We start from the raw sequence: 56,059 nt of genomic DNA, 5'->3' as shown, positions 1-56,059 counted from the left end.
TCGGAACTCGGCGAGCGCGAGCGGCGCTGGGTCGACACCATCAAGGCCGGCGCCGAGCATCTGGCGAGCCTTGCCACCCTGTTCGTCGATGCTGCCCGCAGCGAGGGGCCGGGGCTTGAGATCCGGCAGGACTTCTTCGACCTGCGCACGCTGGCGCGCCATGCCGGGGATTCGCTGGCCGGCCGCGCCGCAGCCAAGGGGCTGCAGGCCTCCGTCGTGATCTCCGACCGGCTGCCGGCGTTTGCGGTCGGCGATCCCGTCCGGCTGCGCGCGGCGCTGGAGAACCTGATCGACAACGCCGTCAAGTTCACCGAGCAGGGCAGCGTCGAGCTCAACGTCGCGCCGGTGCGCGCGGCCAGGGGAAAGGACAGCGGCAGAATCGGCGTTGCCTTTGCAATTTCCGACAGCGGCATCGGCCTGACCCTGTCGGAGGTCAAGCGCCTGTTCCGGCCGTTCTCCCAGGCCAATGTCTCGATCGCGGCGCGGTTCGGCGGTGCCGGGCTCGGCCTGTCCTCGGTCAAGCAGCTCGCGCGGGCCATGGGCGGCGACATCGTCGCGGCGCAGCGCGCCGGCGGCGGCACCGTCTTCACGCTCAGCGTGGCGCTGGTCTCGGCCGAAGGGCCGGCCGGTGCTGCGTCGAGCGAAGGCGCTGCGGTGCTGATGTCGCAGGGGTTGCGGCTGCTCAGCGTCGAGGACAATCCGTTCGGCCGCGTCGTGCTCAACACGATCCTGACCGAGCTCGGCCACCAGGCCGAATTCATCGGTCAGGGCGAGGCTGCGCCCGACCGGCTCGGACAGGGTGAGTTCGACGCCGTGCTGATGGACATGGTGCTGCCCGGCATCGGCGGTGTCGAAACCATCAAGCGCATCCGTGCGCTGCCGCCGCCGCACGGCGATATCGTGATCGTCGGGATTTCCGGCCGTGCCGAAGACGAAGCCGCGGCGCGCGCCGCCGGCGCCGACGCCTTCCTGGTCAAGCCTGTTTCTCCGCGGGCGCTCGCGACTGCGCTGCATGAAGCGACACGCCGCGCGGCAGCCGCGACTTGATGATCGCGGCGTTCAATTCGCCGCCGAACACGAAGATCGCGGCGATGAAATACATGAACACCAGCGCGATCACCACCGAGGCAAGCCCCGCATACATGGTCACGTAATTGTTGGCGAAGCGCGCCAGGTACATGCCGAAGCCGATGCCCGAGATCAGCGACGCCACCATCGTGAAGATGATGCCGGGCAGGATCTGCGTGAAGCTGCGGCGCCCCGCCGGAAGCCAGGCATGCAGGATGAACAGCGCAACCACCAGCGCCAGGATCGTGATGCCGTAACGGGCGGTGTTGAGCAGGCTCTCGTTGGATTCGACGAAGAACGGGATATAGCGCCGCGCCGCCTCGATGATCAGCGGCCCGAGCACGATCAGGAACGCCATCGCGAGCGAGGTGAACGCCGCGACCAGCGTATAGCCGATCGACTCCAGCCGCAGCCAGTACCAGCGCCGCGGCTCGATCACGGCATAGGCGCGGTTCAGCGCCACCCGCAGCGCCTCGACGCCGTTGGAGGCGAAGTAGACCGCGAGCACCGCGCCGATGGTCAGGATGTCGCCGCGGGTGTTGGTCAGCACGTCGTGGATCTGGCCGGACAACGCGCCGGCGACCTGATCCGGCCAGACCTGGAGCAGTAGCCCGACCGCCTGGTCGGCGAGCTGCTTGGAGCCGACGAAGCCGGCCAGCGACGTCAGCACGATCAGGAACGGAAACAGCGCCATCAGGGTCGACAGCGCGATATGGCTCGCGATCGCCCAGCCGTCATCGGCGAGGAACGTGTAAAAGGCATCCATCACGACGTGGGTGACGTAACGAAGCTGCTTCACATTCCACCCGGCATTATCGACGACCGCTCGGTCCGAGAACGGACCCAGCATCTGATACTACGCCTTGAAAAGCCAGTTGGTTGCATGGCGTAGCTGTGTGGAAGTCCGCGTCCTGCGGTGTTATGTACCGCAGATGACATCCGTCCTCAGCACGATCATTCTTCCCATCGCCGTCGGCGCCGTAGCCCTGGTGCTCCTGCTCGGCCTCATCAACATGATGAAGGGCGGCTCGCCGAACACGTCGCAGAAGCTGATGCGGCTGCGCGTGCTGTTGCAGTTCGTCGCCATCGTCATCGCGATGCTCGCGGTGTGGGCGATGGGACGATAGCTGAGGTACACTTTTCACCTCTCCCACCCAACTCGGGTTTATCCGAGTTGGGCATGCAAAATTGTCGAAGTCGGATATATCCGACTTCGATGGGAGGGGTGAACTCGAACACTGGAGCCGGCCATGGTCGTTCTCAATCGAATCTATACGCGCACCGGCGATGACGGCACCACCGCGCTCGGCTCCGGCGAGCGGCGGCCGAAATACGATCTGCGCGTGGCCGCCTACGGCACCGTCGACGAGACCAATGCCGCGATCGGCGTAGTCCGATTGCATCTCGCCGAAAGCCCCGAGGTCGATGCGATGCTCGGCCGCATCCAGAACGACCTGTTCGATCTCGGCGCCGATCTGGCGGTGCCGGAGCGCGAGGGCAAGGCCGAGCGCCTGCGCGTGCTGGCAAGCCAGGTCGAGCGGCTCGAACGCGACATCGACGGCCTCAACGACCAGCTGGCGCCGCTGACCTCGTTCGTGCTGCCCGGCGGGACGGCTGCGTCGGCCTATCTGCACCTCGCCCGAACGATATGTCGCCGCGCGGAACGCATGATGGTGGAACTCGCCGCCCGGCCCGACGAGCCGGTCAATGCAGCTGGCATTCAGTATATGAACCGGCTGTCGGATTTCCTGTTCGTTGCCAGCCGCTTCCAGAACAACAAGGGGGCGGGGGACGTGTTGTGGGTGCCGGGTCAGAACCGCTAAACTGGTTCAAAACCGGGTGACGGTTTTTTGGCTTTGGCGCGTTGACCGGGGGAAACGGGACCTTTAGGTTCCGCGCCAGCCAACCGAAACGCATAAAATCAAAGCGAAAGAGGATCGATGAAGGTTCTTGTGCCGGTAAAGCGGGTCGTCGACTACAACGTCAAGGTCCGCGTCAAGAGTGACGGGACGGGCGTGGAGCTCGCCAACGTCAAGATGTCGATGAACCCGTTTGACGAGATCGCCGTCGAGGAAGCGCTGCGGCTGAAGGAAGCCGGCAAGGCGACCGAAGTGGTGGTGGTGTCGATCGGACCGGCGCAGGCCTCCGAGACCATTCGCACCGGACTTGCGATGGGCGCCGACCGCGGCATCCTGGTCAAGGCCGAAGGCAATGTCGAGCCGCTCGCGGTCGCCAAGATCCTGAAGTCGGTGGTCGAGGCGGAGCAGCCCGGCCTCGTCATCCTCGGCAAGCAGGCGATCGACGACGACAGCAATCAGACCGGCCAGATGCTGGCCGCGCTGCTCGGCTGGTCGCAGGCGACCTTCGCCTCCAAGCTCGAGGTCGACGGAAGCGACTTCAAGGTCACGCGCGAAGTCGACGGCGGCCTGCAGACCATCAAGCTGAAGGGCCCGGCGATCGTCACCACCGACCTGCGTCTCAACGAGCCGCGCTATGCGTCGCTGCCCAACATCATGAAGGCGAAGAAGAAGCCGATCGACGACAAGAGCGTCGCTGACTACGGCGTCGATGTCACGCCGCGTCTGGAAGTGCTGAAGACCGCGGAACCCTCAGGCCGCAAGGCGGGCGTCAAGGTCAAGGACGTCGCCGAACTCGTGAACAAGCTCAAGACCGAAGCCGGGGTTCTCTGATGACGACGCTGTTGATTGCTGAACACGACCACGAGACCCTGAAGGACGCGACCAACAAGGCACTGACCGCGGCTTCCCAGCTCGGCGGCGACGTCCATGTGCTGGTTGCCGGTGGCGGCCAGGGCACCAAGGCGGCGGCGGAAGCGGCCGCCAAGCTTGCCGGCGTCAGCAAGGTGCTGGTCGCCGAAGGTCCCGCCTATGAGCACGACCTCGCCGAGCCGCTGGCTGCGCTGATCGTCGCGCTGGCGCCCGGCTACGACGCCTTCGTCGCGCCCGCGACCTCGCGCTTCAAGAACGTGATGCCGCGCGTCGCAGCGCTGCTCGACGTCATGCAGGTCTCGGAGATCATCAAGGTCGTCGCGCCCGACACCTTCGAGCGGCCGATCTATGCCGGCAACGCGATCCAGACCGTGAAGTCGAAGGACGCCAAGAAGGTGATCACGGTCCGCACCTCGACCTTCGCCGCCGCCGGCGAAGGCGGCAGCGCGGCGATCGAGAACGCCGCATCCGCCGCCGATCCCGGCCTGTCGACGTTCGTCGGCGAGGAAGTCGCCAAGAGCGACCGTCCGGAACTGACCTCGGCCAAGATCATCGTCTCGGGTGGCCGCGCGATGCAGAGCCGGGAGAACTTCGCCAAGTACATCGAGCCGCTCGCCGACAAGCTTGGCGCCGGCGTCGGCGCCTCGCGCGCCGCGGTCGATGCCGGCTATGCGCCGAACGACTGGCAGGTCGGCCAGACCGGCAAGGTGGTGGCCCCGGAACTTTATGTCGCGGTCGGAATCTCCGGCGCGATCCAGCATCTGGCCGGCATGAAGGACTCCAAGGTGATCGTCGCCATCAACAAGGATGAAGACGCGCCGATCTTCCAGGTCGCCGATTACGGCCTGGTCGCCGACCTCTACCAGGCGGTTCCGGAACTGACCGAAGCGCTCGGCAAGCTCGGAAAGTAAGCGACAAGACACCGGCCGGGTGGCTAAGCTCCGGCCGGTGTTGATATTTTCGAGGCAATGATCCGGAAACGTTTTTCCGAAAGGATCATGCTCGACGGGGAGAATGGGGGTCTGACGTGATGATGGGTCATCACATCATGGTCCCGGGAAACGTTTTCCGGCGGATTGGGCAACCCGGAAGGCTTCACTTCGGGTATCGTTGGGATTGGGCAGGCGCGACATGCGCGCCGTTCCGGTGGATGACAAGATGACGGTGGCAATCAAAAAGGTCGGCGTGATCGGTTCGGGCCAGATGGGCAACGGCATAGCCCATGTGGCGGCGCTGGCCGGCTTCGACGTGGTGCTCAACGACGTGTCCGGCGACCGGCTGAAATCGGCACTGGCGACCATCAACGGCAATCTGACCCGCCAGGTGGCCAAGAAGGCGATCAGCGAAGCCGAGCGCAAGCAGGCGCTCGACCGCATCGCCTCCGCCGAGACGCTCGACGCGCTGGCCGATTGCGACCTCGTGATCGAGACCGCGGTCGAGAAGGAAGAAACCAAGCGCAAGATCTTCCAGGAGGTCTGCGCGGTGCTGAAGCCGGACGCGATCGTCGCGACCAACTCGTCGTCGATCTCGATCACACGGCTCGCCGCCTCGACCGACCGCCCGGAGAAATTCATCGGCATTCATTTCATGAATCCGGTGCCGGCGATGGAGCTGGTCGAGCTGATCCGTGGCATCGCCACCGACGACACGACCTTCGACACCGCCAAGGCGTTCGTCGCCAAGCTCGGCAAGCAGGTCGCGGTGTCGGAGGATTTCCCCGCCTTCATCGTCAACCGCATCCTGCTGCCGATGATCAACGAGGCGATCTACACGCTGTATGAAGGCGTCGGCAACGTCGAGGCGATCGACGCCGCGATGAAGCTCGGCGCACATCATCCGATGGGCCCGCTCGAGCTTGCCGATTTCATCGGCCTCGACACCTGCCTGTCGATCATGCAGGTGCTGCATGAGGGGCTCGCCGATTCAAAGTATCGGCCGTGCCCGCTGCTGGTGAAATACGTCGAGGCCGGCTGGCTCGGACGCAAGAGCCAGCGCGGCTTCTACGACTATCGCGGCGACAAGCCGATCCCGACGCGGTAATCACTGCGTCTTCAGGGCAGTGCCCGCAGCAGCGCGAGCGTCGCGGGCACGAGACCGACGATGACGGTCGCACCCATTCCAAGCCCGAGCAGATGCGCCGCCAGTGCGAGGCGCTGGCTTTGTGCGCGCGGCGTCATTGCAGGGCTCCGCAGGCGCGCTTCAAGCGCGTAGCCGCCTCCTCGATGGTCGCTGACGGGTTGGCGAAGCTGACGCGGACATAGGGCGACAGCCCGAGATCCTCGCCGGGGAACACCACCAGATCGGCGTTCTCGAGCAGATAGGCCGAGAAATCGCGGTCGGTCGCGATGATCTTGCCGTCGGGTGCGCGCTTGCCGATCACGCCGGCGCAACCGACCAGCAGATAGAACGTGCCGTCCGGCGGCGTGCAGGACAGCCCGGCGCATCCGTTGATCAGTTCGGCAAAGCGGTCGCGTCGCGCGCGCAGGATGGCTGCGCGCTCGGCCAGCACATCCTGTGGGCCATCGAGCGCGGCAATTGCGGCGGCCTGGCTGATCGACGATGCGCCCGATGTGGTCTGCGACTGGATCGTGATCATCGCGCGGATCAGCGCCGCAGGTCCGGCGGCATAACCGATCCGCCATCCCATCATGGCGTAGCTCTTGGCGAGGCCGCTGACGGTCAACGTCCGCGGCCTCAGGCGCGGCTCGATCTCCGCCAGCGTCGGCGCCGGCGCGCCATCGAACGTGATGTGCTCGTAGAGCCCGTCGGCAAGCACCCAGATATCCGGATGCCGCGACAGGACCGCGGCGATCTCGGAGAGATCCTCGCGTGAATAGCGCGCGCCGGAGGGATTCACGGGATTGTTGAGCACGATCCAGCGCGTCCGCGCCGTGATCGCCGCCTGCAGATCCTCGCCGCGCAGCCTGAAGCCGTTGTTCTGCGCGCACGGCACGACCACCGGCGCCCCGCCTGCGAGCCGCACCTGATCGAGATAGGGCGCCCAATAGGGTGCAGGGATGATCACCTCGTCGTCGGGCGCCAGCGTCGCGAGCAGCGCGTTGAACAGCGCTTGCGTCGAGCCGTTGGTGATGACGATCTCATCCAGCCGATAGTCGAGACGATGGTCGCGCAGCAGCGCGGCCTGCACCGCGCGCTTCACATCCGGCGTGCCGTCGACGTCGGTGTAGCGGGTCTCGCCGCGCAGGGCCGCGTCATGCGCCGCCGCGATCACATGCGCCGGCGTCGGAAAATCCAGATTGCCCGACGACAGCTCGATGATGTCGCGCCCATTGGCGCGCAGCTCGCGGGCGCGCCGCCGCAGCACCGATGCGGGCGATGCCTTGATGCCGCTCATCCGCGGCGAGAGGATCGGGGATGCGCTCATCGGACGTACTGCGCCTCGCCGTTGCCGAACGACCAGTTCTCGGGAAGCACCTCGACCAGGTTGATGAAGATGTCCTCGGTCCGCAGGCCGGGGCTGTCCGTCAGCAGCTCGGCGATCCGGCGATAGAGCCTCTGCTTCTGCGTCACCGGGCGGGTGTTGCTGACGGTGATCTGGATGATGACCAGATCGTCGCTGCGCCTGATGCCGAGATAGTCGGCGCCATAAGCGAAATCGTCGCCATCATGCTCGGAGACCGTCATGAAGGGGTCGCCGTCCGGCACATCGAAGGTCTCGCGCATGGCGCGATAAAGGCTGTCGAGAATGGCCTTGCGGTAGGCGGCGGGCTTGCCCCGTCGCAGCGAGACGCGGGTCAGCGGCATGATGGTGGCTCCTTGAAGATTTGCGTGCAGCCAATCCTAGGCGCTGATTGATCATTTAAAAACGGCATGGTAATTCATTTCAATGATTTCATATTGAAATGAATGGCCATGAAAGCTCTCGATGTCGAGGCGGTGCAGGCCTTTGTCCTGGTCGCCGACCTCAGCAGCTTCACCCGCGCGGCGCAGGTCATGGAGACCACGCAGTCCGCGATCAGCTTGAAGATCAGGCGGCTGGAAGACGGGCTTGGCCGGCGGCTGCTGGAGCGCACGCCGCGGCTGGTCCGGCTGTCCGCCGAAGGAGCGGCCTTCCTCGCCGCGGCGCGCAATCTGGTTGCCGCGCATCAATCGGCGATCGGGTCGTTCGCGGTCGAGCATCGGCGGCTGGTCGTCGGCATCAGCCACCACATCGTCGGAACGGAGCTGGCGTCGCTGCTAAAGCGGATGAACGCCACCGATCCCGGCCTGGTGATCCAGCTGCATGTCGACACGTCGCGCGCGGTGCTCGGCGCATTCGACGACGGCAAGCTCGATGCCGCGATCGCCCTCCGTCACGATGCCAAGCGCCGCGATGGCGACGTGCTGTTCGAGGAACCGTTCGGCTGGATGGCCGCGCCGGATTTTCACCATCGTCCCGGCGAGCCGCTGCGGCTGGCGACCCAGGCCGAGCCGTGCAGCGTCCGCGCCATGGCCGTCGAGGCGCTCGATGCCGCCGGCATCGCCTGGACCGAGGCCTTCGTCGGCGGCGGGCTCGCGACGATCGGGGCTGCGATATCCGCCGGGCTTGCGGTCGCCGCGCTGGCGCGCCGGGTGGCGCCGGCGGATACCGTCGACCTCGGGCCGCGGCTTGGCCTGCCGCCCTTGCCGTCGCGCGACGTCATGCTGCATTCGAAGCTGTCGGATGCGCGAACCCGGCAAGCGCTGCGCACGCTCGGCGCGGCGTTTGCGGCGAATGCGGCTTGAGCCTTATTCAGACGATGCGGCAGCCTGACGCGGCCATCCGTTACCCAGGCATTAACTTTGGCGCGCTACGCCAAGCTTGGAATTGGGAGTACCGCGTATGGACACGATGAGCATGGTCACCAGCATCCTGTCGATGCAGCAGGGCAACCTGCAGGGTGAGATCGCGACCCGGGTCACGAAGCAGAACCTCGACGCGGAGAAATTCGCGGTTCAGACCCTGCTTGGGACGCCGTCGACCGCCAATCTCGGCCCCGGCATCGGCGACAATCTCAACGCCGTCGCCTGATCAGAACCCGGCCGCGGCCGGCTGTAGCGCCGCCTTCACCAGCTTGATCGCATCGTCGCTCGCCCATTCGGCGGGACCGGCGATGTTGGCGATTTCGCAGCCCTTGCCGTCGACCAGCACCGAGGTCGGCATGCCCAGCGCCTTGCCTATGTTCTTAAGATCCTGAAAGACCTTGGCTTTCTGGTCGCTGAAATAGTCGAGCCGGGTCAGATTGGCCTCTTTGAGGAAGGTCTTCGGCTTGTCCGGGTCGCGGGTGTCGATGTTGATCGCGACCACCTCGAAATCCTTGCCGCCGAGCTTGGTCTGCAGGCTGTCGAGCGCCGGCATCTCCTTGCGGCAGGGCACGCACCAGGTCGCCCAGAGGTTGACCAGAACGGTCTTGCCGCGCCAGTCCGAGAGCTTCTTCGGCTGGCCGTTGGCATCCTCGAAGGCGAGGTCGGGCAATTTGAGCGGGGTGGTGGCCATGGTCAGCGCGGCGACCTCGCCCTGGGCGAGTGGGGCGATCTTCTTGGCCAGATCCACCGCGCTGTTGCAGGCGATATCGCCGCCCGCGGGATGCCTGAGGCCGGAGACCCCGACATAGCCGATCACGGCCCCGACCAGCACGGCGCCGATCACCAGCGGAATGCGCCATCTGGCCGCCGGCTTGGCGGTCGGCTCGCTCGGGGTCGTCTCGGGCATATCGTTTGTCATCCTGGGTCAGATGTGGCTAAGCAGTGCCGGGAATTACGATCGGAACCGCCATGCTGTTTCGTCGCTCCGGCGATGAAACCGCACGGCCTGAAATACAAATTCGTGAGCGAGATGTCATGAGCAACAAGATGTGGGGCGGCCGGTTCTCGGAGCGTCCCGACGCGATCATGGAGGAAATCAACGTCTCCATCGACGTCGACCGGCACCTTTATGCCCAGGACATTGCCGCGTCCAAGGCCCACGCCGCGATGCTCGCCGCGCAAGGCATCATCACCGCAGCTGATGCGAAAAATATCGGCAAAGGTCTAGACACGATTTTGTCAGAAATCGGCAAGGGCGATTTCGATTTCAAGCGCGCGCTCGAGGACATCCATATGAATGTCGAGTCGCGGCTGTCCGAGTTGATCGGGCCCGCAGCGGGCCGGCTGCACACCGCACGCTCGCGCAACGACCAGGTCGCGACCGATTTCCGGCTCTATGTCCGCGACACCATCGATGAGACCAATGCGGCGCTGGCCGCATTCCAGCAGGCGCTGGTCGCCCGCGCGCTGGAGCACGCCGGAACCGTGATGCCGGGCTTCACCCATCTGCAGACCGCGCAGCCGGTGACCTTCGGCCATCATCTCCTCGCCTATGTCGAGATGGCCGGCCGCGATCGTGGCCGCTTTACTGACGCGCGCAAGCGGCTCAATGAATCGCCGCTCGGCGCCGCCGCACTCGCCGGCACTTCGTTTCCGATCGACCGCGCAGCGACGGCGAAAGCGCTCGGCTTCGACCGGCCGATGGCCAATTCGCTGGATGCGGTGTCAGACCGCGATTTCGTGCTGGAGACGCTGTCGGCGGCCGCGATCTGCGCCGTGCACATGTCGCGCTTCGCCGAGGAGATCGTGATCTGGACCTCGCCTTTGGTCGGGCTCGTCAAGCTCAGCGACAAGTTCACCACCGGCTCGTCGATCATGCCGCAGAAGCGCAATCCGGACGCCGCGGAGCTCGTGCGCGCCAAGACCGGCCGCGTGATCGGTGCGCTCACCGCGCTCTTGATCGTGATGAAGGGCTTGCCGCTCGCCTATCAAAAGGACATGCAGGAGGACAAGCAGGGCGCGATGGAGGCCTTCGAGGCACTGTCGCTCGCGATCCGCGCCATGACCGGCATGGTCGAGGACCTGGTGCCGGATGAGGCGAAGATGAAGGCCGCCGCCGGCGAGGGCTATGCCACCGCGACCGATCTGGCCGATTGGCTGGTGCGGACCCTGAAAATGCCGTTCCGCGACGCCCACCACGTCACCGGGCGCATCGTCGGCCTCGCCTCGAAGCAGGGCGTGGCGCTGCACGAATTACCGCTCAAGGCCATGCAGGAGGTCGAGCCCAAGATCACCGCCGAGGCGCTGAAGGTACTGAGCGTCGAATCCTCGGTGCAGAGCCGGACCTCGTTTGGCGGCACGGCGCCGAAGAATGTGATGGCGCAGGCCAAGGCCTGGGCCAAGCGGCTGGAAAAAGAGCGAAAATTGGGCTGAACCGGAAAATTTGGCGGTGATTTCTCGGGCCTCGGCCTCTCGCCAGAGCACGCCAATGTTTGTATGGTGCCGCCCGAATTGGGGAATTCGTCGTGATTAGCAAGAACCGCCTGACCCCCTCGGGATGGGCCATCATTGTGCTGAGCGTTTCCGCGCTGGCGCTCGGCGGCTGTGGCCGCAAGGGACCGCTCGACCTGCCGCCGACCGCCAACGCCGCGCCGGGTGCAGCACCGACCGACACCGAGGCCGAGCGGGCGGCGCAGCCCAGCGTGTTCAATCCGACCTATGGCTCGGATGCCGCGCCGGCCGCGTCGAGGGGCAATAAACGGCCCTTCATCCTCGATCCGCTGCTCGGCAACTAATATCTGGAGCATGATCCGGAAAAGTGGGAACCGGTTTTCCCTCGCGACAAACGCGGAACGCGTTTGCGCGGAGATCATGCTCAAACAATGTAGTGTGTCATGAACCATTTCGACTATCGCAACGGCGTGCTGCATGCCGAGGCGGTCAATCTCATTGAGCTGGCGGAAGCCGTCGGCACCCCGTTCTATTGCTATTCGACGGCGACGCTGGAGCGGCACTACCGCGTCTTCACCGAGGCCTTTGCCGGTGAGAAGGCGCTGGTGTGCTACGCCATGAAGGCGAACTCCAACCAGTCGGTGCTGCGCACGCTGGCCAAGCTCGGCGCCGGCGCCGACGTGGTGTCCGGCGGCGAATTGAAGCGGGCGCTGGCGGCCGGCATTCCGCCCTCGAAGATCGTGTTCTCCGGCGTCGGCAAGACCGAGGGCGAACTGCGCGCCGCGCTCGCCACCGACATCCTCTGCATCAACATCGAGTCCGAGCCGGAACTCGACATGCTGTCGCGCCTTGCGGTCGAGATGAAGACGACCGCGCGCATCTCGGTGCGGGTCAATCCCGACGTCGATGCCGGCACCCATGCCAAGATCTCGACCGGCAAATCCGAGAACAAGTTCGGCATCCCGATCGCCCGTGCCCGCGAGGTCTATGCCCGCGCGGCGAAGCTGCCGGGCATCAAGGTCACCGGCACCGACGTGCATATCGGCAGCCAGATCACCGATCTCGGTCCGCTGGAGGTTGCCTTCCGGCTGCTCGCGGAATTCGTCCAGACGCTGCGCGCCGACGGCCACGATATCTCGCATGTCGATTTCGGCGGCGGCCTCGGCATTCCCTATTACATGGACCGCGCCGCGCCGCCGGAACCGGGTGCCTATGCCGCGATGGTCAAGCGCGTCACGCACAATCTCGGCTGCACGCTGATGTTCGAGCCGGGCCGCATGATCGTCGGCAATGCCGGCATCCTGGTTGCCCGCGTGATCCATGTGAAGCCGGGCGACGCCAAGAACTTCGTGATCATCGACGCCGCGATGAACGACCTGATCCGGCCGACGCTGTATGAAGCGCATCACGACATCCTGCCGGTGCGCCAGCCTGCGCAGGGCACGCCGACCATGGTCGCCGACGTGGTCGGCCCGGTCTGCGAGACCGGCGACTATCTCGCACTCGACCGCGCGCTGCCGCAGCCGAAGGCCGGCGATCTCCTGGCGATCATGACCGCCGGCGCCTATGGCGCGGTGCAGTCCGGCACCTACAACACCCGGCCGCTGGTGCCGGAGGTGCTGGTCAAGGACGACCAGTTTGCCGTGGTCCGCCCGCGCATCGACGTCGACGCTTTGATCGCCATGGACAAGCCCGCGCCGTGGTTGTGAGGCCGTAGCCCGGATGTAGCGAAGCGAAATCCGGGACGGTCTCTGACGCGGCACGAACCCCGGATTACGCTACGCTCCATCCGGGCTACGCGTCTTACTTCGCGGCGTGACTGCCTTTTCCGCCCCCGCCCACGATCACGCCTGCGGCCTTCTCGATCGGCTTGATCGCCGCCGTAAAGTCCGAGTCCGGTCCTTCGTCGCGGATGATGACTTCCCAGAGCCGGCCGACCGCCTCGGCGACTTCCATCGACAGCCCGAGCGCGCGCATTTCCTCGACCGCGAGCCGCACGTCCTTCACCATCAGCCCGGTGGCGAAGCCGAAGTCGAAGCTGCGCGGCAGCACCGAGCGGGGAAACTTGTCGCGGCTCGCGGTGTTCAGCCCCGAGCCGGCATTGATGACGTCGATCATCACGGCCGGATCGAGCCCGGACTTCACGCCCATCACCACCGCCTCCGAGGTCGCGACCATCGCGGTCGCCGACAGGAAGTTATTGGCGAGCTTCATGGTCTGGCCGGAGCCCGGCTTGGTGCCGATGAAGAACACCTTGCCGATGACGTCGAGCGCGCCCTTCACCAGCTCGAAATCGGCGCGCGGGCCCGACACCATCACCGCCAGCGTGCCCTTCTCGGCGCCGGAGACGCCGCCGGACACCGGGCTGTCGATCTGCACGATGTTCTTCTTCGCGAGCAGATCGTGGATCTTCACCGCCATCTGCGAGCCGACGGTGGAGAGATCGATGAAGCGCTTGACGCGCTTGCCCTCGATCACGCCGCCCGCGCCCGTTGCCACCTCGAGCGAGGCCTGCAGCGAGGGCAGGCTCGCCATCACGGTCTCGACGCGGTCGGCGACGTCCTTCGCCGACGTCGCGGCCGCCGCGCCGCGCGCGACCAGTTGATCGACGACCTCCTTGCGGGTGTCGAACACGGTGAGCGTGTGACCGGCCTCGATCAGCCGGCGCGCCATCGGGAAGCCCATCTTCCCGAGGCCGATGAATCCGATTTCCATGGTTCGTTTCCTCTACGTCGTTATGTGTGCAGCAATTTGCCCCACCCTCGACGTCGTCCCTGCGAAAGCAGCGACCCATAACCCCAGGACTGCATTGTTTGGCTCAGCTGGGGCCACAGCCGTCGTAGCGACGACGAACTGTGGTTATGGGTCCCGGCTCGCGCTCCGCTTGGCCGGGACGACAACGAGAGGAGCCGCTCACGCCTTGTCGAGTTCGGCGAACACCTCGCGCGCGATGCGGAAGCTATCGACGCCGGCCGGGATGCCGGCGTAGATCGAGACCTGCATGAAGATCTCGCGGATCTCGTCGCGGGACACCCCGTTGGTCAGCGCGCCCTTGATGTGGGCCTTCAATTCGTGCGGTCGGTTCAGGATCGAGATCATGGCGAGGTTGAGCATGCTGCGGGTCTTGCGCGGCAGTTCCTCGCGGCCCCAGACCGCGCCCCAGCAATATTCGGTGACGAGTTCCTGGAACGGCTTGTTGAAGCTGTCCGAATTCTTCAGCGCATTGTTGACATAGGCCTCGCCCAGCACCGCCTTGCGGATTTCGAGCCCCTTGTCGTGCGTCTTCTGGTCCATATCGTTTCCTCATGCGTTAACGCGTTGGTTCGGGCCGGGACGTTACGGGGCCGAACCGCCGCAGTCACGCCTTCGTGTTATGCGTATTTCCCGGTGTGGGTTACGTCGGGGAACGGGTGCCTCAAAGCCGCCGCCGTGCTAGGCTGTCCTGCCGGCTACCCCGGAGATTTTATTGAGCGGAGCCAACATCGACCCGTCCGACAACGCCTCACGCGCCGTCCCCCGACAGCGATGCGGTCGCGCGTCTGAAGCTCAACGAGGCTCTGCAGCGGGCGAGGCTGGCGATTGCGTGGGAACGGGCGTGGCCGCATCTGGCGCGGTTCCTCACGATCGCGGGTCTGTTCCTGGTCGTGTCCTGGGCCGGGCTGTGGCTGGTGTTGCCGTTTGCCGCACGCCTGGCCGGCGCCGCCCTGTTCGGGCTGGCCGCGCTCGCCATGTTGGTGCCGCTGGTGCGCTTGCGCTGGCCGAGCCGCGAGGAGGGCCTGAGCCGGCTCGACCGCGGCGCCGGGATCCGGCACCGCCCCGCAACCACGCTCGCCGATACGCTCACCAACAAGGATCCGTTTGCGCTGGCGCTGTGGCAGGCGCAACGCGAGCGCACCCTGGCCTCGATCAAGCGCATCCGCGCCGGGCTGCCGCGGCCGCGCGTCTCGCTGCACGACCCCTGGGCGCTGCGTGCGCTGGTCATCGTGATGCTGGTCGCGAGCTATGTCGCCGCCGGCGACGAGCGCGGCCTGCGGGTCGCCTCCGCATTCGACTGGAACGGCATCATGGCGCCGGCCAATGTCCGGGTCGACGCCTGGGTGACGCCGCCGAACTACACCGGCAAGCCGCCGATCATCCTGTCGAACGCCAACAAGGACGCTGCCGCGGCCGACACCACCCCGCTGGCGGTTCCGGCCGGCAGCACGCTCTTGGTGCGCTCCAGCGGCGGCAGCATCGACGTCGTGGTCGGTGGCGGCGTCGCCGAGGTCACGCCGGAAGGACAGGCGCCCAAGGGCACCAACGAGCGGCATTTCAAGATCACCGGCGACGGCACCGCGCATGTCCGCGCGCCGGCCGGCGAGCCGCAGTGGAAATTCACTGCGACGCCGGACCGGCCGCCGTCGATCGCGCTCGCCAAGGATCCGGAGCGGCAGGCGCACGGCGCCTTGCAGCTGTCCTACAGGCTCGAGGACGATTACGGCGTGACCGAAGCGCGCGCGCAGTTCGCGCCGCGGCCGACTGATGCGCCCAAGGATGCAGCGAAGGATGCAGCGAAGGATGCCGACGACAAGGCCACCCCGCCGCGTCCGCTGTTCGAGCCGCCGCAATTCCCGCTGGTGCTGCCCAATGCGCGCACCCGCAACGGGGTCGGCCAGACGGTGAAGGATCTCAGCGAGGATCCCTATGCCGGCGCCGACGTGACGCTGACGCTGACCGCAAAGGACGAGGCCGGCAATGAGGGCAAGAGCGAGCCGTTCAACATGCGGCTGCCGGAGCGCCTGTTCACCAAGCCGCTGGCGCGCGCACTGATCGAGCAGCGCCGGATCCTGGCGCTCGACGCCAACCAGAACGGCCAGGTCTACGCCGCGCTCGACGCGCTGATGATCGCGCCCGAAATGTTCATGCCGGAGACCGGCTATTATCTCGGCCTGCACACCGTGGCCCGCCAGCTCGAGGCGGCGCGCACCGACGATCAGCTGCGCGAGGTCGTCGCCAGCCTGTGGGCGCTTGCCGTCACCATCGAGGACGGCAACATCAGCGACGTCGACAAGGCGCTGCGCGCGGCGCAGGACGCGCTGAAGCAGGCGCTGGAGCGCGGCGCGAGCGACGAGGAGATCAAGAAGCTCACCGACAATCTGCGCGCGGCGCTGGACAATTTCCTGCGCCAGATGGTCGAGCAGTTCCGCAACAATCCGCAGCAGCTCGCCCGGCCGCTCGATCCCAACGCCAAGGTGCTGAGCCAGCAGGATCTCAAGAACATGCTCGATCGCATGGAGCGGCTGTCGCGCTCCGGCGACAAGGATGCCGCACGGCAGCTGCTCGAGCAGATGCAGCAGATGCTGGAAAACCTGCAGATGGCGCAGCCCAACCAGGGCGACGACGACATGCAGCAGTCGCTCAACGAGCTCGGCGACATGATCCGCAAGCAGCAGCAGTTGCGCGACAAGACCTTCAAGCAGGGCCAGGATTCCCGCCGCGACCGTATGCGCGGCAAGCAGGGCGAGCAGTCGATGGGCGACCTGCAACAGGATCAGCAGGCGCTGCGTGACCGCCTGAAGAAGCTGCAGGAGGAGCTCGCCAAGCGCGGCATGGGTCCGGATCAGCGCGGCCAGAAGGGCCAGCAAGGGCAGAAGGGCCAGGGTCAGAAGGGCGATCAGGCGCAGCAGGGCGACCAGGGCGGCGATCAGGGCGATGACGGCGGTGACGGGCTCGACCAGGCCGACTCCGCGATGGGCGATGCCTCCGGCCGGCTCGGCGAGGGCAATGCCGACGGCGCGGTGGATTCGCAGGGCCGTGCGCTCGATGCGCTGCGCAAGGGCGCGCAGAGCCTGGCCGACGCGATGCAGCAGGGCGATGGCGACCAGCCGGGCGACAGCCCCGGCAACCGCGCCGGCCGTCAGCAGAGCGGCGGCAACCAGACCGATCCGCTCGGCCGTCCGCTGCACGGCCGCGAATTCGGCGACGACTACACCGTGAAGATTCCCGGCGAGATCGACGTGCAGCGCGTCCGCCGCATCCTGGAAGAGCTGCGCCGCCGCCTCGCCGACCCGTCGCGGCCGCAGATCGAGCTCGACTATATCGAGCGCCTGCTGAAGGACTATTGAGCCCGGCCGCCAGGCCCGCCCGCATCTGGATGGGGCCGACCAGGTCCCCGAGGCAGCCCCGGCTGCCCGCACAATTTCTCTAAAACTCTCGGGTTCCCGTTGGCGCGCATTTAAGTCGCCTGCGTCATTCTGTTTCGGATAATTGGCATGCGTCTCAGGAGATCACATGAGGCAGTGCAGCCGTTTATTCATTGCATCGTCGTGCCGGCCATTGCGTGCAACTCGCCGGAACCTTGAGAAGACCAGCCTGCTCCGACGCTTCGTTCGCGACCGGTCGGGCAGCTATGTCATTATCTCGGCGCTGCTGATGCCGGTTCTGGTGGGCACGGCAGGGCTCGGCACCGAAGTGGGCTGGTGGTACTATAAGCACAAGAACATGCAGAGCGCGGCCGACTCGGGCGCCGTCAGTGCTGCAACCGCGGCCAGTGCAGGCGCAGACCTGTTGTCCGAAGCCAACGCGGTGACGGCAAATTACGGCTACGCCAACACGGTGAACAACGTCACGATCGCCGTGAATCAGCCGCCGAAGGCCGGCAATTACACATCCAATCTGCAGGCGGTCGAAGTCGTCGTGACCCAGCCGCAGCCGCGGCTGCTGTCGGCCTTGTTCGGCTCGAATCCCGTGCTGGTCACCGCGCGCGCGGTCGCGCTGCCGAATTCCGGAACCGGCTGCGTCCTTGCTCTCGATCCGACGGCGAGCCCCGCGGTCAATGTGAGCGGCAGCAATCAGCTCAACTTGATCAAGTGCAACCTCTACAGCAACTCGAGCGCAAGCCCGTCGCTCAACGTCGCCGGCAATGCTGCGGTTTCCGCCAATCAGGTCGGGGTCGTCGGCGATGTCTCCGGCGCGAGCAACATCACCACGACCAACGGAATCAGGACGCACATCCAGCCGATCGCCGATCCCTATGCAAACGTCTCACCGCCGGCGGAGCCGAGCTGCACCAACGCCAAGATCACGGTGAACTCCAACGGAAAGACCAACTCGATCAGCCCCGGCTGCTACAAGGGCAACATCACGGTCAATGCCGGCGCGACCCTGAGCCTCGATCCAGGCATCTATTACCTGGACGGCTCCAATCTGAGCGTCGCGGGAAACGCCACGATCACCGGCAGCGGCGTCACGCTTGTCTTTACGGGATCGGGAAGCAACTGGGGCACCGCTTCAATCGGCAGCAACGCGATCATCGACCTGACGGCGCCGACCTCCGGCACCACAAAGGGCATCGTCATGTATGGCGACCGCAACATGCCGGTCGGCACGGCCTTCAACCTCACCGGCGGCGCCACCCAGAACTTCGGCGGCGCCATCTACCTGCCAAGGGCCAATCTCAGCTTCAGCGGCGGCAACGGCACGAGCACATCCTGCACCAAGATCATCGTGGACACCTTGACGCTCACCGGCACGTCGAACCTTCAGGTCAATTGCGCAGCGCTCGGCACCGCGACGATTGGCACGCAAACCGCGCAACTCATCGAATGAGGCAGGCCGATGCAGGTCCAGAGATGCTCATCCAACAGCCATAGCCGATTGCTTCGCCCTCTCTTGCGGCGCCTGCGCGCCGGTGTTCGCGACCGGCGCGGCGTCGCCGCGATCGAATTCGGTGTCATGATCCCATTGCTGACCCTGATGGTGGTCTCGGTCACCGACATCGGGCTTGCGCTGTTCCGCAAGATGCAGGTCGAAAATGCCGCACAGGCGGGAGCGCAATACGCGATCGTGCGCGGCTTCGATACCACCGGCGTGTCCAACGCCGTGATCGCCGCCACGAATTCCACGGCCATCATGGCGTCGCCCCAGCCGCTTCAGTTCTGCGGATGCCCGACGAGTGCGGGGATCAGCACCGTCAGCTGCGGCGCGGTGTGCCCGAGCGGCGCGCAGGCCGGGACCTATGCAATGGTCTCGGCGCAGGGGACCTATTATACGCTGATCAACTACCAGATCGTGGCGACCAGCTACACCTACAACGCCCAGTCCACTGCGAGGCTGCAGTGAAACGCACGGCGTTGTGGCACGACGATCGGGGCGCCTCTGCGCTGGAATTCGCCCTGACCGCTCCCGTGTTCTTCCTGTTCATCTTCGGCATCATCGAATTCGGGTTGCTGTTCTGGACCCAGCTCGGGCTTCAGCACGGCACGGAAATGGCGGCGCGCTGCGCAACCGTCAACAGCACGCTCTGTCCGAACAGCAACGCGATCACGAGCTATGCCGCGCAGCAGGCGTTCGGCCTCACCTTCCCGACGCAGACCTTTACCCATGCCGCGTCGGCCTGCGGCAACCAGGTCAGCGCCAGCTACTCGTTTCAGTTCATGCAGTTTCTCAACGTGCCGCCGATCGTGCTGACGGCCCAGGCGTGTTTCCCGAGCTGAGCAGCGCGACGAGATTGGAATCTCATCGCGCTTTAGCTTCTTCGTTTTGCATGATCTTTTCGGAAAACCGCTTCGCACTTTTCCGGATCATGCGCTAACTCGCCTTGCTTGCTGCCAGCGCGTCGGCGACCGCGGTGCGGATGTCGGCCACCGAGAACGGCTTGGTCACCACGTCATGCACGATCGCCTCGAGCCCTGAGGCGCGCTCGCGCTGATGGGCGAAGCCGGTCATCAGCAGGATCTTCAGCGCGGGGAAGTCGCGCGCCGCGGTCAGCGCCAGCGCGATGCCGTCCATGACAGGCATCTGAATATCGGTGAGCAGCAGGTCGAACGCGCCTTCATCGCGCGTCAGGACCTCCAGCGCCTCGGCGCCGTCCTGCGCGGTGACGGTCTCGTGGCCGTCCATGGCGATAGCGCGCGCCACCAGCGAGCGCATCGAGTCTTCGTCGTCGGCGATCAGAACGCGGGTCATGGTGATGGATCAGGTCCCGAAAGTGTAAGCGGGCGGCTCAGGCGCGGCCGCCGGTGAGGTCGTGTTTGTTGAAGAAGCGTACGTCGATATTGCGGCCTTCGGGCGGCGGCGAGGCGAGACGCGACTTGAAGAAGGCGCGCTCGCCGGGATTGAGCACCGGCTGTTCCAGCACCGCATTCCAGGCGTAGATTTCGGCGCCCTTGGCATCGCGGACCGAGAAGCGCAGCCGCGGCAGTTCGACCGGCTTCCTGGTCTGGCCGACGATCGCGCCCTCGATCACCAGCACCGGCTTGCCGTCGACGGTCTCGTTGGTGATCTTGAGGTCCTTGAAAGCGAGCCCGCGCAGATTCACGTCGAGCCCGACCATTTTGTAGAACAGCGCGGTCTGCGGCAGCAGCCGCACCACGTCGTTGCGCCAGACGAACAGCGCGACGATCAGTGCGGCCATCGCCGCGCAGGTGGTCGGCAGGGCGCCGATCACAGGCACGAACGGAATTCGGGGCAGCGACGGCAGCCGGAACAGCCGGGGAAGCCGCGGCAGGCGGAAGCGGCGCCGGGTTCCGGCCGGTGCCTCACCGTCGGCATGGGCGGCGACATCCGCGGCGGCGACCGCCGGCCAGTCCGTGGCGGCATCGCTTCCCTCCGGCAAATCGGCCGAAATCGAGGGGCTGTCGACCAGCGGGGTCGCGTCGGCCTCCTCGCGGCCCATCGCCTCCCATTCGGCGGCGAGATCGGAGCCGGCGGCCTCATAGGCCAGGGTCGGCGCGGTCGCCCCGATCGCGTCCTCCGGCCGGGCCAGCCAGACCTCGCGGCAGCGGGAACAACGGACCGTGCGTCCGGCCTCGCCCAGGGTGGCCGGATTGATGGCGTAGGATGTTGTACAATGCGGGCAAACGATATGCATGGAGCCGAATCTCCACCGTGTGGTATGCCCGGATGCTACTGAGCGACCGTTAACGAATCGGAAACCATAACCGTCGCACAAGCTTTCTGAGCGGTTCGCGGCCGGTCGGCGGGGGTTCGGGCCGCCAGTTTTGGGTATTGGGCCACAGGCCCTCTCGAACGGAGCTAGCGCATTGGTTCGGTTCGAAAATGTCGGTCTGCGCTACGGGCTCGGCCCGGAGATTTTGCGCGACCTGTCCTTCATGATCCCGGCGCACTCGTTCCAGTTCCTCACCGGGCCGTCCGGCGCCGGCAAGACCTCGCTGCTGCGGTTGTTATTCCTGTCGCTGCGGCCGACCCGCGGGCTGGTCAATCTGTTCGGCAAGGACGTCTCCCTGCTCGGCAAGGACCAGGTCGCCGACCTGCGCAAGCGGATCGGCATCGTGCTGCAGGATTTCCGGCTGCTCGACCACATGACCACCTATGAGAACGTCGCGCTGCCGTTCCGCGTGATGGGTCGCGAGGAATCCAGCTATCGCCGCGAGGTGATCGACCTGCTGAAATGGGTCGGCCTCGGCGAACGGATGGACGCGCTGCCGCCGATCCTGTCGGGCGGCGAGAAGCAGCGCGCGGCGATTGCGCGCGCGGTGATCTCGCGGCCGCAATTGCTGCTGGCGGACGAGCCGACCGGCAGCGTCGATCCGACGCTCGGGCGCCGCCTGTTGCGGCTGTTCATCGAGCTCAACAAATCCGGCACCGCTGTTATCATCGCGACCCACGACATCACGCTGATGGATCAATACGAGGCGCGGCGGCTGGTGCTGCATCAGGGACGGCTGCACATCTATGAGTAGGGGCGGCGACGAGAAAGTGTCGTTGGTCGATCTCGGGCGCGAGCGCCCGCAGGTCCCGGCCACCGCGCGCAACATGTCGCCGATCGTGCCGCGCGCCTCGATCTCCGGCCGCGCGCTGGTCGCGGTGGTCGCGATCATGACCTTCCTCGCCTCGCTGACCACAGGCACGGTGCTTTTGGTCAGCGCCTCGGCCGCCGAATGGCAGTCGGAAGTGTCGAGCGAGATCACCATCCAGGTGCGCCCGTCGCCCGGCCGCGACCTCGACCGTGACGCGCAGGCGGCGGCGGATGCGATGCGGACGCAGTCCGGCATTCTCGAGGTCCGGCCGTTCAGCAAGGAGGAATCCGCAAAGCTGCTGGAGCCGTGGCTCGGCAGCGGGCTGTCGATCGATGATCTGCCGGTGCCGCGCGTCATCGTGGCGCGGGTGCAGCCCGGCACCACGCTCGATCTCGCCGGCTTGCGCGCGCGCCTGACCCAGGCCGCGCCGACCGCAAGCCTCGACGATCACCGTGCCTGGATCGAACGCATGCGCTCGATGACCGGCGCCACGATGTTTGCCGGCGTCGGCATCCTGATCCTCGTCATCATCGCCACCATCATCTCGGTGTCGTTCGCGACCCGCGGCGCGATGGCCGCCAACCGCCCGATCGTCGAGGTGCTGCATTTCGTCGGCGCCGGCGACAGCTTCATCGCCAACCGCTTCCTGCGGCATTTTCTGAGGCTCGGTCTCGAGGGCGGGCTGATCGGCGGCGGCGCGGCGATGCTGGCGTTCGGGTTCTCGGAATCGATCGCCAACTGGTTCTCCGGCACGCCGGTGGGCGACCAGTTCGCGGCGCTGCTGGGCACGTTCTCGCTGCGCCCGTCCGGCTATCTGGTGCTGGCGATGCAGGCGGTGCTGATCGCGGCGATCACCGCGTGGGCGTCTCGGCGCACCCTGTTCGCCACGCTCGACGACATCGACTGACGGCTCGCGACAGCGCAATCATGGAGCCGATGTCGTGATCGCATTTGGTCGTCCGGGTGTGATTTCGCGTGCATGCACGCGACCTTGGCCCGGCAAAACCGGTTTCCACTTTGCCGGATCATGCTCTAAAATCCCCGGGGGGAAGGACGACCGCATCACATGAGTTTGCAGACCGACGATACGTCGCCGAACGGCTATGCCGCGCGCCCGCGTGGCTGGCTGCGCGCCGCTATCGTCGCGCCGCTGGCGCTGGTGTTTGTCGCCGCAGCGGTCGGCTTCATCGGCTTCCTGTCGCAACTCCGCGGCGTCGAGACCGATCCGCCGCATAATGCCGACGGCATCGTGGTGCTGACCGGCGGCTCGTCGCGGGTGTCGGATGCGATGGAACTACTGGCCGCAGGCTACGGCAAGCGTCTGTTGATCTCCGGCGTGCACCCGACCAACGACGCCGGCGATATTTCCCGCTCGGTGCCCGACAGCAAGGGGTTGATGAGCTGCTGCGTCGATCTCGACCGTTCGGCGGTCAACACCCGCAGCAATGCGGCGGAGACGCGGCGCTGGGCGCGCGAGCGCGGCTTCAAGTCGCTGATCGTGGTGACTTCGAATTACCACATGCCCAGGGCGATCGTGGAACTGTCGCATGCGATGCCTGACGTCACGCTGATCCCGTTCGCGGTGGTCGGCGACAAATGGCGCGACGAGCCGTGGTGGACGAGTGGCGGAACCTTCCGTCTCTTGCTATCGGAATACGCCAAATATGTCGCGGCGGAGGTCCGGGTGCGGCTGGCCGATCTCGGCCTCGACCTGACTTCGGATCTTGCCGAGCCGGCAACCGCGCCACGCCGCCCGGCAACGGCGCAGGCGAATTGATGTATCAGGCTTGGCACCGTCATTCCGGGGCGCGAAGCGAACCCGGAATCTCGAGATTCCGGGTCTGGTCCTTCGGACCATCCCGGAATGACGGCGTGACTGCACAAGAGAGAATTTTTTGAGCATGACTTCGATCTTCCTGCGCTCGCTGATCTTCAACGTGCTGTTCTATCTGGTGCTGGTGGTGCTCTGCATCGTCGCGCTGCCGGCACTGCTGCTGCCGCGCGGCGCGCTGATGGCGCTGGAAGCCGCGTGGGCCAACACCAGCCTGTTCCTGATGCGCGTGATCTGCAACATCAGGATCGAGTTCCGCGGCGTCGAGAAGATTCCGGCGGGAGCGCTGGTGGTCGCCTCGAAGCACCAGTCGTTCTGGGAGACCTTTGCGCTGGTGCGCTTCTTCGAGCATCCGCTGTTCATCCTCAAGCGCGAGCTGATGATGATCCCGGTGTTCGGCTGGTACCTGAAGAAGGTCGGCATGATCTCGGTGGAGCGCGGCGGCGGCCCGCGCTCGCTGATCAAGACATTGAAGGCGGCTGCCGCCGAGGTGAAGCTCGGCCGCCAGCTCGTGATCTTCCCCGAGGGCACCCGCACCGCGCCCGGTGCGCCGCCGAACTACAAGGCCGGCGTCGCCCAGATCTACGCCGAGAGCGGCGTGCCGTGCCTGCCGATCGCGCTCAACTCCGGCCTGTTCTGGCCGCGCCGCACCTTCATGCGCTATCCCGGCACGCTGGTGGTCGAATTCCTCGATCCGCTGCCGCCCGGCCTGCCGCGCGACGAGTTCATGGCCCGCCTGCGCGAGGCGATCGAAACCGCCACCACGCGCATCGTCGACGCCGGCCGCGCCGAGCAGGCGAAGCTGTTCGGCGGCGTGCCGGGCTCGAAAGGCTAGGGCGCGATCTCGCTGATGGCAACGTCCGGGCTAGCTTGCTCGACAATCCGTCTGCGCGGGATTTCGCATCGATGCTCCCGCTCGATCTTTCCATCGAGGATTACTCCACCAATGAGAAGATCGCCTATCTGCCGCGCGAGCTCACGCAAGACGGTAGCGGGCCATTCGCGAATGAAGCGCCGGGCGATCTCTGCTACGACGCGCCGTGGGCAATTTGGCCTGCTTCCACAGCGGCTATCGCTATTCCAGCGGGCTCATCAGGCTCGGCCGTCTTGACGATGGTCCGGCGCCTCTGCGCACGCGCGGCAGCTTTGCCTTGCGCATCGAGGCTATTTCACAGCGTCGGACAGCATGACAGTGATGACAGCGACTGACCTCCAGAGCCTCGGCGATGTCCGTCACGTGCTGACCGGGTGAACTTCATGACTCGGGCATGGCGCACCGCTTCCGGTCTGGGAGAGGTGCTGAGCCGCATTACCGCATCACGAACGGATTGGCCGGCACGTCGGTCGCGGTCGAGATCCAGACGCTCTTGGTCTCCTGATATTCGCGCACCGCGTCGATGCCGCTCTCGCGGCCGACGCCGGAGTGCTTCATGCCGCCGAACGGCATCATGTAGCTGATGGCGCGGTAGGTGTTGACCCACACCGTGCCGGCGCGCAGCTGCTTCGGCACGCGGATGGCGCGGGCGAGGTCCTTGGTCCAGATGCCGGCGGCAAGGCCGTAGATCGTGTCGTTGGCGATCCGGATGGCGTCTTCCTCGGTGTCGAACGAGATGATCGACAGCACCGGGCCGAACACCTCCTCGCGCGCGATCCGCATGGTGTTGTCGACATCGGTGAAGATCGTCGGCTCGACAAACTGGCCGCCTTTGATGCCGTCGCCGGACGCCGGCTTGCCCCCGAGCAGGCAGCGGGCGCCTTCAGCCTTGGCGATGTCGATGTAGTCGAGCACCTTCTTGTACTGCGCCGGCGTCGTGATCGGGCCGACATTAGTGTCGGCCTGCATCGGATCGCCGATCTTGGCGGATTTCGCCAGCTCCAGCACGCGCGCGACGAACTTGTCCTTGATCGAGCTCTGCACCAGCAGGCGCGAGCCGGCGATGCAGGTTTGTCCCGTGGCGGCGAAGATGCCGGAGATCGCGCCGGCCGCGGCCGCAGTGAGATCGGCGTCCTCGAACACGATGTTCGGCGACTTGCCGCCGAGCTCGAGCGAGACGCGCTTCAGGCCCTTGGCCGCGGTCTCGTAGACCCGTGCGCCGGTGGTGTCCGATCCCGTGAAGGTGATCTTGGCGACGTCGGGGTGCGAGATCAGCGCGGAGCCGGCCTCGGGGCCGAAGCCGGTCACCACGTTGAAGATGCCGTCGGGAATCCCGGCCTCCTTGGTCAACGCGGCGAATTCCAGCGTGCTGGCCGAGGTGAATTCCGAGGGCTTGACCACCACGGCGCAGCCGGCCGCGAGCGCGGCGGCGCATTTCCAGGCGACGAACAGCAGCGGCGAATTCCAGGCGGTCAGCGCCGCGACCACGCCGACCGGCTCATGCGTGGTGTAGGCGAAGGTGTCCGCCTTGTCGATCGGCACCAGGCCGCCTTCGAGCTTGTCGACGAGGCCGCCGAAATACCACCACCACTCCGGATGGTAGCGCAGCTGGCCCAGCATCTCGGCCATCAGCTTGCCGTTGTCGCGCACCTCGATCTCGGCGAGACGCTCGGCATTGGCGGCGACGAGGTCGCCGAGCCTGCGCATCGCCTTGCCGCGCGCCGACGCTGTCATCTTCGCCCACGGCCCATTCCACATCGCTTCGTTGGCGGCCTTCACCGCCTTGTCGGCATCGGCGGCCGTGCCGCGCGGCATCCTGGCCCAGGCCTCGCCGCGATAGGGATCGATCGTGTCGAACCACTCGCCATTGGCGGGGTCGACATAGCGGCCGTTGATGTAGAGCTGATAGGTTTTCATGAGACGCTCCCGCACGATGCTTCTGGTTGATCGCAGGCTACCACGCTTCGCGCGACGCCGTCATAACGCAGCTGCGTGAGCGGGCTGCTCGGCTGTCAGCCGTGCGTTGCGGCAAGCTCGGCTGCGATGATCGCGCCGAGCGCCATATCGCTCTGCTGGCCGAAGCCGTGATGCACGATGCTGCCGTCGCGGCCGATCAGGATGCTGGTCGGGGTTCCCTGCATGCCGTAGCGCTGCATGGTGAGGGGGATCGGCGTGCCGTCGCCGGCCTCGTCGACGCCGATCGGGAAGGTCAGCCGGTACTCGTGGATGAAGGCTTCCAGCGCGACCTCCGTCATCGCCGCGTGGTGCTCGAACACGGTGTGCAGCCCGATCACCTGGAGGTCGGAATGCTTGAACAACTCGAACGCGCGCTGGGTCTGCGGCGTGCCGTGTGCGACGCAGCCGGGACACAGCATCTGGAAGGCGTGCAGCAGCACCGGGCGGCCGCGCAGCGCGGCCAGGGTCAGCGGCTCGCTGGTATTGAACCAGCGCGACGCGGCGATTTCCGGTGCTGGAGTCACTGCATGCTTCCTTGCGGCTGCCACCTCGCGCAGGTTCGCAAGATCGGTGGCAGCCTGTCAACGACCGGCGGCACTTGACGCGGCGGCCCGCCTTGCGCGGCGCGCGGCGCGGCGCCGCTGGGTCCAGAGCCGGGCGCGATCGAGATAGAGGTAGACCACCGGCGTGGTGTAGAGCGTCAGGATCTGGCTCAGGATCAGGCCGCCGAAAATTGCGATGCCGAGCGGCTGGCGCAGCTCGCTGCCTTCGCCGAGGCCGATCATCAGCGGCACCGCGCCGAACAGCGCCGCCAGCGTCGTCATCATGATCGGGCGGAAGCGCATCAGGCAGGCTTCGTAGATCGCATCGCGCGACGATAGGCCGCGCAGCCGCTCGGCATCGAGCGCGAAGTCGATCATCATGATGGCGTTCTTCTTGACGATGCCGACCAAGAGGATCACCCCGATCGCGCCGATCAAGTCGAAATCGGTATGCGACAGCATCAGCGCCGCCACCGCGCCGACACCCGCCGAGGGCAGGGTGGACAGGATGGTCAGCGGGTGGATGTAGCTCTCATAGAGCATGCCCAGCGAGATGTAGATCGTCGCCAGCGCGGCGATAACCAGGAACAGCTCGTTCGCCAGCGCCTGCTGGAAGATTTTTGCAGAGCCTGCGAACCCGCCATTGATGCCCGCCGGCATGTTGATCGCGTGCATCGCAGTCTCGATCGTGGTGGTCGCCGTGCTCAGCGAGACGCCCGGCGGCAAATTGAACGAGATGGTGCTGGCGACCAGCAGATCCTGGTGGTTGACCGAGAGCGGCGTCTCGCCATGCTCGAAGCGGGCAACGCTCGACAGCGGGATCATCGTCTCGGCGCTGGTCGAGACCGCGGTCCCGGTCGAGGCGACGCCCTTGCCGGTGGCGCCGATCGAGTTGGTCGCCTGGTTGCGCACCACATTGGCGGCGACCGAAGAGACCGAGCTCTTCTGCGACGATGAGGCCACCGTTCCGGCCACCGCATTGGTGCTCTGGGTGCCGGTCGCCGATCCGCCCGAGGTCGAGATATAGACCTCCTTCAGGGTCTGCGGATCCTGCGAGAAGCGCGGCGCGACTTCCATGATCACATGATACTGGTTGCGCGCGACGAAGATGGTCGAGACCTGGCGCTGCCCGAACGCGTCATACAGCGTGTTGTCGAGCTGGGCGACCGTGATCCCGAGCCGCGAGGCGGCGTCGCGATCGATCACCAGATTGGCCTGCAGCGCCTTGTTCTGCTGGTCGCTGTTGACGTCGGTGAGCGTCGGCTCCTTCTGCAGGGCGGCGACGAGCTTCGGCGTCCACTCGTTGAGCTCCTCGAAGGTCGAGCCCTTCAGCGTGTACTGATACGCGGCGTTGCCCGAGCGTCCGCCGGCGCCGAGATCGCCGATCGATTGCAGGAACAAGGTGGCGCCGGCGACGCTCGCCAGGGGCTCGCGCAGCCGCTCGATCACCTTGTCGGCGCGCAGCCCGCGTTCGTTCATCGGCTTCAGCGAGGCGAATACGGTGCCGGTGTTGGTGCCGCCCGGGCCGACGCCGCCGCCCCCGGTGAAGCCGACCGCGGTCTCGACCGCCGGATCCGACTTCACGATGTCGATGAACTGGGTCAGCTTCTGCCGCATCAGCTGGAACGAGGTGCTCTGGTCGGCCTGGATCGAGCCGACCAGCAGCCCGGTATCTTGTTGCGGGACGAAGCCCTTGGGCACGACCCTGTAGAGATGGAAGTTCAGATAGAGCGTCGAGGCCAGGATCAGCATCACCAGCAGCGGATGGCGTAGCGCGAGGCTGAGCGTGGTGCGGTAGCCGTTCAGCATCAGCTCGAAGACGCGCTCGCTGATCCGGTAGATCCGGCCGTGCGGCTGGCCTGCCTCCTTGCGCAGCACCACGGCGCACATCATCGGCGTCGTGGTCAGCGAGACTACCAGCGAAATCACGATCGCGATCGTGATGGTCATGGCGAATTCGCGGAACAGCCGGCCGACCAGGCCGCCCATCAAGAGGATCGGCACGAACACCGCGACCAGCGACACGCTCATCGACAGCACGGTGAAGCCGACCTCGCGGGTGCCGAGCAGCGTCGCCTCCAGCCGCGACAGCCCGGCGTCCATGTGGCGGGTGATGTTTTCCAGCACCACGATGGCATCGTCGACCACGAAGCCGGTCGCCACCGTCAGCGCCATCAGCGAGAAGATGTCGAGCGTGTAGCCGAGCAGGTACATCACCGCGAACGTCGCGATCAGCGACACGCCGACCGCCACGACAGGCACCAGCGTCGCCCGCGCATTGCGCAGGAAGGCGAACACCACCAGGATCACCAGCGCGACCGCGATCAACAGCGTGATCTCGACATCGTGCAGCGAGGCCCGGATCGTCTTCGAGCGATCCATCGCCAGCGTGATGTCGATCGCCGGCGAGACCGAGGCCTTGAGCTGCGGCATCAGCCCCTTCACATTGTCGACCATCTTGATGATGTTGGCGCCGGGCTGCCGGTACACGATCATCACGACGGCCGGCTTGCCGTTGGCAAGGCCCAGCGTGCGGACATTCTCCACGGAATCGATCACGTCGCCGACGTCGGTCAACCGCACCGCGGCGCCGTTGCGGTAGGCGACGACCAGCGGCTTGTAGTCGTCCGCCTTGCGGGCCTGGTCGTTGGCGTAGATCTGGTAGCGCTGGTCGCCGACGTCGATGCCGCCCTTCGGGCTGTGCGCATTGGCGCTGCTCAGCGCGGCGCGGACGTCCTCGAGCCCGATGCCATATTTGTAGAGCGCCGGCGGGATCAGCTCGACGCGCACCGCGGGCAGCGAGCCGCCGCCGACCGAGACCTCGCCGACGCCCTCGACCTGCGACAGCTTCTGCGCCAGCACGGTCGAGGCGGCGTCATAGAGCTCGGCCGGGGTCAGCGTGTCCGAGGTCAAGGTGTAGATCAGGATCGGCGCCGAGGCCGGGTTGAACTTGCGGTAGGTGGGGTTGGCGCGCAGGTTGGTCGGCAGGTCGGCGCGCGCCGCGTTGATCGCCGCCTGCACGTCGCGCGCGGCGCCGTTGATGTCGCGGTCGATGTCGAATTGCAGCGTGATCCGCGCCGAGCCGAGCGAGGACTGCGACGTCATTTCGGTGACGCTGGCGATCTGGCCGAGGTGGCGCTCCAGCGGGCTCGCGACGGTCGCCGCGACGTCGGCCGGGCTGGCGCCGGGCAGCGTCGCCTGCACCATGATGGTCGGGATGTCGACGTCGGGCAGCGGCGACACCGGCAGCTTGAAGAACGCAATGACGCCCGCCACGACAAGTCCAAGCGACAGCAGCGTGGTGCCGACCGGGCGGCGGACGAAGGGGGCGGAGAGGTTCATTGCATCAGCGAGCGATGTTTGCGGATGAGCTTCTATCCGTCCGCGCCGCGATGCAAAAGCCTAAATGTCACAGGCCGCTGCCTTAGTGAAGCCGCGATGTGTCTGGCCGCAACAATGCGCAGGTCACGGCCGCGCGCTACTTCGCCGTAGTCTGGCTCGCGCCGACGAAGTAGAAATCCTCGGCTCCCGGCACCGAGCCATAGCTGAACGGCTGCTGCCGGCGATCGGTCGCGGCCATCACGTCGTCGCGCACCAGGTCGAACAGCTTGCGGATCTCGATCCGCGGCGTCTGCATCCGCTTGATCAGGGCGGTCACGAACGGACTGTGGCCGCCGTCGCCGTCGAGCGCGACCTGGCCGTGCTTGGCGGCGTAGACCACCAGCGTGCCGCTGTCGGGCTCGACCTGCGCCAATCCCCGGCCGATCGAGCGCGACGCGACGGTGCGCTTGATCTGGTTGGCGAACGGATTGTCGCGGCAGGCATCGAGAATCACGAGATGCAGCTTGCGCGCGCCTTCGGTGGCGCCCATCACCTGGGTCAGCGCGACCGCCTCGTACGGCACGTCGCGGTCGGTGGCGAGCTTGGCGTCAACAGGCACCAGATAGTTCTCGCCCGTCATCTCCAAGCCGTGCCCGGCATAGTAGATCACCGCCCAATCGGCGCCATCGGCCGCGTTGGCGAACGACTTCAGCGCATCGACCAGGCCGTCGCGCGTGGCGTCGGTGACCAGGCGGACATCCTGAAAGCCTGTGGCGCGCAGCGTCTCGGCGATCGCCGCCGCGTCCTGGCCGGGGTTCGGCAGCACCGGCACCGAGCGGTATTTCGAATTGCCGACGACGAGGGCAACGCGCTTTTCGGTCATCGCGGCCTTCGGGGCCGCGCCGGCCGGCGCGATCGGAACGGCCGCCGCAACCGCGAGCGCAGCTTTGGCCGTGCCGTGATCCGCGACGTCGCTCTTTTCGGTCGTCGCGACCGTGGCCAGCCGTTGCAAACCGTCCCTCGCGACGCGCTGGCCCTGGGTGCGATCGAGCTGATCGAGGCCGATGACATCGAGCGCGTGGCGGAAGTCGGCGCGGGCGCCCGCGATATCGCCCTTCTTCTCGTCGGCGAGGCCGCGCCGCGCGTAGTTCAATGCGCCCTGGGCATTGAGTTGCGTGGCGTGGTCGTAGTCGCGCATCGCCTGGTCGAGCTCGCCTTTGCTCGCCAGCGTCAGGCCGCGCAGCGAGTAGAACTCCGGCTGGCTATCCTGGATCGCGATCGCGCGCTCGACGTCGCGTGCGGCATTGTCGATGTCGCCGGCGGACATCTCGACCACGGCCCGGCAGTAATAAGGGCCGCCGGCGCGCGGCGCGACCTTGATCGCATCCTGGCAATGCAGCGCCGCGAGCCGGTCCTTGCCGCTGAAATCATAGACCAGCGCGCGGTTGACATAGGCGTACCAGGAATTGGGATCGAGCTCGATCGACTTGCCGTAATCGGCCAGCGCGCGCTCATAGTCACCGGTGGCGACGAACAGCTCGGCGCGGTTGTTGTACCAGCCGGCGCTGAACGGCCCGGCCGGCTTGAGCTGGATCGCCCGATCGAAGTCGCTCCGCGCGCGGTCGTAGTCCTGGTTCTGCAGGAAGACCTTGGCACGCTGGCCATAAGACGGTGCAAACGACGGATTGGCCGCGATCGACTGATCGTAATCTGTCTTGGCCTTCTCGAGATCGCCCCTGTTATGCCAGGCCAGCGCCCGGTTGTAATAGGTGATCGCGAGATCGCGTCCCCTCGGATTGGCTGCGATCAGGCGGGTGCAGGCCGGGATCACCAGGTCGGGCCGCGAATCCTTGGCGTCGCAAATCGCGCCATCCTCTCTCAGGCCGGCAAAGGATGGGGAGTTCAGCAGCAACACTAGCCCGATCGCGGCGAGCCTGAGCAATGAGGGGCGCATTCCAGTCATTCCATTCCAGCGACCGGAAATGGAGACCACAATGTTGTTCGCGCCGTGGCAAAAATTCGCGCGCCAGGTTCCGCGCCTCAGTTCGGATCCACGCCATCCGCTGCACGCGCATCCCGATGCAGCGGGCCGGAATCGTGCAGCATCGCCGCGAGCTGGTGCAGCTGCGCGTCGCGAAAGCCCTGCTTCTCGATCGAGGCGACGGTCGAGAGCACATAGTCGCGGTTGTTGCCGGAGCGGCCGTGGCCCTGCAGCACCAGGCGCTGCTGTTCGGCCAGCGACAGCCGCCCGGCATATTGCACATGGCCGCGATCGACCACATAGGCCAGCGCCGGGACGCGATCGCGCGCCGCGTTCTCCAGCCACACCGAGCGCATCACCTCGCGGTAGACATTGGTGGTCTGCTCGCGCGAGCGCAAATAGGCGATGGTGTCGTGGCGCAGCCGGGCCGCGACGCGGAACGCGATGCCGCGGCAGGCGCCGCCGCGGTCGAGCCCGAGCACCAGGCCCGGCTTCTCCGGTGTGCCGCGGTGGTCGAACGAATAGACGCAGAGCGCGCGATGCTCGCCGATCAGCCGCGCCGGCACCTGCTCGAGGTATTCGAAGCCCGGCTTCCACATCAGCGAGCCGTAGCCGAACACCCAGAGGTCGGCGTCGGGCGATTCGGAATGGGGAGGATTTGCTGACATCGCGCTGATGGGCTAGCAGAACAGGCCGTCGAAGCGAAGCAAATTTCGTTCTGTTTCCAACACTTAACCTTTAGAACGAGTGCCGCCGCTTCGATTTTGACAAATTCGCCCGCCAAAGGACGCCGCATGTCCGATACCACCTCCGCCCCCCGCCGCCGCTCGCGCTTCGGCCTCTACGCGGTCCCCGTCGCGGTCCTGATTGCCGCGGTCGCGTGGAGCGGTTTCTGGTTCTACGCCGCCTCGCAGGTCGGCGTGCAGGCCGATGCCTGGCGCGCCCAGGAGGCGAAGGCCGGCAGGCTCTATGATTGCGGCAACCGTTCGGTGGCGGGTTACCCGTTCCGCTTCGAGGTCCGCTGCACCGATCCGAGCGTGATGCTGGTGTCGCAGACCGCTTCGCCCGAGATGGCGTTCGTGGCGCGGCTCGCCGAGATCCTTGTGGTGGCGCAGGTCTATGACCCCAAGCTCGTGATCGCCGAGTTCAAGGGCCCGGCCACCATCGCCGAGCGCAACGCGCAGCCGACGCTGCAGGTCGACTGGAGCCTCGGGCGCAGCAGCGTGGTCGGCCTGCCGGCGGTGCCGCAGCGCGTCGCGCTGGTGTTCGACAATCTCGCCGTCGACCGCACCGGCGGTCCCGCGCCGACGCCGCTGATGCGCGTCAACCACATCGAGCTGCACGGACGGCAGGTCGATGGCTCGGCCCCGGACAGCCCTGCGATCGAGACCGTGCTCCAGATCGCAGGCGGCACCTTGCAGGAGGTGCATCCGCTGCTCACCCAGCCGTTCAACGCCGACATCCATGCCAGGCTCAACGGCCTGAAGGATTTCTCGCCAAAACCGTGGCCGGATCGTTTCCGCGAGATCCAGGCGGCCGGCGGCAGCGTCGAGATCCAGCAGTCGCGGATCGAGCAAGGCGACGTGCTGTCGGTCGCGGCCGGCACGCTGCGTCTCAATGCGCAAGGGCGCATCGACGGCGAATTGCAGATGACGGTCGCCGGCCTCGAACGCCTGATTCCGGCGCTCGGCATCGACAGGATGCTGGAGGAGGGCGTGCCGCAGTCGACGCTCGATCACGTCGCGCCCGGCGTCAAGAGCCAGGACCTCAGCAATCTGTTCGGTGCGCTGGATCGCGCGATCCCGGGCCTCGGCAAGGTGATCAAGCAGAACGCCAATGCCGGCATTTCCGCCGGGATCAATTCGCTCGGCACCGAGGCCGTGCTCGAAGGCAAGAAGGCACGCAGCTTCCCGCTGCGCTTCGCCGACGGCGCGGTGTTCCTTGGCCCGCTGAAAGTCGCGCAGATCCCGCCGCTGTTCTGAGCGTTGCGCTCAGTCAGCCGGGATGAAGCGGAGCGTGCCGGCGCGACGGGTCGGCTTGCCGGTGTCGTTGGTGTGGTTGACGCCGTCCATGACCGGAACCTCGGGGAAATCGAACGGGCTGACGCCGTCGAGGCAGGCCACGTTGACGGCATAGAGGCTCTGGTCGGATCGCCGCTGGTGATGGGTGTAGATGCCGCAGCCGGAGCAGAAGAAGTGCTGCGCCGTTCCGGTGTGGAAGCGGTAGCTCGTCAGCTTATCCTCGCCTTGCAGGAACCTGATCCCGCCCATGTCCGCCATGGCGACGACGGCGCCGCGCATCCGGCAATAGGAGCAGGTGCAGCGGCGGATCGAATGGAAGCCGTCGCTCAGCGTCACCTCGAAGCGCACCGCGCCGCAATGGCATTGGCCAGCCCGAACGTTCGCCTTGTCCGCCATGTCGCATGTCCTGTTGATCGCCTGATCGCGACATGACGTATCGCCAAAATCCGAACCGGACAATCCTGCAAAAACTCGCGCATAGCGCGAGAAAAACTCACGCGAAGGCGCGGCGTGTTGTAGGGCGGGTTAGTCTTACTGCGTCACGAGTCTGTCTCCGTCGTCATTGCGAGGAGCGATAGCGACGAAGCAATCCATCCAACCGCATTTGCGGACAGATGGATTGCTTCGCTTCGCTCGCAATGACGGCTGGATTCGTTTGCAGCCTCACAGGACTGGCGGAAAAGACGTTTGTGACGCAGTAGCTTTAGGCGAAGCCGTAACCCGCCATCGATCGGTGCCGGCTGCGCGGCGGATTACGCTGACGCTAATCCGCCCTACTATTCATTATTCCCTCGCGCGCGATATCGTCCGTCGCGCCAAACTATTCCCGCGGTCGCGATGAGAAAAACGTGACCGGAACATTGCGGCCGACTGCGAATATCGTTCCCCGAGTGCCGCTCTCTCTCGCCTGAGGAAACAAACTCGTGTGGAGGGATGCGATGCGAATTCTCGGGGGGATTTTGCTCGGCAGCATGCTGCTGTCGGCAGGTCCGGCTTTGGCGGAGGACGATGCGTCCGAGCTGAAGGCGTTGAAGGCACGTCTCAGGCAGCTTGAGCAGAGGATGGAGGTGCAGGCACGCAAGGAGGAGGCGCTGGCGGCAAGGCAGAGCGCGATGCGCAACACGCAGATGGCGGCGAAGGCGCCGGTGCCGTTCGATCCCTGCGCCTCGGGCAAGCTCTGCTACAAGGGCGTCACCTTCACCTTCGGCGGCTGGGTCGATCTCACCGGCATCTATCGCACCCGCAACCTCGCCTCCGATTCGGGCTCGATCTACAACTTCATTCCGTTCCCGCAGAGCAAGAACTTCAACACCGGCGAGTCGCGCTTCACCGCGCGCCAGACCCGCTTCTCGGTGCTCGCCGAAGCCAATGCCACGGAGACCATCCACGTCGCCGGCTATGGCGAGCTCGATTTCGAGGGCGCGGCGCAGACCGCGAATTCGGTCGCGACCAACTCGTTCAACCCGCGGCTGCGGCAGGCCAGCATCGAGATCGACCGCAGCGATCTCGGCGTGCACGTGCTCGCCGGCCAGTCCTGGTCGCTGAACACGCCGAGCAAGGCGGGCATCGATCCGCGTGTGGCCGATACGCCGGGCGTGATCGATTTCGAGCTGGTGCCGGGCTTCCTCGGTGCGCGGCAGCCCGGCGTCCGGGTCTGGCAGGATATCGGGCCCGAGTTCAAGCTCGCGGTCTCGGCCGAAAACCCGCAGACCTCGTTCTTCGGCGGCAATACGCCGCTGGTCGGCACGCCCGCAGTCGGGCCGCAGGGCGTCCTCAATCCGAACCTGCTGGTGAACCTGACCGGTCCGGGCGGCAGCTTCTTCAACAGCCTGAACAATGTCAGCCTCAACCACGTGCCCGATGTCACCGTGAAGGGAGCGTGGGATCCGCGGCTCGGGCCGTACAAGGTGCATGTTGAGGCATGGGCGCTGTATCGCGACTTCTACGATCGCTTCAACTTCGCCAATCACGACGTCAACACGGTGAGTTTCGGCGGCCATCTCTCGGCCGAGATCGTGCCGAAGACGCTGGAAGTGCAGGCCTCGGCATCTTACGGCGCGCTCGGCCGCTTCACGGCGACGCCGTTCCCCGATGCGACGGTGCGCCAGGATGGCTCGATCCAGCCGTTGCCGATCACGGCCTTCCTGGTCGGCTCGGTCTGGCATACGACGCCGGAACTCGATCTTTACGCCTATGCTGGGCTGGAGAAGACCAAGGCGACCTTCTCCAATGTCGGCACGGTGCCGTTCGGCTATGGCAATCCGCTCTACAACAATCTCGGCTGCAACATCGAGAACTCGCCGGCGGCGACCTGCAACGGCAACACGTCGGAGGTCAGGCAGTATACCGTCGGCTTCTACGACACGATCTTCAAGGGCGCCTACGGCACCATCAAGGCAGGCGCGCAATATTCCTACACCCAGCGCTTTGCCTTCGAGGGCGTCGGCGGCGCGCCGAGGACGGGCGATCACATCATCATGTCGCAGCTCCGCTACTACCCGTTCTCGCCGTAGGAGCGGAGTGAGGAACGCAGAGCCGGAAGGAGGCCGCACATGAGGATCGTGACCAGACCGAAGGGCAGGGCCGTGATCGCCCGCGAGCTGATGATGATCAGCCGCGTCGCGCATGTGTTGCAGCGGACCGGGCTGGCGATGGCCGGTGCCATGGGCGGCACCTTCGTGGCCGCCCAGCTCGCGAAGGGTCACGTCGCCTTCTTCGGTACGCTGGCCTTCATCGCGACCACGATCGTGATCGGTGCTGTCGGCTTCTATCTCGGCATCGACATTCCGAAGCCGGCGATGCGCGTGACGGGCCGCATCGATGCCGTCGAGCTGATGAGCGCGGCCGGCATCTTCCTCGCCGCACTGGCCGCGCTGGTGTCGGTCTACGGCATCGTGTTCGACGAGATCCCGCCGCGGGCCTGGGAGTTCGTGATCGGCGCATGGTGGTTCGGCGGCATCGTCATGCTGGCAATCGCCGGCCTGGTCGGCCGTCAGCGGCTGACACAGAAGGTTGTGGCGATATTGGCGGGGCCGATCAGGGATCAGCGGATGCGTCGGTGACGGTCGCGAGCCCAGAGCCGTTCCGATTTTCAGAATTTAACTTGACAAGCCACCCAACTCAGATGTTCAATAGGCGCATCTCACCCGATCGAGGGGCGCTGCGCATCGTCAGGAGTGTTGCGGTGAGATGCGGTGGACGCTGCTTGCGCACTGACGACGTGCACAATGCGGCGGACGGCGAAGTCGTGCAGACCTGACGCCCTAGCGGCAGGTGTCTCCCGCGAGATGCGACAGCGTTTCGCGGCGACGGTGACAAACAAGCCCAGTCTCACCGGGGCGAGCACGTATAAGCCGTAAAACCATCGCGCAGGGAAAGCCGGGATGTTCCCGGTTACACCTGTGGTCCTACCTCCCGCGTTTTTCATTACGCGGGACCCATGGGTGCGATCGGCACCCGGCTTTCCCTGCGCCCTCTGCTTTCAGGGCGGCGAAAACGACATGCAAAAGCTCGGACGATTCATGTCGCGAGAACGCGAAGCTGCGTCCCACCCACACCTGTCATCGCTCGGCTCGCCGCCTCCGCTGAAGCTTCGGCGAGCCCAAGACCGCAAGCCCCGTCGAAGCCTTTGGCGTAGACGGGACCGGGCGATCCAGTACGCCGCGGCCTCTCGGCTCAAGCACAACCGTCTCTGGAATACTGGATCACCCGCTTTCGCGGGTGATGACATCGCGTTGTTTGGTTGCGGCTTTCGCCAGGACGACACAGGAGAAAGCTGCGCGCTCGATCCTACTTCTTCAAATTCGCATGCGGGCGGCCGAAGTCGGGCGCGGCGGAATCCTGGCCGGTCTCGACGATGCCGCGGCGGATGGCGCGGGTGCGGGTGAAGTGGTCGAACAGCGCGTCGCCGTCGCCGCGGCGGATCGCGCGGGTCAGCTTCGACAGGTCCTCGGTGAAGGTGCCGAGCATCTCGAGCACGGCGTCCTTGTTGGCGAGGAACACGTCGCGCCACATCGTGGGATCGGACGCCGCGATGCGGGTGAAGTCGCGGAAGCCGCCGGCGGAGAATTTGATGACCTCGGATTCCGTCACCTGCGCCAGCTCGTCGGCGGTGCCGACGATGGTGTAGGCGATCAGATGCGGCAGATGGCTGGTGATCGCGAGCACGAGATCATGATGATCTGGCGTCATGATCTCGACCTTGGCGCCGAGCCCGGCCCAGAACGCGCGCAGCCGGTCGGTCGCGGCGGGATCGGTGCCGTTGGGCGGCGTCAGGATGCACCAGCGGTTGATGAAGAGCTCGGCGAAGCCGGAATCCGGACCCGAATGCTCGGTGCCGGCCACCGGATGCGCCGGCACGAAGTGCACGGTGTCAGGTAGATGCGGCGCCATGTCCTTGACCACGGCGCCCTTCACCGAGCCGACGTCGGAGATGATGGCGCCCGGCTTCAGGTGCGCCGCGATCTCGGCCGCTACCGCGCCGCAGGCGCCGACCGGGATGCAGAGGATGACGAGATCGGCGTCCTTCACCGCCTCGATATTGGTCGCGACGACGCGATCGACGATCCCGAGCTCGGCGACGCGCGCACGCGTCTTCTCCGAGCGCGCGGTGGTGACGATCTCGCCGACCAGGCCCTGCGCGCGGGCGCCGCGCGCGATCGAGCCGCCGATCAGGCCGAAGCCGATCAGCGCGATGCGGTTGAAGAGCGGAGCGGTGGTCACGATGTCACTTTCCAGCCAGGAAGTCGCGCAGCCCCTCGACCACGAGGCGGTTGGCTTCCTCGGTGCCAATGGTCATGCGCAGCGCATGCGGCAGCTTGTAATTGTTGAGCGCGCGCAGCACGAGGCCGCGCCGCGTGAGATAGGCGTCGGCTTCGGCCGCGGTCTTGCCCTGGTCGGTCGGGAAGTGGATCAGCACGAAATTGGCGACGCTCGGCGTCACCTTCAGTCCGAGCTTGCCGATCTCCTCGGTCAGCCAGTTGCGCCATTGTTCGGTGTGGGTCCGCGACATCTGCACATGCGCGCTATCCTCGATCGCCGCCACCGCCGCCAGCATCGCAGGCGTGGTGACATTGAACGGGCCGCGGATCCGGTTGCAGGCATCGACGATATGCGCCGGCCCGAACATCCAGCCGACCCGCAGCGCGGCAAGGCCGTGGATCTTCGAGAAGGTGTGCGTCACCACGGTGTTGTCGGTGGTCGCGACCAGCTCGATGCCAAGCTCGTAGTCGTTGCGCGAGACATAGTCGGCATAAGCCGCGTCGAGCACCAGCAGCACATGCGAGGGCAGCGCGGCGCGCAGCCGCTTGACCTCGTCGAACGGGATATAGGTGCCGGTCGGGTTGTTCGGGTTGGCGAGCCAGACCAGCTTCGTGCGCGGCGTCACCACCTTGAGGATGGCGTCGACATCGGCGGTGAAGTTGCTCTCGGCCGCGATTACGTTCTTGGCGCCGTTCGCCATGGTGGCGATCGGGTAGACCAGGAAGCCATGGGTGGTCGAGATCGCCTCGTCGCCGGGCGCCAGATAGGTGTGCGCCAGCAGATTGAGGATCTCGTCGGAGCCGGCGCCGCAGATGATGCGGTCGGGATCGAGCCCATAGGCGCGGCCGATCGCCTCGCGCAGCACCCGCGAGGTGCCCTCCGGATAATCCTCGAGATGGTCAGCCGCCGCCTTGTAGGCCGCGATCGCCTTCGGCGACGGCCCGAACGGGGTCTCGTTAGCGGACAGCTTGAACACCTTGCGGCCCGGTTCCGGCACCGGGCTCTTGCCGGGCGTATAGGGCGCAATATCGAGGATGCCGGGGTTCGGCACGGGGCGGGACATCATCAACTCCGAACAGAGCGTTTTCCAGCGAAGTGGATACCGGTTCGCGTCAAGAAAACGCGTCAAAACAAAAATCTATACGGGCGGCTAGCTCTTTGGCGACCCGTTGGAGGGCACCGTATAGCGCGTTGCGTGGCTGCCGACGAGGGCCGAGGAGCGCACCGAGGCGCCGGCCTCGATCAAAGCGAGCTTGATCTTCTCGAAATCATGGCCGGCGACCGAGACCAGCAGCGCCGCGCCGTCAAAAGCGGTGTCGGGCACTGCGACGATCTCGGCGAGCGGGGCGAGCGCGCGGGCGGTATCGGCATTCCAGCCGGATACCCGCACGCTCCACATCTGGACCTCCGTCACCATCGCATCGTCGGCGACGCGGGAGACCAGGAATACCGGCAGCGCGGCGGGATGGTCGGCGCGCTCCAGGAACGGCAGCCGCGCGATGATCTTCGGCGCGCCCTCGGCCTCCAGCGCATTCCACCACGGCGTGCGGCTTGCGATCGCGGAGACCAGCGCGAGGTCGCCCTTCGATTTCGCCACCGCCTCGACCGCGGCCTGCGCGCTGAAATGCGAGACGTAGGGCACCACGAAGCCGAAGTGAAACCGCGCCGAGTCGCGCATCGCGGACTCGCCCACCGACACGTCGGCATGCACCGCGAACGGTGCTTGCACATAGGTGAAGGTCGAGATGATGACGCGCCAGATGCCCTCGATGGTGTCGAGGGGCAGGATGCCGCGATGGCGCTGCACCAGTTCGCGCATCATGCTGGCCTCGCGCGCCGGGCGGAACGCCGAGCCGACCTCCTGGGTCTTCTTGACCTGGATCAGGCGGTCGATGATGTCGCCGCGCGCCATCAGCAGGCGGTGGACCTGCGCGTCGATCGCGTCGATCTCCTTGCGCAGCTCCTGCAGCGAGGGCGGCGACGGGGGTGGGTTGGACATGCTCTCAAACCTTGTCGTCAGGGCGGCCCGTTGCCGCCTCGGACAGGGCCCCTGATTAGGAAAGACGGCCGCCGAAAGCAAAGAGAAACGTCGCAGGCGTGCCTTGCGCATTCGGTTAACCATCGGCGCCCGATGGGGGGACGCTCGCCGGCCGCCTTGACGGCGGGGGGCCTGAGGACTAGGTTCGCTGCACTCCGTGGTCATTTGAGCCGGCCGGCTTGCAGCCACGTTAAACAACTCGCTAAACAGGCCGGGGACAGATCAGCTCCCGGCCGAACCTATGTTCAGGCCGGGTTTTTTATTGGCCTGATTTCTGTTCGAGCCCTCCCGCGCGGGAGGCAGGGTCGCTGAGATGAGCAACGTGCGTCCGATACCGAGCCCGCAAACCCAGAGCGATGATCGCGCCCATGAGGCCGATCATCCGTCGTCATTGGTGGCAAAGTTCGGCATGGACCAGCCGCTGAGGCTCGATTGCGGCGTCGATCTTGCGCCGTTCCAGATCGCCTATCAGACCTACGGCGAGCTCAATGCCGACAGGACCAACGCGATCCTGGTCTGCCACGCACTGACCGGCGATCAGCACGTCAACAACACCCATCCGGTCACCGGCAAGCCCGGCTGGTGGGAAACCATGGTCGGTACCGGCAGGCCGATCGATCCCGACAAGTACTTCATCATCTGCTCCAACGTGATCGGCGGCTGCATGGGCTCGACCGGCCCTGCCTCGCTGAACCCGGCGACCGGCAAGGTGTGGGGGCTGGATTTCCCGATCATCACGATCCCCGACATGGTGCGCGCGCAGGCGATGCTGATCGATCGCCTCGGCATCGCGACGCTGTTCTGCGTGGTCGGCGGCTCGATGGGCGGCATGCAGGTGCTGCAATGGACGGCGGCCTATCCGGAGCGCGTGTTCGCGACGCTGGCGATCGCCTGCTCGACGCGGCATTCGGCGCAGAACATCGCGTTCCACGAGCTCGGCCGCCAGGCCGTGATGGCCGATCCGGACTGGCGCGGCGGCCGCTATGTCGACGAGGACACCCATCCGCATCGCGGGCTCGCGGTGGCGCGGATGGCCGCGCACATCACCTATCTGTCGGATGCCGCGCTGCACCGCAAGTTCGGGCGGCGGATGCAGGACCGCGAGCTGCCGACCTTCTCGTTCGATGCGGATTTCCAGGTCGAGAGCTATCTGCGCTACCAGGGCTCGTCCTTTGTCGAGCGCTTCGACGCCAACTCCTATCTCTATCTGACCCGCGCGATGGACTATTTCGACATCGCCGCCGACCATAACGGCGTGCTGGCGAAGGCGTTCGCCGGCATCAAGACCCGGTTCTGCGTGGTGTCGTTCACCAGCGACTGGCTGTTCCCGACCTCGGAGTCGCGCGCGCTGGTGCATGCGCTGAATGCGTCGAGCGCGCGGGTGTCGTTCGCCGAGATCGAGACCGACAAGGGGCACGACGCCTTCCTGCTCGACGTGCCCGAATTCCTCGACATCTCCCGCGCCTTCCTGCTGTCCGCAGGCAAGGCGCGCGGATTGAAGGACGGCGGCCAGTCATGAGCATGCAGCAGACACTGCCCTTGCCGGGCGTCGCGCCGGAGCGCACCGGCGGCTATCGCAGGGATCATCTTCTGGTCGCCGAGATGGTGCGGCCGGGCTCGCGGGTGCTCGACGTCGGCTGCGGCGATGGCGAGCTGTTGCAGCTGCTGGAAAGCCGCGGCATCGACGGTCGCGGCATCGAGCTGTCGCGCGAGGGCGTCAATGGCTGCGTCGCCAAGGGGCTCGCAGTGGTGCAGGGCGACGCCGACACCGACCTCGTCAACTACCCCGACGATGCGTTCGACTACGTGATCCTGTCGCAGACCTTGCAGGCGACGCGGCAGCCCAAGGCGGTGCTGGAGAACCTGCTTCGGATCGGCCAGCGCGCCATCGTCTCGTTCCCGAATTTCGGGTTCTGGAAGATGCGGCTGCAACTGCTGATCGGCGGCCACATGCCGCGCACCGAGAATCTGCCGGCAAGCTGGTACGACACGTCAAACATCCATTTTTGCACCATCAAGGATTTCGTGCAGCTCTGCGAAGAGATCAACGTCAAGATGGAGCGCGCGGTGGCGCTCGATCTCTACGGCCGCCCGGTGCCGCTCAACCTGCCGTGGTGGGTGTGGAACATGTTCGGCGAGCAGGGCGTGTTCCTGCTCAGCAGGGGCGGGCAGGGGAAATGACGCCTGCGTCACTTTCGTCATTCCGGGGCGATGCGCAGCATCGAACCCGGAATCCATTCATCCATGGAGTCTGCGGCCTAATGGACTCCGGGTTCACGCTTCGCGTGAACCGGAATGACGGCTCAAACCGGCGCCGCCACCAGCGACCTCGGATCGCGCACCGGCCAGCGGCCGGCCTCGACCAGCGCGATGAAGCGCTCCACCATCTCGTTGAACAGCGCCGGCTCCTCGAGATTGAGCACATGGCCCGACTTCGGGAACAACGACAGCCGCGGCGGCCGGCAGATGCCGCTTCAGGAACAGGCTCGGCGCGATGCAATTGTCGTCCTCGTCGCCGCACAGGATCAACGCCGGCGTCGCCGCGCGCCTGATGGCGTCGGTCATGGTGTAGATCGAGGGCCTCGCGCCCTGAAAGCTGCGCATCGTATTGGCCGAGCCCTTGGCGTCGTGGCGGGCGAGCGCGGCGTAGAAGTCGGCATGGCCGCGCGGGTCCTTCACCAGGAACGGGATCCGGCTCGGCGCCTCGCGCGTCACCTTGGCGACCTCGGCCGAGCCGATCGCCTCATATTGCTCGGCATTGGCGCGGCACTGCGCGCGGAAGGCATCGAGGGTCTCGAGCGGCGAGCCGGAGCCGACCGCGGCGAGCGTCATCGACAGCGCGCGCTCCGGCGCGTTGAGGGCGACTTGCAGCGACGAATAGGAGCCCATCGACAGGCCGATGAAGTGCGCACTTGCGATGCCGAGATGATCAAGCACCGCAAGCGCGTCGGTGTAGAAGTGCTTGTAGGTGTAGACCTCGGCACTCGCCGGCACGTCGGACGGCGTGTAGCCGCGCGCGGAATACGCGATGCAGCGGTGGCCGCGCGAGAAGTAGCGCATCTGCGGCTCCCAATTGGTGTGATCGGCTGCGAACTCGTGCAGGAAGATGATCGGGGAGCCGTGTCCTGCGTCCTCGAAATAGAGGCGGACATGATCTTTCGTGGTGGCGTAGGGCATTGGAATTCTCCTCTCGTTGGCCGGCCCCAGATTTGCAATTAATTTCCGCGGCTGCAATGCGGCAGTTCCGACTATTTTCGTCATGGAATTTGCCCGGAATGACCCAGAAATCGTTTCCGCAGCGCCGCATCAAATCTTCCTCTCGCCACATCCGGATTTTCAAAACCATCGCCGCGTTTTCCAGGGGAACTGCAAGGGGAACGCGACGGGGAGTTGGGGGGCGTTGCAGAGGATCTCGAGAAGTATGGTTCAGTTGCTTGCGTATCGCCGGTCGCTTCGTGTTTTGGCGCTGGCTCTGTGTTCGCTCACTCTTGCCGTGATCTTCGCCGCTCCGGCATCCGCCCGTCCGCATCATTCGCGTCACGCGCATTCGGCCCATGCCGGCCATCACGCGCGCTACGCTGGTCATCAGCACTATCGGCACGGAGTGCGGCTGTCGCGCGCCGAGCGCCGCGAACGGCAGATGCAGCCGGATGATTTCGCCGAGGCCAATGCGGCGGTGTTGCCGGGCAACGCCGAAGCCGTGCCCAACACCGGCGGCGTGAGCATGGCGGGCGGCTTCGGCTCGTCCGGCATCGTCGCCGCGGCGCGCCGCTATCTCGGCGGCGGCAACCCGACCGGCCGCTCCAGCCTGTGGTGCGCGCGCTTCATGAACATGGTGCTGCAGCAGACCGGTCACCGCGGCACCGGCTCCGACATGGCGAGCTCGTTCGCCAAATACGGTACGCGCGTCTCCGGACCGCAGGTCGGCGCCATCGCCGTGATGGGCCGCCGCGGCGGCGGCCATGTCGGCATCATCACCGGGGTCGACGCCAAGGGCAATCCGATCATGATCTCGGGCAACACCAGCCATCGCGTCCGCGAGCTGCCGGTCTCGCGCGGCCGGATCTACGCCTATGTGATGCCGACGAACTGAGGCAGGATCATCTAGCTCTCCCCGGGGGATGTGGGAGAGGTGGCTATTCGCGGCACGAGGTCAGCCGGCGCTGCCGGCCGGCTTCACTTCTCGTGCTCCTTGGCCTCGATCGTGTCGACGTTGGTGGCCTCGAGGTTGCTCAAGGGGACTTCGACCGCGGCGGGTTGATACCAGGCGAATTGCGAGAAGTAGTTCGCAAGCACCTGATCCTTGAAGAACCGGCCATGCCGCGCGAAGATCTCGTTCCGCGCGACGCGCAGCTCGATCGCCGACATGTCCTTGAGATCGGCGTCGGTGAGAAATCGCCGATCGGAATCAGGGAAGAGGAAGCCGTCATGCGCCTTGGCGCGCTGCGTGACCGAGGCCGGCACGGCGGGCGGCGTCGTGCGCCCCACGGTGGCCTGATCGTCCTGTCCGCCCGACGTCACCACCGTATGCTCGAACGCGGGCCCGACGGTCCAGATCGCCAGCGCCAACGCCGCGGCGGCGACGCCTGCGCCGTACGTCCAGTAGCGCCTGATCGGCGAAACCTCGCGCAGTGGCGATTGTCCGGCCTCGCTCAGGACCTCGTTGATCGTGTCGATCAGGCGGGTCATGTGCATGCGGAAATCCTGACCGGAGTCGACCCGGGCCGCGTTGCAGAAGTGCAGAAAGCGAAGCGATTCCGGCAGTTCGGCTGCCTCCGGCATCGTTGCGCCGTTCACCAGCAGCGGCAGCAGCGTCTTGTTGTGCTTCAGCGCCGTCTCGATCTCGAAGCGCACGGAATCATTGGGATCCTCCAGGCGCGTAGGCTTCCCGTCATCGCTCTTGCCGGTCCAGTGCGGGCCGATCACGGCGATGACGATGTCGCAGGCAATGATCGCCTTGGCGATCCGGTCGACGAAGTTGGCGCCGGTGCGAATGCTGTTGACGTCGAAGAAGACGGACTTCTCGCCGTACTTCTCGATCAGATGGTCTGCGATGCGGCCCGCTGTGTCCTGATCGACCCGCCGGTACGAAACCATGATCATGCTCATGGCAACCCCGTGCAATCAATTTCGACAAATTTTGCTGCAATTCAAAATGTCGGGTGAAGTCTATTTCACGCAACCGAACATTGCAATGGATGCGCGTCTATGCGTGTTCAAGGAATACGGAGCGGACCGTGACCTACTGCGGTTCCGCAGCAATGGTGTCGCCGACCGCCGCGCCGCCGTCGCTGATGATCTCGGCGTAGATGCCGCATTCATTGTTGCCGAAGCGCTGCATCAGCGTGTTCGGGACCGAGAGATCGCGCGCGCCGGTATCGGGATCGACATTGACCGCGGCACAGCGTGTGATCCGCTTCACAACTTTTGCCCGTGCACTGCCGATCGCAATGGTCTGGTCGAGCAGGCTCGCCTCATGCCAGGCCGGCCAGCCCTCGACATAGAGATTGGCGCGGAAGCGCAGCGGATGCACCGGCGCGTGCACCATCTCTTCGATCGCCCGCAGGCTCGCCAGGTTGATGATCGAGACCACCTTGCGCGGCACGTCGGAGAAGCTGTGGCCCGGGCTGACCAGCACCTTCGGCGGTCCCTTGATCTGGCCGGCATGACCGTCGGCGAAATAGCGCTCGATCGCCGCACGGCCGGCTTCCGTCTCGAGGTCGCCCTGGGCCAGCATCGCGCCGTCCCGGCGCAGCGTCAGCACGTGGCTGTCATCGTCGAAATGGGCGCGCAGCGGCGCCAGCCACTCGTCCCGTTGCAGCATCAGGAAATGCGGCTTCGCCAGCCATGTCGGCGCCGACGGATCGAACCCGCTCGGGCCGTTCTCGATCGCGTAGCGGCGATCCGAGCGCAGCGTCTCGCCGACCCTGAGCTCTGCACGGGGCAGGGCCTCGGGCGTCAGACCCTTCACGGGGTAGCGGTAGATGCCGGTGATCCGGGCGGAGGAGGTGAGCGTCGTGTCCATCCGTCCGCTCTAGCCTGTTTGGCGGGCGGGGAGAACTGCCGGGAGCGGTGAGGCAGCTAGTCGGGCCGCGCCGCGCCTGGCATGTCCAGCACGCGCTGCATGAACACGAGTTCGAGCCAGCGGCCGAACTTGCGTCCGACCTCCGGCATCCTTGCGACCTCGACGAAGCCCAGCTGCGCGTGCAGCCTGAGCGAGGCGGGATTGCCGCCGTCGATGCCGGCGATCATGACATGCTTGCCGAGCGCGGTGGCTGCGGCGATCAGCTCGTCGACGATGAGGCGGCCGAGCCCGCGGCCGCGATGGTCGGCATGGATATAGACGCTGTGCTCCACGCTGTAGCGGTATCCCGGGAAGGTCCGGAAGTCGCCGAACGCGCCATACCCAAGCACCACAGGCCCCTCGGCCGCGACCAGCACCGGGTAGCCCAGCGCCAGCCGGGCCTTCATCCAGGCCAGCCGCTCGGCCTCGGAATCCTGCTTCTCCGTCCAGATCGCGTTCGAGTTGACGACCGCCTCATTGAAGATCGCGGTGATCGCAGGGATGTCCTGCTCCGTGGCGGGGCGGATAATCATTGGTCTTCCTCGACAAGCCGCTTGAATGGACCCCATCGTCTACTATATAAGACGGTATGTCAATTATAGAGGACAAGGCCGATGAGGCTCTCGGGCGGCGGGTTCGTGCCGAACGGGAGGGGCGCGGCTGGTCGCTGGCGGAACTCGCCGGGCGGGCCGGTGTGTCCAAGGCCATGCTGAGCAAGATCGAGCGTGCGGAGGCCAGCCCGACGGCGGCGACGCTATCGCGGATCGCCACGGCCTATGGCCTGACCATGGCCGCGCTGTTCGAGATTGCCTCAGCCGGTTCCCGTTTGCAGCGGGCGAAGGATCAGCCGGTGTGGCGCGATCCCAAGGCGGCTTATCTGCGGCGGCAGGTGTTCCTGCATCCGGCCAACCCGCTGGAGCTGGTTGAGATCGAGCTGCCCGCCCAGCAGGAAGCCGGCTTCCCCGCCAGCGCCTATCACCTGGTCCGCCAGGTGGTTTGGGTGATCAGCGGCCGCCTCACCTTGATGGAGGGGGCGGAGCGCCATGAGCTCGCGGCGGGTGACCGCGTCGAGCTCGGGCCGCCGTCGGACATCGTCTTCCGTAACGAAACTGCTCAGCCTTGCCGCTACCTTGTCGCCATCGTGCGGCGCTGAGATCGAGCAGGCGAAATCGCAGACTGTGGCTCTTCCGTTTTGGAACCAAGTGCCCACATCTGCGGCAAGCCTGAAAAATGATGGCGACGACCAGAGGCTGGTTGAGGAACGTCAACGCGGCCCGCGGAAACCCAATGAAGATGCCGGAACCATGCCTCAATGGGTGGTGACGGCAGGCCGAGGGAAAACGAATGAACATTGAGAAGTACACCGAGCGCGCGCGCGGATTCATCCAGTCTGCCCAATCGCTCGCAATGCGCGACGGTCACCAGCAGTTCTCACCGCTGCATCTGTTGAAGGTGCTGCTGGACGACAATGAGGGGCTCGCCGGCGGTCTGATCGACCGTGCTGGCGGCAATTCCAGGGCGATCCTGAAATCGACTGAAGAGGCACTGAACAAGCTGCCGAAGGTCTCGGGCAACGGTGCCGGACAGATCTACCTGTCGCCGGAGCTGGCGCGCGCCTTCGATGCGGCGGAAAAGGCCGCCGACAAGGCCGGCGACAGCTTTGTCACGGTCGAGCGGCTGCTGCTCGGGCTCACGCTCGAGAAGGGCAGCGAGGCTGCGAATATCCTGAGCAAGGGTGGCGTCACGGCGCAGAACCTGAACGCGGCGATCGAAGCGCTGCGCAAGGGCCGCACCGCCGATAGCGCGACCGCCGAGAATGCGTATGACGCGCTGAAGAAATATGCCCGCGACCTCACCCAGGCTGCGCGCGACGGCAAGCTCGATCCCGTGATCGGCCGCGACGAGGAGATCCGCCGCACCATCCAGGTGCTGTCGCGGCGGACCAAGAACAATCCCGTCCTGATCGGCGAGCCCGGCGTCGGCAAGACCGCGATCGTCGAGGGCCTGGCGCTGCGCATCCTCAACGGCGACGTGCCGGAGAGCCTGAAGGACAAGAAGCTGCTGTCGCTCGACATGGGCGCTTTGATCGCCGGCGCGAAATATCGCGGCGAGTTCGAGGAGCGGCTGAAATCCGTGCTGCAGGAGGTCTCGACCGCCGAGGGCGGCATCATCCTGTTCATCGACGAGATGCACACGCTGATCGGTGCCGGCAAGACCGACGGCGCGATGGATGCGTCCAACCTGTTGAAGCCGGCGCTCGCGCGCGGTGAGCTGCACTGTATCGGTGCGACCACGCTCGACGAGTACCGCAAGCATGTCGAGAAGGATGCCGCGCTGGCCCGCCGGTTCCAGCCGATCTATGTCAGCGAGCCGACGGTCGAGGACACCATCTCGATCCTGCGCGGCCTGAAGGACAAGTACGAGCAGCATCACGGCGTGCGCATCACCGACTCGGCGCTGGTGGCCGCGACCACGCTGTCGAACCGCTACATCACCGACCGCTTCCTGCCCGACAAGGCCATCGACCTGATGGATGAGGCGGCGGCGCGGCTGAAGATGCAGGTCGATTCCAAGCCTGAGGAGCTCGATTCGCTGGATCGCGACATCATCCGGCTGAAGATCGAGCAGGAGGCGCTGAAGAAGGAGAGCGATGCCGGCTCGAAGAGCCGCTTGCAGACGCTGGAGAAGGAGCTCGCCGGCCTCGAGGAGCGGTCGACCGCTTTGACGGCGCGCTGGAGCGCGGAGAAGAACAAGCTCTCCAACGCCCAGAAGCTGAAGAGCGAACTCGATGCGCTCCGCGTCGAATTGGCCAATGCGCAGCGGCGCGGCGAATTCCAGAAGGCGGGCGAGCTGGCCTATGGCCGGATCCCCGAGCTGGAACGGAAGCTCGCCGATATCGAGGCAGCCGAAAGCAGCAAGCCGAGCGGCGGCGAGATGATGGAGGAGGCGGTCACCGCCAACCACATCGCGCAGGTCGTCTCGCGCTGGACCGGCGTGCCGGTCGACAAGATGCTCGAGGGCGAAAAGGACAAGCTCCTGAAAATGGAGGATGCGCTCGCCAAGCGCGTCGTCGGCCAGGCCGAAGCCGTGCGCGCGGTAGCAACCGCGGTGCGCCGTGCCCGCGCCGGCCTGCAGGATCCGAACCGGCCGACCGGCTCGTTCATGTTCCTGGGGCCGACCGGCGTCGGCAAGACCGAGCTGACCAAGGCGCTCGCCGCTGACTTGTTCAACGACGAGACCGCGATGGTCCGCCTCGACATGTCGGAGTTCATGGAGAAGCACTCGGTCTCGCGGCTGATCGGCGCGCCTCCCGGCTATGTCGGCTACGACGAGGGTGGTGCATTGACCGAAGCCGTGCGGCGCCGGCCCTACCAGGTCGTGCTGTTCGACGAGATCGAGAAGGCGCATCCCGACGTCTTCAACGTGCTGTTGCAGGTGCTCGATGACGGCCGCCTGACCGATGGTCAGGGCCGCACCGTCGATTTCCGCAACACGCTGATCATCATGACCTCGAACCTCGGTTCGGAATTCCTGGTGAATCAACCGGAAGGCGAGGACACTGCTGAGGTCCGCGATCAGGTGATGGGCGTCGTGCGGGCGCATTTCAGGCCGGAATTCCTGAACCGCATCGACGAGATCATCCTGTTCCACCGGCTGCAGCGCACCGAGATGGGCCGCATCGTCGAGATCCAGTTCGCGCGGCTCACCAAGCTGCTCGAGGATCGCAAGATCGAGCTGACGCTCGACGCCAAGGCGCGGGACTGGCTCGCGGAGAAGGGCTGGGATCCGGCTTACGGCGCCCGTCCGTTGAAGCGGGTGATCCAGCGCAACGTGCAGGATCCGCTGGCCGAGATGATCCTCGCCGGCGAGGTCAAGGACGGCGATCGCGTGCTGATCTCGGTGAAGGGCCACGTGCTGACCTTCAACGGTCAGGTCTCCAAAACCGCAGAGATCGTGCAGTTCGACGCCCCGGTCTCGAAGCGCAAGCTGAACTGAGCATTTCAGTCACGAAACTGGATGCGGCCTGGCGACGGGCCGCATCCGCGGGCATTCGACAGCCGCCGCGACGGGGTTCCTGTCGGGCAGCCTGATTCTTGGGGCCGGATTTCGGCCGGAGGGGCGAATTCGCGGTCTGGGGCAGCACGATCAACAGCACCCATGCCACGATCAACATGCTGCTGCCGCTCGCGGCCGTCGCGTTCGGGCTGACCGCGATCGGAATCGTCTTCCTGATCTGCGCGAGCCTTGCACCGTAAAGCACCGTCACTCCTGCGGGACGATCGGCGGTGAGGGGTCGTCATCCTCGACGGGCTCCAGCTCGGAGAGGATATCGACCAGCTCGCGCGCGCGGCCCGTGGCCAGCGGCCTGCCCTCATTGATCAGCGGTTCGTCATTGGCGAGCCAGGCCTTTGCCTCGGCAAGCTCGGCGGGGGTCGCTCCGGACGCGATGATTCTCGCGATCGTGACGTCGTCGGCGTTGCCGACGGCTTTCAGCACGTCATCACGGGTGAGGCTGGCCATGCGCTCCTCCTCCTCTGCAAGGGGGATTTTGAAGGGGGCCTTGGCCGGGACAAGCCGAATCGGCGGCGGATCGTTCCGTCCGGAACGGCCCGAAGCAGGTTCCGCCGTCAGCGGTTGGTGGTGGAGCGGGTCTGCGACGTCGAGCTCGTGGCATCCGAGACGATGCGCGAGCTGCCGCGGCTGGACATCTGGGCTTCGATCTTGTCGCGGGCCTGTTCGAAGCTCGCCAGCATCGGGCCTTCGAGCGAACGGCCGCGCGGCAGTTTCACGCGCATCGGGTCGACGAAGCGGCCGTTGACCAGGATTTCGTAATGGACGTGCGGTCCGGTCGACTGGCCGGTCGAGCCGACGAAGCCGATCACCTGGCCCTGCCGCACCTTCTTGCCGATCTCCATGCCCTTGGCGAAGGCCGACATGTGGCCGTAGGCCGTCTCGTAGCCATTGGCATGCTTCATGCGGATATATTTGCCGTAACCGCCCTCGTATCCGACTTTCTCGAGCACGCCGTTGCCGGAGGCGAAGATCGGCGTGCCGTAGGCGGTGGCCCAGTCGACGCCGGTGTGCATCTTCACATAGCCGAGGATCGGGTGGCGGCGGCCGCCGAAGCCCGAACGCATGATCGCGTTGTTGACCGGCTTGCGCACCAGGAACTTCTTCGCGCTCTTGCCGGTCTCGTCATAGTAGTCGACGAGGCCGTCGTCCGAGCTCTGGAAGCGGTAGTATTTCTTGGTTTCGCCGCCAACCGTCAGCGCGGCGTAGAGCACTTCGGTCTTTTCAGTGCTGGTGACGCCTTCGTCCTCGCCGGCAAAGAACACGTCGAAGGAATCTCCGGGCTGCACCTTGCGCTGGAAGTCGACGTCGTAGGAGTAGATCTTGACCATGTCCTCGATGACGCTCGGCGGCACCTTGTTGCGCAGCGCGGTCTCGTAAATGCTCTGATAGAGCCGCACGCCGCTGCCATCATCCTCGTCATCGTCGCTGGAATTGTCGGCGGTGTCGGTCGTGGTGTTCATGCTCTGCACGTCGACGGCGACGTATTTGCCGAGATCGGACAGTGCGGCGACGGCTTCGACCACGGAATCGTTGGCGACGACGACGCGATAGGGCTGCAGCCTGACATTCGGTCCGGGAGCTGCCGGCGCCATCAGGATCCGCACCTTCTGGCCTTCCTTCAGGCCGCCGTCGCGGCCGCGCGGGCCGAGCGTTGCGGCAATCGCCTTCGCCTCGTCTGATGTCGCGCCCTGATCGCGCAGGATCGAGGTGATGCTGTCGCCCTTCTTGACGACATGGACCCGTTCACCGACCGGATTGCCGCCGGTGACCTGCTCCTTGGTCTTCGGCAGCAGGGTGACATTTTCCGGCACCACGCGGGTCTCGAAGCCGGCATAGGGATCGGAGGTGTTGCCCTCGGCGGCGTAAGCCATCCGCATGTCGGGCCCGGCGCCGCTTGCGTCGGCCGTGGCGTTGGCCAGCGAGGCGTAGCGCACTGAACTGCCGGAGCCGCGCCAATTGGCGGCGTCGCGCACCCGCATCAGGATGTCGTCGAGCCCGACGCCGGCGGCGAGCTTGGCCTTCGGCAGCACCGATCCGAGATCCCTGGTGACGAAAGAGACCTCGGCGTCCGGCTCGGCGGCATCGGCCGCATTCGGATCCTCGGCCGCCGTCGGCGTGTCGGAGCCGACATCGGTCAACAGTCGCTGTGCATTGAACGGCGGTATCTTGGACGACAGATCGCTCGTGGTCATCGAGAGATTGCCGGAAATCCGGATGAAGGGCCGCACCCGCATCACGTCGCGATTGCCGACACGGGTCACGGTCGAGACGCGCACCAGGCTGCGCGAGGCGGAGGATTCGCTCGGCGGCGGCAGGCGGTCACCCTTGTGCAGGCTGACGACGCGATCGGTGCCGGTGAAGGCGCCGCGCAGCGCGCCTTCGACGCGCTCCGGCACCTTGGCGAAGGTCATCTCGCCGTCGAGCGACGCAAAAACGGCGCCGCCGATCAGGGCCGCGCCACAGAGTCCGGTGAGAATGGTGCCGCTGAACCATTGTACGGAGACACGGCGGCGATCGATCACCGCGGCCTCGGTGCCGTCGACCGAAAGCGGCGGTTCGTGACCGAGATCGATCATCCCGGTCTCGCGCCCAATGCCGCTTCCGCGTGACGCCCGTTGGCTCAACCCTGCATCCCCCCAAATTCCAGCAACTGCGATCGTCCTCTGCTCGTCCTCATCTCCACCTTGATCCTCCGAGGAGGAATCCCGGCAGCGTGGCGAGCCACACGCATCGATGTCGAAGAGACGAAGGCCATTCGCCGGCCGCACGCTCGAACATCAATGGTGTGCAGATCTCTCGATATTGCTCGGCCGCGTAGGAAAGAGGCGACTGGTTCTCGAAGAAATCGCCTGGTCCCCAGAAAAACCCCCCGTGCCCCCACAGGTTACGAGCGGCTCAGTGCATCTCTTATAGCCAGAACGTCGCAGGATTGTGGCTCAAGTGCGGCATTTAAGGTGGAAAAGTTTCCTGAGACGGGCCGGTGCCACAGCCCCACCTGGAGCGGCTTGGAACCCGTTCCGACGGGCCTGACGGGCTCCCCGGGGACAAACTTTTTTTGAAGTTTTTTACCAAGCGGGTTCGGTGGCGAATTTTTACCGCCGACCTAAGCCACGGAAAGCACGAGAATTTCTTCGCGCTGCACAACGGATTTGGGCGTGCGACGATTTGTTGACAATGGGCGTTGACAATCCGGAGGGGTGGGGACTATAAACCAACCACTGAGCGCGGCGCCGCCGGGTCACTGACCAAGGCGAGCGAACGCGCCTCTGATGCTCCTCACTTAGATGAGTGACACAACAGCCGACAACAATCGGTTGAGGTTCACTGTCTGCCGGTGAAGGGTAGAACCACCCTCTAAGGGTGTGGGGTCATCTGATCCCGGGCTGTTTGACAAGTGAAGATGAAGAAAGAGAAACGTGGACGGCGGAGTCCTTGCGTCTCTCGGGATACTCGAAAGCTTCGGCTTTTGACTTCTGAGAGTGGACGAAAGACTTCGGCGGTACACGTTTAAAGGTTACACCATCGCTGCCAACGATGTGAATCGCGGGCGGCTCGTTGACTTCGGTCGACGAAGAATGGTGGGACCTCGTCAAACGTTGTGATCAGCCGGTTCAAAGGTTTCAAGTCCAACTTGAGAGTTTGATCCTGGCTCAGAGCGAACGCTGGCGGCAGGCTTAACACATGCAAGTCGAGCGGGCATAGCAATATGTCAGCGGCAGACGGGTGAGTAACGCGTGGGAACGTACCTTTTGGTTCGGAACAACTGAGGGAAACTTCAGCTAATACCGGATAAGCCCTTACGGGGAAAGATTTATCGCCGAAAGATCGGCCCGCGTCTGATTAGCTAGTTGGTGAGGTAATGGCTCACCAAGGCGACGATCAGTAGCTGGTCTGAGAGGATGATCAGCCACATTGGGACTGAGACACGGCCCAAACTCCTACGGGAGGCAGCAGTGGGGAATATTGGACAATGGGCGCAAGCCTGATCCAGCCATGCCGCGTGAGTGATGAAGGCCCTAGGGTTGTAAAGCTCTTTTGTGCGGGAAGATAATGACGGTACCGCAAGAATAAGCCCCGGCTAACTTCGTGCCAGCAGCCGCGGTAATACGAAGGGGGCTAGCGTTGCTCGGAATCACTGGGCGTAAAGGGTGCGTAGGCGGGTCTTTAAGTCAGGGGTGAAATCCTGGAGCTCAACTCCAGAACTGCCTTTGATACTGAAGATCTTGAGTTCGGGAGAGGTGAGTGGAACTGCGAGTGTAGAGGTGAAATTCGTAGATATTCGCAAGAACACCAGTGGCGAAGGCGGCTCACTGGGCCCGATACTGACGCTGAGGCACGAAAGCGTGGGGAGCAAACAGGATTAGATACCCTGGTAGTCCACGCCGTAAACGATGAATGCCAGCCGTTAGTGGGTTTACTCACTAGTGGCGCAGCTAACGCTTTAAGCATTCCGCCTGGGGAGTACGGTCGCAAGATTAAAACTCAAAGGAATTGACGGGGGCCCGCACAAGCGGTGGAGCATGTGGTTTAATTCGACGCAACGCGCAGAACCTTACCAGCCCTTGACATCCCGGTCGCGGACTCCAGAGACGGAGTTCTTCAGTTCGGCTGGACCGGAGACAGGTGCTGCATGGCTGTCGTCAGCTCGTGTCGTGAGATGTTGGGTTAAGTCCCGCAACGAGCGCAACCCCCGTCCTTAGTTGCTACCATTTAGTTGAGCACTCTAAGGAGACTGCCGGTGATAAGCCGCGAGGAAGGTGGGGATGACGTCAAGTCCTCATGGCCCTTACGGGCTGGGCTACACACGTGCTACAATGGCGGTGA

The 56,059-nt window shown here is 65.5% G+C and carries 51 protein-coding genes, 1 rRNA gene, 2 pseudogenes and 1 riboswitch (2 of these 55 cut by a window edge); of the genes and pseudogenes, 30 read left to right on the top strand and 24 right to left on the bottom strand.

The window, feature by feature from the left end; translation table 11 throughout:
- On the top strand, nucleotides 1-1,047 hold the 3' portion of the coding sequence (locus ACVW17_RS03290; RefSeq protein ID WP_456750443.1) for an ATP-binding protein. It extends 267 nt beyond the left edge of the window; 1,047 of the gene's 1,314 nt are visible here — the last part of the coding sequence; its start codon lies beyond the left edge, outside the window; the stop codon is at nucleotides 1,045-1,047.
- Here ACVW17_RS03290 and ACVW17_RS03285 read toward each other — a convergent pair.
- Nucleotides 974-1,918 carry a YihY/virulence factor BrkB family protein gene (locus ACVW17_RS03285; protein WP_456750442.1) on the bottom strand — a complete coding sequence of 315 codons (945 nt, stop codon included), beginning with the start codon at nucleotides 1,916-1,918 and terminating at the stop codon, nucleotides 974-976. The two genes, ACVW17_RS03290 and ACVW17_RS03285, sit on opposite strands and share 74 nt — an antisense overlap.
- 82 nt (nucleotides 1,919-2,000) lie before the next feature.
- Between ACVW17_RS03285 and ACVW17_RS03280 the strand changes: the two genes are divergently transcribed.
- The 5 genes from ACVW17_RS03280 to ACVW17_RS03260 all read left to right on the top strand — a co-directional run bounded on the left by ACVW17_RS03280 (nucleotide 2,001) and on the right by ACVW17_RS03260 (nucleotide 5,837).
- On the top strand, nucleotides 2,001-2,195 hold the full coding sequence (locus tag ACVW17_RS03280) for a twin transmembrane helix small protein (protein WP_024584739.1): 195 nt from the start codon (nucleotides 2,001-2,003) through the stop codon (nucleotides 2,193-2,195).
- Nucleotides 2,196-2,318: 123 nt separating this feature from the next.
- Nucleotides 2,319-2,891, top strand: coding sequence for a cob(I)yrinic acid a,c-diamide adenosyltransferase (locus ACVW17_RS03275; RefSeq protein ID WP_456750441.1), 573 nt, complete (start codon nucleotides 2,319-2,321; stop codon nucleotides 2,889-2,891).
- 117 nt (nucleotides 2,892-3,008) lie between these two features.
- Complete coding sequence (locus ACVW17_RS03270; protein WP_456750440.1) at nucleotides 3,009-3,758, top strand: electron transfer flavoprotein subunit beta/FixA family protein; 750 nt, start codon at nucleotides 3,009-3,011, stop codon at nucleotides 3,756-3,758.
- Nucleotides 3,758-4,708, top strand: a complete 951-nt coding sequence (locus ACVW17_RS03265; RefSeq protein WP_456796776.1) for an electron transfer flavoprotein subunit alpha/FixB family protein — start codon at nucleotides 3,758-3,760, stop codon at nucleotides 4,706-4,708. The genes ACVW17_RS03270 and ACVW17_RS03265 overlap by 1 nt, the downstream gene beginning before the upstream one ends.
- A 247-nt stretch (nucleotides 4,709-4,955) precedes the next feature.
- Nucleotides 4,956-5,837 carry a 3-hydroxybutyryl-CoA dehydrogenase gene (locus ACVW17_RS03260; RefSeq protein WP_456750438.1) on the top strand — a complete coding sequence of 294 codons (882 nt, stop codon included), beginning with the start codon at nucleotides 4,956-4,958 and terminating at the stop codon, nucleotides 5,835-5,837.
- Nucleotides 5,838-5,848: 11 nt separating this feature from the next.
- Here the strand turns inward: ACVW17_RS03260 and ACVW17_RS03255 are convergent, their stop codons facing one another.
- Genes ACVW17_RS03255 through ACVW17_RS03245 form a run of 3 tightly spaced genes read right to left on the bottom strand, consistent with a single transcriptional unit; the run spans nucleotide 5,849 to nucleotide 7,562 of the window.
- Entirely contained in the window at nucleotides 5,849-5,974 is a 126-nt protein-coding gene (locus ACVW17_RS03255) for a hypothetical protein (protein ID WP_456750437.1), read from the bottom strand.
- Nucleotides 5,971-7,182 carry an aminotransferase class I/II-fold pyridoxal phosphate-dependent enzyme gene (locus ACVW17_RS03250; protein ID WP_456750436.1) on the bottom strand — a complete coding sequence of 404 codons (1,212 nt, stop codon included), beginning with the start codon at nucleotides 7,180-7,182 and terminating at the stop codon, nucleotides 5,971-5,973. Before ACVW17_RS03250 ends, ACVW17_RS03255 begins: the two co-directional genes overlap by 4 nt.
- Complete coding sequence (locus tag ACVW17_RS03245) at nucleotides 7,179-7,562, bottom strand: tautomerase family protein (RefSeq protein ID WP_456750435.1); 384 nt, start codon at nucleotides 7,560-7,562, stop codon at nucleotides 7,179-7,181. The genes ACVW17_RS03250 and ACVW17_RS03245 overlap by 4 nt, the downstream gene beginning before the upstream one ends.
- A gap of 108 nt (nucleotides 7,563-7,670) precedes the next feature.
- Here ACVW17_RS03245 and ACVW17_RS03240 point away from each other — a divergent pair, with 108 nt between their 5' ends.
- Both ACVW17_RS03240 and ACVW17_RS03235 read left to right on the top strand, forming a co-directional pair.
- A complete protein-coding gene (locus ACVW17_RS03240) occupies nucleotides 7,671-8,522 on the top strand; it encodes a LysR substrate-binding domain-containing protein (RefSeq protein WP_456750434.1) in 852 nt (283 codons plus the stop codon).
- A 97-nt stretch (nucleotides 8,523-8,619) separates the two neighbouring features.
- Nucleotides 8,620-8,808 carry a putative motility protein gene (locus ACVW17_RS03235; RefSeq protein ID WP_456750433.1) on the top strand — a complete coding sequence of 63 codons (189 nt, stop codon included), beginning with the start codon at nucleotides 8,620-8,622 and terminating at the stop codon, nucleotides 8,806-8,808.
- Here ACVW17_RS03235 and tlpA read toward each other — a convergent pair whose 3' ends face one another.
- Complete coding sequence (tlpA, locus tag ACVW17_RS03230; protein ID WP_456750432.1) at nucleotides 8,809-9,501, bottom strand: thiol:disulfide interchange protein TlpA; 693 nt, start codon at nucleotides 9,499-9,501, stop codon at nucleotides 8,809-8,811.
- 116 nt (nucleotides 9,502-9,617) lie between these two features.
- Here tlpA and argH point away from each other — a divergent pair, with 116 nt between their 5' ends.
- From argH to lysA, 3 genes are all read left to right on the top strand, one after another.
- Nucleotides 9,618-11,015 (top strand): argininosuccinate lyase, encoded by a 1,398-nt coding sequence (argH, locus tag ACVW17_RS03225; RefSeq protein WP_456750431.1) that lies wholly within the window; start codon nucleotides 9,618-9,620, stop codon nucleotides 11,013-11,015.
- Nucleotides 11,016-11,107: 92 nt separating this feature from the next.
- The gene (gene lptM / locus ACVW17_RS03220; RefSeq protein ID WP_456750430.1) at nucleotides 11,108-11,377 is read left to right on the top strand and encodes an LPS translocon maturation chaperone LptM; all 270 of its coding nucleotides are present in this window, start codon (nucleotides 11,108-11,110) and stop codon (nucleotides 11,375-11,377) included.
- A 99-nt stretch (nucleotides 11,378-11,476) separates the two neighbouring features.
- On the top strand, nucleotides 11,477-12,742 hold the full coding sequence (lysA, locus tag ACVW17_RS03215) for a diaminopimelate decarboxylase (protein ID WP_456750429.1): 1,266 nt from the start codon (nucleotides 11,477-11,479) through the stop codon (nucleotides 12,740-12,742).
- Nucleotides 12,743-12,836: 94 nt separating this feature from the next.
- Here the strand turns inward: lysA and ACVW17_RS03210 are convergent, their stop codons facing one another.
- Nucleotides 12,837-13,748, bottom strand: a complete 912-nt coding sequence (locus ACVW17_RS03210) for an NAD(P)-dependent oxidoreductase (RefSeq protein ID WP_456750428.1) — start codon at nucleotides 13,746-13,748, stop codon at nucleotides 12,837-12,839.
- A gap of 198 nt (nucleotides 13,749-13,946) precedes the next feature.
- The gene (locus ACVW17_RS03205; RefSeq protein ID WP_050629459.1) at nucleotides 13,947-14,327 is read right to left on the bottom strand and encodes a carboxymuconolactone decarboxylase family protein; all 381 of its coding nucleotides are present in this window, start codon (nucleotides 14,325-14,327) and stop codon (nucleotides 13,947-13,949) included.
- Nucleotides 14,328-14,572: 245 nt separating this feature from the next.
- Here ACVW17_RS03205 and ACVW17_RS03200 point away from each other — a divergent pair, with 245 nt between their 5' ends.
- From ACVW17_RS03200 to ACVW17_RS03185, 4 genes are all read left to right on the top strand, one after another.
- Nucleotides 14,573-17,137 (top strand): TIGR02302 family protein, encoded by a 2,565-nt coding sequence (locus ACVW17_RS03200; RefSeq protein ID WP_456798927.1) that lies wholly within the window; start codon nucleotides 14,573-14,575, stop codon nucleotides 17,135-17,137.
- Between the two features lie 166 nt (nucleotides 17,138-17,303).
- The gene (locus tag ACVW17_RS03195) at nucleotides 17,304-18,620 is read left to right on the top strand and encodes a TadE/TadG family type IV pilus assembly protein (protein ID WP_456750426.1); all 1,317 of its coding nucleotides are present in this window, start codon (nucleotides 17,304-17,306) and stop codon (nucleotides 18,618-18,620) included.
- 48 nt (nucleotides 18,621-18,668) lie between these two features.
- Nucleotides 18,669-19,133 carry a TadE/TadG family type IV pilus assembly protein gene (locus ACVW17_RS03190; RefSeq protein WP_456750425.1) on the top strand — a complete coding sequence of 155 codons (465 nt, stop codon included), beginning with the start codon at nucleotides 18,669-18,671 and terminating at the stop codon, nucleotides 19,131-19,133.
- Nucleotides 19,130-19,507 (top strand): TadE/TadG family type IV pilus assembly protein, encoded by a 378-nt coding sequence (locus ACVW17_RS03185; protein ID WP_456750424.1) that lies wholly within the window; start codon nucleotides 19,130-19,132, stop codon nucleotides 19,505-19,507. Before ACVW17_RS03190 ends, ACVW17_RS03185 begins: the two co-directional genes overlap by 4 nt.
- Nucleotides 19,508-19,601: 94 nt before the next feature.
- On the opposite strand, the gene ACVW17_RS03180 is transcribed toward ACVW17_RS03185, so the two are convergent.
- Complete coding sequence (locus tag ACVW17_RS03180; protein WP_456750423.1) at nucleotides 19,602-19,979, bottom strand: response regulator; 378 nt, start codon at nucleotides 19,977-19,979, stop codon at nucleotides 19,602-19,604.
- Between the two features lie 37 nt (nucleotides 19,980-20,016).
- Nucleotides 20,017-20,883: an MJ0042-type zinc finger domain-containing protein gene (locus ACVW17_RS03175; protein ID WP_456750422.1), complete on the bottom strand. Its 867-nt coding sequence runs from the start codon at nucleotides 20,881-20,883 to the stop codon at nucleotides 20,017-20,019.
- Nucleotides 20,884-21,055: 172 nt separating this feature from the next.
- Here ACVW17_RS03175 and ftsE point away from each other — a divergent pair, with 172 nt between their 5' ends.
- From ftsE to ACVW17_RS03150, 5 genes and pseudogenes are all read left to right on the top strand, one after another.
- Nucleotides 21,056-21,715, top strand: coding sequence for a cell division ATP-binding protein FtsE (gene ftsE / locus ACVW17_RS03170; RefSeq protein ID WP_456750421.1), 660 nt, complete (start codon nucleotides 21,056-21,058; stop codon nucleotides 21,713-21,715).
- Nucleotides 21,708-22,679 carry a cell division protein FtsX gene (locus tag ACVW17_RS03165; protein ID WP_456750420.1) on the top strand — a complete coding sequence of 324 codons (972 nt, stop codon included), beginning with the start codon at nucleotides 21,708-21,710 and terminating at the stop codon, nucleotides 22,677-22,679. The genes ftsE and ACVW17_RS03165 overlap by 8 nt, the downstream gene beginning before the upstream one ends.
- A 159-nt stretch (nucleotides 22,680-22,838) precedes the next feature.
- Complete coding sequence (locus ACVW17_RS03160) at nucleotides 22,839-23,549, top strand: YdcF family protein (protein WP_456750419.1); 711 nt, start codon at nucleotides 22,839-22,841, stop codon at nucleotides 23,547-23,549.
- Between the two features lie 124 nt (nucleotides 23,550-23,673).
- Nucleotides 23,674-24,438 carry a lysophospholipid acyltransferase family protein gene (locus ACVW17_RS03155; protein WP_456750418.1) on the top strand — a complete coding sequence of 255 codons (765 nt, stop codon included), beginning with the start codon at nucleotides 23,674-23,676 and terminating at the stop codon, nucleotides 24,436-24,438.
- A 14-nt stretch (nucleotides 24,439-24,452) separates the two neighbouring features.
- A pseudogene (locus tag ACVW17_RS03150) lies at nucleotides 24,453-24,793 on the top strand (cyclophilin-like fold protein); the annotation flags it as partial.
- Nucleotides 24,794-24,912: 119 nt separating this feature from the next.
- On the opposite strand, the gene ACVW17_RS03145 reads toward ACVW17_RS03150, so the two are convergent.
- From ACVW17_RS03145 to ACVW17_RS03125, 5 genes are all read right to left on the bottom strand, one after another.
- Complete coding sequence (locus tag ACVW17_RS03145) at nucleotides 24,913-26,394, bottom strand: aldehyde dehydrogenase (protein ID WP_456750417.1); 1,482 nt, start codon at nucleotides 26,392-26,394, stop codon at nucleotides 24,913-24,915.
- Nucleotides 26,395-26,489: 95 nt separating this feature from the next.
- Nucleotides 26,490-26,957: a peroxiredoxin family protein gene (locus tag ACVW17_RS03140; protein ID WP_456796775.1), complete on the bottom strand. Its 468-nt coding sequence runs from the start codon at nucleotides 26,955-26,957 to the stop codon at nucleotides 26,490-26,492.
- A gap of 57 nt (nucleotides 26,958-27,014) precedes the next feature.
- Nucleotides 27,015-30,317, bottom strand: coding sequence for an efflux RND transporter permease subunit (locus ACVW17_RS03135; RefSeq protein WP_456796774.1), 3,303 nt, complete (start codon nucleotides 30,315-30,317; stop codon nucleotides 27,015-27,017).
- A 136-nt stretch (nucleotides 30,318-30,453) separates the two neighbouring features.
- Nucleotides 30,454-32,250, bottom strand: a complete 1,797-nt coding sequence (locus ACVW17_RS03130; protein ID WP_456796773.1) for a caspase family protein — start codon at nucleotides 32,248-32,250, stop codon at nucleotides 30,454-30,456.
- Between the two features lie 86 nt (nucleotides 32,251-32,336).
- Nucleotides 32,337-32,945, bottom strand: coding sequence for a gamma-glutamylcyclotransferase (locus ACVW17_RS03125; RefSeq protein ID WP_456750413.1), 609 nt, complete (start codon nucleotides 32,943-32,945; stop codon nucleotides 32,337-32,339).
- A gap of 126 nt (nucleotides 32,946-33,071) precedes the next feature.
- Between ACVW17_RS03125 and ACVW17_RS03120 the strand changes: the two genes are divergently transcribed.
- Complete coding sequence (locus tag ACVW17_RS03120) at nucleotides 33,072-34,259, top strand: DUF2125 domain-containing protein (RefSeq protein ID WP_456796772.1); 1,188 nt, start codon at nucleotides 33,072-33,074, stop codon at nucleotides 34,257-34,259.
- A 9-nt stretch (nucleotides 34,260-34,268) separates the two neighbouring features.
- On the opposite strand, the gene ACVW17_RS03115 is transcribed toward ACVW17_RS03120, so the two are convergent.
- Complete coding sequence (locus ACVW17_RS03115) at nucleotides 34,269-34,694, bottom strand: GFA family protein (RefSeq protein WP_456750411.1); 426 nt, start codon at nucleotides 34,692-34,694, stop codon at nucleotides 34,269-34,271.
- Between the two features lie 542 nt (nucleotides 34,695-35,236).
- Between ACVW17_RS03115 and ACVW17_RS03110 the strand changes: the two genes are divergently transcribed.
- Together ACVW17_RS03110 and ACVW17_RS03105 are read left to right on the top strand one after the other, a co-directional pair.
- Nucleotides 35,237-36,811, top strand: coding sequence for a hypothetical protein (locus tag ACVW17_RS03110; RefSeq protein ID WP_456796771.1), 1,575 nt, complete (start codon nucleotides 35,237-35,239; stop codon nucleotides 36,809-36,811).
- A gap of 39 nt (nucleotides 36,812-36,850) precedes the next feature.
- Nucleotides 36,851-37,360: a hypothetical protein gene (locus ACVW17_RS03105; RefSeq protein ID WP_456796770.1), complete on the top strand. Its 510-nt coding sequence runs from the start codon at nucleotides 36,851-36,853 to the stop codon at nucleotides 37,358-37,360.
- 727 nt (nucleotides 37,361-38,087) lie between these two features.
- On the opposite strand, the gene ACVW17_RS03100 is transcribed toward ACVW17_RS03105, so the two are convergent.
- The 3 genes from ACVW17_RS03100 to ACVW17_RS03090 all read right to left on the bottom strand — a co-directional run bounded on the left by ACVW17_RS03100 (nucleotide 38,088) and on the right by ACVW17_RS03090 (nucleotide 41,058).
- Complete coding sequence (locus ACVW17_RS03100) at nucleotides 38,088-39,020, bottom strand: prephenate/arogenate dehydrogenase family protein (protein WP_456750408.1); 933 nt, start codon at nucleotides 39,018-39,020, stop codon at nucleotides 38,088-38,090.
- 4 nt (nucleotides 39,021-39,024) lie between these two features.
- Nucleotides 39,025-40,122, bottom strand: coding sequence for a histidinol-phosphate transaminase (hisC, locus tag ACVW17_RS03095; RefSeq protein ID WP_456750407.1), 1,098 nt, complete (start codon nucleotides 40,120-40,122; stop codon nucleotides 39,025-39,027).
- Between the two features lie 87 nt (nucleotides 40,123-40,209).
- On the bottom strand, nucleotides 40,210-41,058 hold the full coding sequence (locus ACVW17_RS03090) for a chorismate mutase (protein ID WP_456750406.1): 849 nt from the start codon (nucleotides 41,056-41,058) through the stop codon (nucleotides 40,210-40,212).
- 186 nt (nucleotides 41,059-41,244) lie between these two features.
- Nucleotides 41,245-41,324: riboswitch (SAM riboswitch) on the top strand.
- Between the two features lie 86 nt (nucleotides 41,325-41,410).
- Here ACVW17_RS03090 and metX point away from each other — a divergent pair.
- Nucleotides 41,411-42,616, top strand: coding sequence for a homoserine O-acetyltransferase MetX (gene metX / locus ACVW17_RS03085; protein WP_456750405.1), 1,206 nt, complete (start codon nucleotides 41,411-41,413; stop codon nucleotides 42,614-42,616).
- Nucleotides 42,613-43,278, top strand: a complete 666-nt coding sequence (gene metW, locus ACVW17_RS03080) for a methionine biosynthesis protein MetW (RefSeq protein ID WP_456750404.1) — start codon at nucleotides 42,613-42,615, stop codon at nucleotides 43,276-43,278. The genes metX and metW overlap by 4 nt, the downstream gene beginning before the upstream one ends.
- A gap of 122 nt (nucleotides 43,279-43,400) precedes the next feature.
- On the opposite strand, the pseudogene ACVW17_RS03075 reads toward metW, so the two are convergent.
- Nucleotides 43,401-44,274: pseudogene (locus ACVW17_RS03075) on the bottom strand (alpha/beta fold hydrolase).
- A 244-nt stretch (nucleotides 44,275-44,518) separates the two neighbouring features.
- Between ACVW17_RS03075 and ACVW17_RS03070 the strand changes: the two are divergent.
- Entirely contained in the window at nucleotides 44,519-45,190 is a 672-nt protein-coding gene (locus tag ACVW17_RS03070) for a TIGR02594 family protein (RefSeq protein WP_456750402.1), read from the top strand.
- Nucleotides 45,191-45,273: 83 nt separating this feature from the next.
- Here ACVW17_RS03070 and ACVW17_RS03065 read toward each other — a convergent pair whose 3' ends face one another.
- The 3 genes from ACVW17_RS03065 to ACVW17_RS03055 all read right to left on the bottom strand — a co-directional run bounded on the left by ACVW17_RS03065 (nucleotide 45,274) and on the right by ACVW17_RS03055 (nucleotide 47,694).
- Complete coding sequence (locus ACVW17_RS03065; RefSeq protein WP_456796769.1) at nucleotides 45,274-46,194, bottom strand: YARHG domain-containing protein; 921 nt, start codon at nucleotides 46,192-46,194, stop codon at nucleotides 45,274-45,276.
- A gap of 145 nt (nucleotides 46,195-46,339) precedes the next feature.
- Nucleotides 46,340-47,122 (bottom strand): MOSC domain-containing protein, encoded by a 783-nt coding sequence (locus ACVW17_RS03060; protein ID WP_456750400.1) that lies wholly within the window; start codon nucleotides 47,120-47,122, stop codon nucleotides 46,340-46,342.
- Between the two features lie 56 nt (nucleotides 47,123-47,178).
- Complete coding sequence (locus tag ACVW17_RS03055) at nucleotides 47,179-47,694, bottom strand: N-acetyltransferase family protein (RefSeq protein WP_456750399.1); 516 nt, start codon at nucleotides 47,692-47,694, stop codon at nucleotides 47,179-47,181.
- 56 nt (nucleotides 47,695-47,750) lie between these two features.
- Between ACVW17_RS03055 and ACVW17_RS03050 the strand changes: the two genes are divergently transcribed.
- The 3 genes from ACVW17_RS03050 (at nucleotide 47,751) to ACVW17_RS03040 (ending at nucleotide 51,417) form a co-directional block, all read left to right on the top strand.
- Entirely contained in the window at nucleotides 47,751-48,314 is a 564-nt protein-coding gene (locus ACVW17_RS03050; RefSeq protein WP_456750398.1) for a helix-turn-helix domain-containing protein, read from the top strand.
- A 191-nt stretch (nucleotides 48,315-48,505) separates the two neighbouring features.
- On the top strand, nucleotides 48,506-51,157 hold the full coding sequence (gene clpB / locus ACVW17_RS03045; protein ID WP_456750397.1) for an ATP-dependent chaperone ClpB: 2,652 nt from the start codon (nucleotides 48,506-48,508) through the stop codon (nucleotides 51,155-51,157).
- Between the two features lie 98 nt (nucleotides 51,158-51,255).
- Entirely contained in the window at nucleotides 51,256-51,417 is a 162-nt protein-coding gene (locus ACVW17_RS03040; RefSeq protein WP_456750396.1) for a hypothetical protein, read from the top strand.
- Between the two features lie 7 nt (nucleotides 51,418-51,424).
- On the opposite strand, the gene ACVW17_RS03035 is transcribed toward ACVW17_RS03040, so the two are convergent.
- Nucleotides 51,425-51,682, bottom strand: a complete 258-nt coding sequence (locus ACVW17_RS03035; RefSeq protein ID WP_456750395.1) for a hypothetical protein — start codon at nucleotides 51,680-51,682, stop codon at nucleotides 51,425-51,427.
- Nucleotides 51,683-51,789: 107 nt separating this feature from the next.
- Nucleotides 51,790-53,811, bottom strand: coding sequence for a M23 family metallopeptidase (locus tag ACVW17_RS03030; RefSeq protein WP_456750394.1), 2,022 nt, complete (start codon nucleotides 53,809-53,811; stop codon nucleotides 51,790-51,792).
- A gap of 1,051 nt (nucleotides 53,812-54,862) precedes the next feature.
- On the opposite strand from ACVW17_RS03030, the gene ACVW17_RS03025 reads away from it, so the two are divergent.
- Nucleotides 54,863-56,059, top strand: a 16S ribosomal RNA gene (locus ACVW17_RS03025); it runs 293 nt beyond the window's last position.

Source organism: Bradyrhizobium sp. USDA 4473 (assembly GCF_054063335.1).
The sequence above is the reverse complement of the archived record's forward strand: the minus strand, read 5'-3'. Positions and strand labels throughout refer to the sequence as shown.

Coding starts and splice junctions, on each gene's coding strand:
- ACVW17_RS03120 (WP_456796772.1), top strand. CDS start 33,072: ATGTCCGATACCACCTCCGCCCCCCGCCGCCGCTCGCGCTTCGGCCTC.
- ACVW17_RS03070 (WP_456750402.1), top strand. CDS start 44,519: ATGGTTCAGTTGCTTGCGTATCGCCGGTCGCTTCGTGTTTTGGCGCTG.
- ACVW17_RS03055 (WP_456750399.1), bottom strand. CDS start 47,694: ATGATTATCCGCCCCGCCACGGAGCAGGACATCCCTGCGATCACCGCG.
- ACVW17_RS03265 (WP_456796776.1), top strand. CDS start 3,758: ATGACGACGCTGTTGATTGCTGAACACGACCACGAGACCCTGAAGGAC.
- ACVW17_RS03280 (WP_024584739.1), top strand. CDS start 2,001: ATGACATCCGTCCTCAGCACGATCATTCTTCCCATCGCCGTCGGCGCC.
- metX (WP_456750405.1), top strand. CDS start 41,411: ATGAGCAACGTGCGTCCGATACCGAGCCCGCAAACCCAGAGCGATGAT.
- ACVW17_RS03050 (WP_456750398.1), top strand. CDS start 47,751: ATGTCAATTATAGAGGACAAGGCCGATGAGGCTCTCGGGCGGCGGGTT.
- ACVW17_RS03180 (WP_456750423.1), bottom strand. CDS start 19,979: ATGACCCGCGTTCTGATCGCCGACGACGAAGACTCGATGCGCTCGCTG.
- ACVW17_RS03210 (WP_456750428.1), bottom strand. CDS start 13,748: ATGGAAATCGGATTCATCGGCCTCGGGAAGATGGGCTTCCCGATGGCG.
- ACVW17_RS03285 (WP_456750442.1), bottom strand. CDS start 1,918: ATGCTGGGTCCGTTCTCGGACCGAGCGGTCGTCGATAATGCCGGGTGG.
- ACVW17_RS03090 (WP_456750406.1), bottom strand. CDS start 41,058: ATGTCCAACCCACCCCCGTCGCCGCCCTCGCTGCAGGAGCTGCGCAAG.
- ACVW17_RS03155 (WP_456750418.1), top strand. CDS start 23,674: ATGACTTCGATCTTCCTGCGCTCGCTGATCTTCAACGTGCTGTTCTAT.
- hisC (WP_456750407.1), bottom strand. CDS start 40,122: ATGTCCCGCCCCGTGCCGAACCCCGGCATCCTCGATATTGCGCCCTAT.
- ACVW17_RS03160 (WP_456750419.1), top strand. CDS start 22,839: ATGAGTTTGCAGACCGACGATACGTCGCCGAACGGCTATGCCGCGCGC.
- ACVW17_RS03195 (WP_456750426.1), top strand. CDS start 17,304: ATGAGGCAGTGCAGCCGTTTATTCATTGCATCGTCGTGCCGGCCATTG.
- ACVW17_RS03270 (WP_456750440.1), top strand. CDS start 3,009: ATGAAGGTTCTTGTGCCGGTAAAGCGGGTCGTCGACTACAACGTCAAG.
- ACVW17_RS03175 (WP_456750422.1), bottom strand. CDS start 20,883: ATGCATATCGTTTGCCCGCATTGTACAACATCCTACGCCATCAATCCG.
- lysA (WP_456750429.1), top strand. CDS start 11,477: ATGAACCATTTCGACTATCGCAACGGCGTGCTGCATGCCGAGGCGGTC.
- ACVW17_RS03255 (WP_456750437.1), bottom strand. CDS start 5,974: ATGACGCCGCGCGCACAAAGCCAGCGCCTCGCACTGGCGGCGCATCTG.
- ACVW17_RS03165 (WP_456750420.1), top strand. CDS start 21,708: ATGAGTAGGGGCGGCGACGAGAAAGTGTCGTTGGTCGATCTCGGGCGC.
- ACVW17_RS03105 (WP_456796770.1), top strand. CDS start 36,851: ATGAGGATCGTGACCAGACCGAAGGGCAGGGCCGTGATCGCCCGCGAG.
- ACVW17_RS03135 (WP_456796774.1), bottom strand. CDS start 30,317: ATGAACCTCTCCGCCCCCTTCGTCCGCCGCCCGGTCGGCACCACGCTG.
- clpB (WP_456750397.1), top strand. CDS start 48,506: ATGAACATTGAGAAGTACACCGAGCGCGCGCGCGGATTCATCCAGTCT.
- ACVW17_RS03275 (WP_456750441.1), top strand. CDS start 2,319: ATGGTCGTTCTCAATCGAATCTATACGCGCACCGGCGATGACGGCACC.
- ACVW17_RS03030 (WP_456750394.1), bottom strand. CDS start 53,811: ATGATCGATCTCGGTCACGAACCGCCGCTTTCGGTCGACGGCACCGAG.
- ACVW17_RS03130 (WP_456796773.1), bottom strand. CDS start 32,250: ATGCGCCCCTCATTGCTCAGGCTCGCCGCGATCGGGCTAGTGTTGCTG.
- ACVW17_RS03240 (WP_456750434.1), top strand. CDS start 7,671: ATGAAAGCTCTCGATGTCGAGGCGGTGCAGGCCTTTGTCCTGGTCGCC.
- ACVW17_RS03245 (WP_456750435.1), bottom strand. CDS start 7,562: ATGCCGCTGACCCGCGTCTCGCTGCGACGGGGCAAGCCCGCCGCCTAC.
- ACVW17_RS03260 (WP_456750438.1), top strand. CDS start 4,956: ATGACGGTGGCAATCAAAAAGGTCGGCGTGATCGGTTCGGGCCAGATG.
- ACVW17_RS03060 (WP_456750400.1), bottom strand. CDS start 47,122: ATGGACACGACGCTCACCTCCTCCGCCCGGATCACCGGCATCTACCGC.
- ACVW17_RS03115 (WP_456750411.1), bottom strand. CDS start 34,694: ATGGCGGACAAGGCGAACGTTCGGGCTGGCCAATGCCATTGCGGCGCG.
- ACVW17_RS03145 (WP_456750417.1), bottom strand. CDS start 26,394: ATGAAAACCTATCAGCTCTACATCAACGGCCGCTATGTCGACCCCGCC.
- argH (WP_456750431.1), top strand. CDS start 9,618: ATGAGCAACAAGATGTGGGGCGGCCGGTTCTCGGAGCGTCCCGACGCG.
- tlpA (WP_456750432.1), bottom strand. CDS start 9,501: ATGACAAACGATATGCCCGAGACGACCCCGAGCGAGCCGACCGCCAAG.
- metW (WP_456750404.1), top strand. CDS start 42,613: ATGAGCATGCAGCAGACACTGCCCTTGCCGGGCGTCGCGCCGGAGCGC.
- ACVW17_RS03125 (WP_456750413.1), bottom strand. CDS start 32,945: ATGTCAGCAAATCCTCCCCATTCCGAATCGCCCGACGCCGACCTCTGG.
- ACVW17_RS03035 (WP_456750395.1), bottom strand. CDS start 51,682: ATGGCCAGCCTCACCCGTGATGACGTGCTGAAAGCCGTCGGCAACGCC.
- ACVW17_RS03250 (WP_456750436.1), bottom strand. CDS start 7,182: ATGAGCGCATCCCCGATCCTCTCGCCGCGGATGAGCGGCATCAAGGCA.
- ACVW17_RS03205 (WP_050629459.1), bottom strand. CDS start 14,327: ATGGACCAGAAGACGCACGACAAGGGGCTCGAAATCCGCAAGGCGGTG.
- ACVW17_RS03110 (WP_456796771.1), top strand. CDS start 35,237: ATGCGAATTCTCGGGGGGATTTTGCTCGGCAGCATGCTGCTGTCGGCA.
- ACVW17_RS03235 (WP_456750433.1), top strand. CDS start 8,620: ATGGACACGATGAGCATGGTCACCAGCATCCTGTCGATGCAGCAGGGC.
- ACVW17_RS03065 (WP_456796769.1), bottom strand. CDS start 46,194: ATGGTTTCGTACCGGCGGGTCGATCAGGACACAGCGGGCCGCATCGCA.